The 56,231-nt window shown below is 56.5% G+C and carries 54 protein-coding genes (1 of these 54 running past the window's edge); 28 read left to right on the top strand and 26 right to left on the bottom strand.

Features of this window, described 5'->3' with window-relative positions; translation table 11 throughout:
* Positions 1-446 carry the beginning of an EAL domain-containing protein gene (locus LNA76_RS16475; RefSeq protein WP_230019479.1) on the bottom strand. 2,113 nt of this gene lie to the left of the window's left edge, so only the first 446 of its 2,559 coding nucleotides appear in the window; it begins with the start codon at positions 444-446; its stop codon lies off the left edge, out of view.
* A 183-nt stretch (positions 447-629) separates the two neighbouring features.
* Between LNA76_RS16475 and LNA76_RS16470 the strand changes: the two genes are divergently transcribed.
* The 5 genes from LNA76_RS16470 to LNA76_RS16450 all read left to right on the top strand — a co-directional run bounded on the left by LNA76_RS16470 (position 630) and on the right by LNA76_RS16450 (position 6,862).
* Entirely contained in the window at positions 630-908 is a 279-nt protein-coding gene (locus LNA76_RS16470; protein WP_094195298.1) for an acylphosphatase, read from the top strand.
* Between the two features lie 149 nt (positions 909-1,057).
* Entirely contained in the window at positions 1,058-1,954 is an 897-nt protein-coding gene (locus tag LNA76_RS16465; RefSeq protein WP_094195299.1) for a MurR/RpiR family transcriptional regulator, read from the top strand.
* A 56-nt stretch (positions 1,955-2,010) separates the two neighbouring features.
* The gene (locus LNA76_RS16460) at positions 2,011-3,009 is read left to right on the top strand and encodes a TAXI family TRAP transporter solute-binding subunit (protein WP_094195300.1); all 999 of its coding nucleotides are present in this window, start codon (positions 2,011-2,013) and stop codon (positions 3,007-3,009) included.
* A 170-nt stretch (positions 3,010-3,179) separates the two neighbouring features.
* Complete coding sequence (locus tag LNA76_RS16455; protein ID WP_230019478.1) at positions 3,180-5,828, top strand: TRAP transporter permease; 2,649 nt, start codon at positions 3,180-3,182, stop codon at positions 5,826-5,828.
* A 107-nt stretch (positions 5,829-5,935) separates the two neighbouring features.
* Positions 5,936-6,862 (top strand): pseudouridine synthase, encoded by a 927-nt coding sequence (locus LNA76_RS16450; RefSeq protein ID WP_230019477.1) that lies wholly within the window; start codon positions 5,936-5,938, stop codon positions 6,860-6,862.
* Between the two features lie 158 nt (positions 6,863-7,020).
* On the opposite strand, the gene LNA76_RS16445 is transcribed toward LNA76_RS16450, so the two are convergent.
* From LNA76_RS16445 to LNA76_RS16420, 6 genes are all read right to left on the bottom strand, one after another.
* Positions 7,021-8,010 (bottom strand): asparaginase, encoded by a 990-nt coding sequence (locus LNA76_RS16445; RefSeq protein WP_094195302.1) that lies wholly within the window; start codon positions 8,008-8,010, stop codon positions 7,021-7,023.
* A gap of 64 nt (positions 8,011-8,074) precedes the next feature.
* A complete protein-coding gene (locus LNA76_RS16440; protein ID WP_094195303.1) occupies positions 8,075-8,758 on the bottom strand; it encodes an ABC transporter permease in 684 nt (227 codons plus the stop codon).
* On the bottom strand, positions 8,755-9,468 hold the full coding sequence (locus LNA76_RS16435) for an ABC transporter permease (protein WP_094195304.1): 714 nt from the start codon (positions 9,466-9,468) through the stop codon (positions 8,755-8,757). Before LNA76_RS16435 ends, LNA76_RS16440 begins: the two co-directional genes overlap by 4 nt.
* Positions 9,469-9,486: 18 nt before the next feature.
* Positions 9,487-10,296 (bottom strand): transporter substrate-binding domain-containing protein, encoded by an 810-nt coding sequence (locus LNA76_RS16430; RefSeq protein WP_094195305.1) that lies wholly within the window; start codon positions 10,294-10,296, stop codon positions 9,487-9,489.
* 89 nt (positions 10,297-10,385) lie between these two features.
* A complete protein-coding gene (locus LNA76_RS16425) occupies positions 10,386-11,165 on the bottom strand; it encodes an ABC transporter ATP-binding protein (protein WP_094195306.1) in 780 nt (259 codons plus the stop codon).
* Between the two features lie 159 nt (positions 11,166-11,324).
* Complete coding sequence (locus tag LNA76_RS16420) at positions 11,325-12,614, bottom strand: Glu/Leu/Phe/Val family dehydrogenase (protein ID WP_094195307.1); 1,290 nt, start codon at positions 12,612-12,614, stop codon at positions 11,325-11,327.
* Between the two features lie 193 nt (positions 12,615-12,807).
* Between LNA76_RS16420 and LNA76_RS16415 the strand changes: the two genes are divergently transcribed.
* Both LNA76_RS16415 and LNA76_RS16410 read left to right on the top strand, forming a co-directional pair.
* Positions 12,808-13,512, top strand: coding sequence for a YggS family pyridoxal phosphate-dependent enzyme (locus LNA76_RS16415; RefSeq protein WP_125278032.1), 705 nt, complete (start codon positions 12,808-12,810; stop codon positions 13,510-13,512).
* A gap of 133 nt (positions 13,513-13,645) precedes the next feature.
* Complete coding sequence (locus LNA76_RS16410; protein WP_094195308.1) at positions 13,646-14,611, top strand: Bug family tripartite tricarboxylate transporter substrate binding protein; 966 nt, start codon at positions 13,646-13,648, stop codon at positions 14,609-14,611.
* A 29-nt stretch (positions 14,612-14,640) separates the two neighbouring features.
* Here LNA76_RS16410 and LNA76_RS16405 read toward each other — a convergent pair whose 3' ends face one another.
* Positions 14,641-15,327 (bottom strand): Crp/Fnr family transcriptional regulator, encoded by a 687-nt coding sequence (locus LNA76_RS16405; protein ID WP_094195309.1) that lies wholly within the window; start codon positions 15,325-15,327, stop codon positions 14,641-14,643.
* Between the two features lie 175 nt (positions 15,328-15,502).
* Between LNA76_RS16405 and LNA76_RS16400 the strand changes: the two genes are divergently transcribed.
* The 11 genes from LNA76_RS16400 to LNA76_RS16350 all read left to right on the top strand — a co-directional run bounded on the left by LNA76_RS16400 (position 15,503) and on the right by LNA76_RS16350 (position 29,520).
* Entirely contained in the window at positions 15,503-17,467 is a 1,965-nt protein-coding gene (locus LNA76_RS16400; RefSeq protein ID WP_094195310.1) for an AMP-dependent synthetase/ligase, read from the top strand.
* Between the two features lie 14 nt (positions 17,468-17,481).
* The gene (locus LNA76_RS16395; RefSeq protein WP_009460135.1) at positions 17,482-18,267 is read left to right on the top strand and encodes an ABC transporter ATP-binding protein; all 786 of its coding nucleotides are present in this window, start codon (positions 17,482-17,484) and stop codon (positions 18,265-18,267) included.
* A gap of 11 nt (positions 18,268-18,278) precedes the next feature.
* Positions 18,279-19,208: a branched-chain amino acid ABC transporter permease gene (locus LNA76_RS16390; protein ID WP_094195311.1), complete on the top strand. Its 930-nt coding sequence runs from the start codon at positions 18,279-18,281 to the stop codon at positions 19,206-19,208.
* A gap of 12 nt (positions 19,209-19,220) precedes the next feature.
* Positions 19,221-20,285: a branched-chain amino acid ABC transporter permease gene (locus LNA76_RS16385; RefSeq protein WP_094195312.1), complete on the top strand. Its 1,065-nt coding sequence runs from the start codon at positions 19,221-19,223 to the stop codon at positions 20,283-20,285.
* 134 nt (positions 20,286-20,419) lie between these two features.
* Entirely contained in the window at positions 20,420-21,688 is a 1,269-nt protein-coding gene (locus LNA76_RS16380) for an ABC transporter substrate-binding protein (protein WP_376914099.1), read from the top strand.
* A gap of 50 nt (positions 21,689-21,738) precedes the next feature.
* Positions 21,739-22,572 carry an ABC transporter ATP-binding protein gene (locus LNA76_RS16375; protein WP_094195314.1) on the top strand — a complete coding sequence of 278 codons (834 nt, stop codon included), beginning with the start codon at positions 21,739-21,741 and terminating at the stop codon, positions 22,570-22,572.
* Positions 22,573-22,825: 253 nt separating this feature from the next.
* Positions 22,826-24,106, top strand: a complete 1,281-nt coding sequence (locus LNA76_RS16370; protein ID WP_230019476.1) for a phenylacetate--CoA ligase family protein — start codon at positions 22,826-22,828, stop codon at positions 24,104-24,106.
* A gap of 89 nt (positions 24,107-24,195) precedes the next feature.
* Positions 24,196-25,212, top strand: a complete 1,017-nt coding sequence (locus LNA76_RS16365; RefSeq protein ID WP_042484596.1) for an amino acid ABC transporter substrate-binding protein — start codon at positions 24,196-24,198, stop codon at positions 25,210-25,212.
* Between the two features lie 142 nt (positions 25,213-25,354).
* Entirely contained in the window at positions 25,355-25,882 is a 528-nt protein-coding gene (locus LNA76_RS16360; RefSeq protein WP_086061269.1) for a sigma-70 family RNA polymerase sigma factor, read from the top strand.
* A gap of 21 nt (positions 25,883-25,903) precedes the next feature.
* Positions 25,904-26,899 (top strand): FecR domain-containing protein, encoded by a 996-nt coding sequence (locus tag LNA76_RS16355; protein ID WP_109089906.1) that lies wholly within the window; start codon positions 25,904-25,906, stop codon positions 26,897-26,899.
* A gap of 269 nt (positions 26,900-27,168) precedes the next feature.
* Complete coding sequence (locus LNA76_RS16350; RefSeq protein ID WP_230019475.1) at positions 27,169-29,520, top strand: TonB-dependent siderophore receptor; 2,352 nt, start codon at positions 27,169-27,171, stop codon at positions 29,518-29,520.
* Positions 29,521-29,571: 51 nt separating this feature from the next.
* Here LNA76_RS16350 and LNA76_RS16345 read toward each other — a convergent pair whose 3' ends face one another.
* The 3 genes from LNA76_RS16345 to dprA all read right to left on the bottom strand — a co-directional run bounded on the left by LNA76_RS16345 (position 29,572) and on the right by dprA (position 32,293).
* On the bottom strand, positions 29,572-30,039 hold the full coding sequence (locus tag LNA76_RS16345; protein WP_094195316.1) for a hypothetical protein: 468 nt from the start codon (positions 30,037-30,039) through the stop codon (positions 29,572-29,574).
* Entirely contained in the window at positions 30,039-30,959 is a 921-nt protein-coding gene (locus LNA76_RS16340; RefSeq protein WP_230019474.1) for a hydroxymethylglutaryl-CoA lyase, read from the bottom strand. The genes LNA76_RS16345 and LNA76_RS16340 overlap by 1 nt, the downstream gene beginning before the upstream one ends.
* 167 nt (positions 30,960-31,126) lie before the next feature.
* Positions 31,127-32,293 (bottom strand): DNA-processing protein DprA, encoded by a 1,167-nt coding sequence (gene dprA, locus LNA76_RS16335; protein ID WP_230019473.1) that lies wholly within the window; start codon positions 32,291-32,293, stop codon positions 31,127-31,129.
* Between the two features lie 158 nt (positions 32,294-32,451).
* Here dprA and def point away from each other — a divergent pair, with 158 nt between their 5' ends.
* Together def and fmt are read left to right on the top strand one after the other, a co-directional pair.
* The gene (def, locus tag LNA76_RS16330) at positions 32,452-32,970 is read left to right on the top strand and encodes a peptide deformylase (RefSeq protein ID WP_094198232.1); all 519 of its coding nucleotides are present in this window, start codon (positions 32,452-32,454) and stop codon (positions 32,968-32,970) included.
* Between the two features lie 5 nt (positions 32,971-32,975).
* Positions 32,976-33,917, top strand: coding sequence for a methionyl-tRNA formyltransferase (fmt, locus tag LNA76_RS16325; RefSeq protein WP_125278035.1), 942 nt, complete (start codon positions 32,976-32,978; stop codon positions 33,915-33,917).
* A gap of 12 nt (positions 33,918-33,929) precedes the next feature.
* Here the strand turns inward: fmt and LNA76_RS16320 are convergent, their stop codons facing one another.
* The 8 genes from LNA76_RS16320 to LNA76_RS16285 form a co-directional block, all read right to left on the bottom strand.
* On the bottom strand, positions 33,930-34,865 hold the full coding sequence (locus tag LNA76_RS16320; protein WP_121737713.1) for a DMT family transporter: 936 nt from the start codon (positions 34,863-34,865) through the stop codon (positions 33,930-33,932).
* A 70-nt stretch (positions 34,866-34,935) separates the two neighbouring features.
* Entirely contained in the window at positions 34,936-36,291 is a 1,356-nt protein-coding gene (locus tag LNA76_RS16315; protein WP_121737714.1) for an amidase, read from the bottom strand.
* 42 nt (positions 36,292-36,333) lie between these two features.
* Positions 36,334-37,017, bottom strand: coding sequence for a DUF2848 domain-containing protein (locus LNA76_RS16310; RefSeq protein ID WP_108727103.1), 684 nt, complete (start codon positions 37,015-37,017; stop codon positions 36,334-36,336).
* A 32-nt stretch (positions 37,018-37,049) separates the two neighbouring features.
* Complete coding sequence (locus LNA76_RS16305; protein ID WP_094195323.1) at positions 37,050-38,333, bottom strand: TRAP transporter large permease; 1,284 nt, start codon at positions 38,331-38,333, stop codon at positions 37,050-37,052.
* The gene (locus tag LNA76_RS16300) at positions 38,330-38,950 is read right to left on the bottom strand and encodes a TRAP transporter small permease subunit (RefSeq protein WP_094195324.1); all 621 of its coding nucleotides are present in this window, start codon (positions 38,948-38,950) and stop codon (positions 38,330-38,332) included. Before LNA76_RS16300 ends, LNA76_RS16305 begins: the two co-directional genes overlap by 4 nt.
* A 130-nt stretch (positions 38,951-39,080) precedes the next feature.
* Positions 39,081-40,127: a TRAP transporter substrate-binding protein gene (locus LNA76_RS16295; RefSeq protein ID WP_094195325.1), complete on the bottom strand. Its 1,047-nt coding sequence runs from the start codon at positions 40,125-40,127 to the stop codon at positions 39,081-39,083.
* 111 nt (positions 40,128-40,238) lie between these two features.
* The gene (locus LNA76_RS16290) at positions 40,239-41,042 is read right to left on the bottom strand and encodes a putative hydro-lyase (RefSeq protein ID WP_121737716.1); all 804 of its coding nucleotides are present in this window, start codon (positions 41,040-41,042) and stop codon (positions 40,239-40,241) included.
* Positions 41,043-41,142: 100 nt separating this feature from the next.
* On the bottom strand, positions 41,143-42,042 hold the full coding sequence (locus LNA76_RS16285; RefSeq protein WP_094195327.1) for a LysR family transcriptional regulator: 900 nt from the start codon (positions 42,040-42,042) through the stop codon (positions 41,143-41,145).
* 124 nt (positions 42,043-42,166) lie between these two features.
* Here LNA76_RS16285 and waaC point away from each other — a divergent pair, with 124 nt between their 5' ends.
* Both waaC and LNA76_RS16275 read left to right on the top strand, forming a co-directional pair.
* Complete coding sequence (waaC, locus tag LNA76_RS16280; RefSeq protein ID WP_094198233.1) at positions 42,167-43,183, top strand: lipopolysaccharide heptosyltransferase I; 1,017 nt, start codon at positions 42,167-42,169, stop codon at positions 43,181-43,183.
* The gene (locus tag LNA76_RS16275) at positions 43,180-44,505 is read left to right on the top strand and encodes a 3-deoxy-D-manno-octulosonic acid transferase (protein WP_094195328.1); all 1,326 of its coding nucleotides are present in this window, start codon (positions 43,180-43,182) and stop codon (positions 44,503-44,505) included. Before waaC ends, LNA76_RS16275 begins: the two co-directional genes overlap by 4 nt.
* 155 nt (positions 44,506-44,660) lie before the next feature.
* Here the strand turns inward: LNA76_RS16275 and LNA76_RS16270 are convergent, their stop codons facing one another.
* The 4 genes from LNA76_RS16270 to LNA76_RS16255 all read right to left on the bottom strand — a co-directional run bounded on the left by LNA76_RS16270 (position 44,661) and on the right by LNA76_RS16255 (position 48,034).
* Positions 44,661-44,870 carry a cold-shock protein gene (locus LNA76_RS16270; protein WP_026483779.1) on the bottom strand — a complete coding sequence of 70 codons (210 nt, stop codon included), beginning with the start codon at positions 44,868-44,870 and terminating at the stop codon, positions 44,661-44,663.
* A 253-nt stretch (positions 44,871-45,123) separates the two neighbouring features.
* Entirely contained in the window at positions 45,124-45,954 is an 831-nt protein-coding gene (galU, locus tag LNA76_RS16265; RefSeq protein WP_108727106.1) for a UTP--glucose-1-phosphate uridylyltransferase GalU, read from the bottom strand.
* 335 nt (positions 45,955-46,289) lie between these two features.
* Entirely contained in the window at positions 46,290-47,126 is an 837-nt protein-coding gene (locus LNA76_RS16260; protein WP_230019472.1) for a type III pantothenate kinase, read from the bottom strand.
* 38 nt (positions 47,127-47,164) lie between these two features.
* Positions 47,165-48,034, bottom strand: coding sequence for a biotin--[acetyl-CoA-carboxylase] ligase (locus tag LNA76_RS16255; RefSeq protein WP_108727107.1), 870 nt, complete (start codon positions 48,032-48,034; stop codon positions 47,165-47,167).
* Positions 48,035-48,091: 57 nt separating this feature from the next.
* Here LNA76_RS16255 and LNA76_RS16250 point away from each other — a divergent pair, with 57 nt between their 5' ends.
* The 5 genes from LNA76_RS16250 (at position 48,092) to lipB (ending at position 51,943) form a co-directional block, all read left to right on the top strand.
* Positions 48,092-48,742, top strand: coding sequence for an alpha/beta hydrolase (locus LNA76_RS16250; RefSeq protein WP_162496889.1), 651 nt, complete (start codon positions 48,092-48,094; stop codon positions 48,740-48,742).
* Between the two features lie 125 nt (positions 48,743-48,867).
* Positions 48,868-50,097 (top strand): serine hydrolase, encoded by a 1,230-nt coding sequence (locus LNA76_RS16245; RefSeq protein WP_203226730.1) that lies wholly within the window; start codon positions 48,868-48,870, stop codon positions 50,095-50,097.
* 24 nt (positions 50,098-50,121) lie between these two features.
* On the top strand, positions 50,122-50,994 hold the full coding sequence (locus LNA76_RS16240; RefSeq protein WP_094195333.1) for a D-amino acid aminotransferase: 873 nt from the start codon (positions 50,122-50,124) through the stop codon (positions 50,992-50,994).
* The gene (locus LNA76_RS16235) at positions 50,991-51,263 is read left to right on the top strand and encodes a DUF493 family protein (protein ID WP_094195334.1); all 273 of its coding nucleotides are present in this window, start codon (positions 50,991-50,993) and stop codon (positions 51,261-51,263) included. The genes LNA76_RS16240 and LNA76_RS16235 overlap by 4 nt, the downstream gene beginning before the upstream one ends.
* A 17-nt stretch (positions 51,264-51,280) precedes the next feature.
* Positions 51,281-51,943, top strand: a complete 663-nt coding sequence (lipB, locus tag LNA76_RS16230; RefSeq protein ID WP_230019471.1) for a lipoyl(octanoyl) transferase LipB — start codon at positions 51,281-51,283, stop codon at positions 51,941-51,943.
* Positions 51,944-52,010: 67 nt separating this feature from the next.
* Here the strand turns inward: lipB and LNA76_RS16225 are convergent, their stop codons facing one another.
* Positions 52,011-52,802, bottom strand: coding sequence for an enoyl-CoA hydratase (locus LNA76_RS16225; protein WP_108727109.1), 792 nt, complete (start codon positions 52,800-52,802; stop codon positions 52,011-52,013).
* 199 nt (positions 52,803-53,001) lie between these two features.
* On the opposite strand from LNA76_RS16225, the gene lipA reads away from it, so the two are divergent.
* Entirely contained in the window at positions 53,002-54,006 is a 1,005-nt protein-coding gene (gene lipA, locus LNA76_RS16220) for a lipoyl synthase (RefSeq protein WP_094195337.1), read from the top strand.
* A gap of 334 nt (positions 54,007-54,340) precedes the next feature.
* Here lipA and LNA76_RS16215 read toward each other — a convergent pair whose 3' ends face one another.
* Together LNA76_RS16215 and LNA76_RS16210 are read right to left on the bottom strand one after the other, a co-directional pair.
* Positions 54,341-54,694, bottom strand: a complete 354-nt coding sequence (locus LNA76_RS16215; RefSeq protein ID WP_094195338.1) for a hypothetical protein — start codon at positions 54,692-54,694, stop codon at positions 54,341-54,343.
* A 30-nt stretch (positions 54,695-54,724) separates the two neighbouring features.
* The gene (locus LNA76_RS16210; RefSeq protein ID WP_230019470.1) at positions 54,725-55,519 is read right to left on the bottom strand and encodes a uracil-DNA glycosylase; all 795 of its coding nucleotides are present in this window, start codon (positions 55,517-55,519) and stop codon (positions 54,725-54,727) included.
* Positions 55,520-56,231: the final 712 nt, after the last annotated feature.

Below are 56,231 nucleotides of genomic sequence, written 5' to 3'. Positions count from 1 at the left end.
TGCAAAATATTGTAGAGCTGGGTTAGTTGCAGGGTTCCGCTCATGACGGCAATGCGTTTGCCATTCAAGTCGTTCAGCGCACTAATATGCGTGCCTTTTCCCGTGAATATCTGTGACCAGTCCTCCAGTACGGCTCGGCTGTGATAGCTGTACAGGGTGGCGCGTTCGGGGGAGTAGGCCAGGCCCGGCACGATATCGATCAGGTCATTTTGCAGGGCGTTCAGGCATTGTTGCCAGTCGCATTGCACGGCTTCCAGTGTCCAGCCTTCACGCTTGGCAATTTCCAGCAGCAGTTCGCCCATGATGCCGCCGGGACGGGCCTGACTGTCGAGCAGGAGTTTAGGTGGGTTTTCGTAAACGCCTATACGTACGATATGTTGCTGGGCGTGGGGGGCTGCCTGGGTCGGTGGTGATACAAATCCTAGTGCAACCAGCATGCCTAGCATGTACATTGCCCTGCACATCGATAAAGTAAAAAGGCGGGGCAAATTCATAAGGTAATGGCTGCACAAAGCAGATAATCGGGGACGGGGGCGATCATGCAACAATGATGTGACTAATTTAACTGAATATCGAGATGTGGGGCGGATGCGTGCCGTATTTCGGCGATAAATAGCAGGAGCAGGCGAATGGCGGATTGTGAAACGGTAGAGGTGCGTGTTAAGGGGCGTGTGCAAGGGGTCGGGTTTCGAGCCAGCGCCTTGCGTCATGCTCATTTGTATGGCGTCAAGGGCTGGGTCAGCAATGCTGGGGATGGTTCCGTAGAACTGCTGCTGCAGGGCAGTGCTGATGTCATCGACAGTATGGTCAGCTGGTTGTATATCGGGCCCGAGCATGCCGTGGTCGAGCAGGTGGATATACAGCGCTCTTATACTGACAAACGATATGATTTTTTTGAGATTCGCTAGCAAGAGCTGACGCCAGCGTTGAGTTTGCCCACGCAAAAAAGAAATAATTATAGGTATTTGCGGGCAAACCCTAGGAAAACATTTGTTTTTTTTAGTGTTCTCCAGATTAACATGCGTTTTATTGCACTGATATGTGAGTAGGACGACAAATGGAGCCCTTGTTGCGTTTGCAGCGTATCTTGCCTGGCCTGACGCCCGAGCTGCGTCGCGCTGCGCAATGGGTGGAGCGCCATCCGGTTGAAGTCAGCCTGTGGTCCATGCGCAAACAGGCCCAGGAGTTGTCGGTTGCACCGGCAACCATGCTTCGTCTGGCTAAAGCGGCGGGTTATGAAAGCTACGACGGTTTTCGTGAGCCGTTTCAGCAGGCCCTGCACCGCAATGGCGGCACGATGGCGGCGCGAGCGCAAAATTTGCAAGGTAACCGGGCCTCAGAACAACAAATACGGGACCTGGGGGAGCAACAAGAGCAGGCCCTGGAGTCGGTCTTGAGACTGAATTCAGCCAGCGCTCTGGATGCTTGTGCCCAGGCGCTTCTGGGCGCCTCCAAAGTGGGGTTTATCGGTCTGGGGGTCAGTTTTGCCTGCGCGTTCCAGATGCATTATGCCTATCAATTGATACGTGGTAATGGTGTCTTGCTGAACCGGGCCGTAGACTTGTTCCTGGAACTGGACGCCGGTTTGGACAGCGGGGGTGTGCTGGTTGTGATCAGCCAGGCGCCATATGTCAAAACAGTGGTCAATAGTGTGCATCAGGCGGTGCAGCAGGGCATCACGGTGGTCGCGGTAACTGACAGTGTGCTGTCCCCGGTGGCCCAGGGGGCCAAACATGTCTTGTTGTTTGATGCACAGGCCAGCGAGCAGCCAGCGGCCAGTTTTTTTCATTCTCTAGTGGGCACGGTCACCGTTGCAGAACATTTGTTGGCACGGATCGCCACCTTGGGCGGTAAGACAGTGGTGCAGCGTCTCGCGCAGCTGGAGTCTTCATTTCGAAGTCAGGGAGTTTATTGGCAACAGGACCAAGCGGTTGACCCCGCTTCGTCTATGTAAACAAACCGGTCGTACCGGTCACACAAACCGGGGATACCCCCATGGGAGACACAAAGATGGAACACATTAGTAAGAAAACAGGCAAGAAAGCAGTGTGGGCACTTAGCACAACGGCAGCGATGTGCGCCATGTTGCTCAGCCCCTTGCCTGCCAGCGCCCAGCAGAAGTTTGTCAGTATCGGGACAGGGGGTGTGACCGGGGTGTATTACGCGGCCGGTGGCGCTATTTGCCGCTTGGTCAATAAGGATCGTGGTACGGATGGCGTACGTTGCTCGGTGGAATCCACGGGCGGTTCGGTCTTTAACGTCAACACCATCAAAGCGGGTGAGCTGGACCTGGGTGTGGTGCAGTCTGATGTGGGCTATAACGCGTACAACGGAGAAGGCCAGTTCAAGGACGGTGGGGCGTACAAGAAGCTGCGTTCGGTATTCTCCATTCACCCGGAGCCCTTTACCGTGCTGTCTCGCAAAGAGGCCAATGTCAGCAAGTTCGACGACTTCAAGGGCAAGCGTTTTAACGTAGGCAATCCGGGTTCGGGCACACGCGCCTCGATGGATCAGTTGTTGCAGGCCATGGGGCTGGATAACAGCTTTTTCTCACTGGCCTCGGAGCTGCGTCCCGATGAACACGGCCCGGCATTGTGTGATGGCAAGATTGACGGCTTTATCTATGGCGTAGGCCATCCTTCGGCCAATATCCAGGATCCCACCACCTCTTGCGGCGCCAAGCTGGTGCCTCTGACCGGTCCTGCGGTGGACAAGCTGGTCGAGACTTATCCCTACTACGCCAAGGTTGCGATTCCTGGTGGCTTGTACCCCAACAATCCTGACGATGTCCAAACCTATGGCGTTCTGGCAACCTTTGTGACGTCCGAGGACGTACCGGAAGAGTCGGTCTACAACGTCGTCAAAGCGGTGTTCGACAACTTTGATGATTTCAAGCGCTTGCACCCTGCGTTGGCGAATCTGAAGAAAGAAGACATGGTCAAGAACGGCTTGTCTGCCCCATTGCACAAAGGCGCTGAAAAGTACTTCAAGGAAAAAGGGCTGCTGTAAGACAGTCTGATTGACACCAGGCTGGCTGTGCCAGCCTGGCCGCAAGTGCCATGGTCCTAGCTGTGGCCTTGCCTCTGGTCTGGGGTTCCTGGGCTGCGCAGTCCAGGTGGATCGGGTGCCTGGCTGGTGGTACTCGGGCTCCACGCCGGGTTTTCCTGGAGATACAGTAAATGACACAACAAGAACATAAAAAAATGGGGCCAGACTTGGCCCTGACACAGGATGAAACGGCAGAGCTGGAAAAACTGGTTGCCGATGTAGACCGTGGTGGACGCTCTGTGGCTGGCGTTGCAGGCATGGTTTTGTTTTTGGTTGGAATAGGCTGGTCCTTGTTTCAGCTTTGGTACGCCTCGCCGCTGCCATTTGCCCTGAATCTGGGCATTTTCAATGACACAGAAGCGCGAGCCCTGCATTTGGGCATCGCCATGTTTTTGGCCTATCTGGCGTTTCCTGCCAGCAAACAATCCGCGCGCGACCGAATTCCGATTCATGACTGGCTATTGGCCCTGATTGCGGCCTTTTGCGGCTCGTATTTATTCTTTTTCTATAAGGAATTGGCCTCGCGCCCCGGTATCCCCACCACGATGGATGTGGTGGTGGCCAGTATGGGTCTGGTATTGCTGCTGGAGGCGACGCGGCGCTCGTTGGGCGCGCCCATGGCGGTGCTGGCGATTGTCTTTATTGCCTATATTTTTCTGGGCCCCTGGCTGCCGGATGCCTTGTCTCACCGAGGCGCCTCCTTGCAGCGCCTGGTTTCGCATATGTGGCTGACCACGGAGGGTGTGTACGGAGTTGCCCTGGGCGTTTCTGTCTCGTATATCTTTATTTTTGTATTGCTGGGCTCTTTGCTGGATCGCTGCGGGGCGGGCAATTACATGATGCAGGTCTCGTTTGCCTTGCTGGGGCATTTGCGGGGCGGGCCAGCCAAAGTGGCTGTGGTCTCCTCGGCCGTGAACGGTCTTGTGTCGGCTTCTTCGGTCGCCAATGTGGTGACAGGCGGTATTTTTACCATTCCCTTGATGAAAAAAGCGGGCTATGGCGGTATTCGGGCCGGGGCGATTGAAACGGCCTCGTCCGTCAATGGCCAGATCATGCCGCCGGTCATGGGGGCGGCTGCCTTTTTGATGATCGAGTATGTCGGCATTCCTTACACCGATATCATTCGTCATGCTTTGCTGCCTGCGGTTATTTCATATATTGCGCTGTTTTATATCGTGCACCTGGAAGCGCTGAAGCTGGGTATTCAACCCATGATGGCCTCGGGCAAGCCCAAGACCTTCATCCAGAAATTAGCGGGTTGGGGCATGGGTACGGCCGGCACTCTGAGTGTGATGGGGCTGGTCTATTGGATAGGTGTTGGGGTTCAGGCAATCGCCGGTGATGCGGCTATCTGGATTTTGTTGCTTTTGTTGCTGGTGCTGTATGTGTACTTACTGAAAATTGCAGCGGACCACGAAGACCTGCCTACCGATATTAATGTGAACACGCCCGTGCGTCCCGAGCCTTGGCCCACCGTACGTGCTGGCTTGTATTTCCTGATCCCGATCGGCATTTTGGTGTGGTGCCTGACGGTAGAGGTGATGTCTGCCGGCTTGTCGGCTTTCTGGGCCGTTGTGGCCATGTTGTTTCAGATGGCCACACAGCGCCCCATCATTGCCTGGTTCCGTAAACAGGCAACGGCGCAACCGCTGCGCCAAGGTGTCAGCGAGGTGTGGACAGGACTGCAGGAAGGCGCCCGCAATATGGTGGGCATCGGGATTGCCTGCGGGACAGCCGGCTTGATTGTGGGAGCGATTACCCTGACTGGTCTGGGCCTGCGTATGACGGCTTTTGTGGAGCTGGTCTCCATGGGCAATGTGCTGGTCATGCTGTTCTTTACGGCCGCTGTGTGTCTGGTGTTGGGTTTGGGTATGCCCACGACCGCCAACTACATTCTGATGGCCACATTGATGGCGCCTGTCGTGGTGGAGCTGGGAGCGCAAAGCGGTATGGTGATTCCGCTGATTGCCGTCCATATGTTCGTGTTCTATTACGGGATCATGGCCGATATTACGCCGCCTGTGGGCTTAGCCACTTTTGCGGCAGCGGCCATTTCAGGGGAGGATCCGATCAAGACCGGCGTGAAGGGCGTGACCTATGCCATGCGTACGGCGGTGCTGCCTTTCATGTTCATCTTCAATCCCATGCTGTTGTTGATCGGCATACACAGTGCCTGGGAGCTGGTTCTGGTGGTGGTGGGCTCAACGGTGGCGTCGCTGGCTTTTGCGGCGGCGACAATCGGGTGGTTGCGTATTAAAACCAGTTGGCTGGAGACCGTTTTGCTCTTGCTGGCTACGTTCATGCTGTTTCGTCCGGACTGGTTCATGGATCATGTCAGCGAGAAGTACCAAAGCCGTCCTGCATCCGAGTTGATGCAGGTGGTGCAGAACACCCCGGACGGGGGCAATCTGGTGGTGCAACTGGCCGGGATGAACCTGGAAGGCAAGGATCTGCAGAAAACGGTTGCCGTGTCCTTGCCTGCCTTGCCAGAAGGGGATCAGGCGACAGGTCTGGCCGCAGCCAGCAAACGTCTGTCTTTGGCTGGCCTGACGGTCATGGCCTTTGGAGACACGGCTCAAGTGGCATCGGTTGCCTTTGGCAGTTCAGCGCGCCGAGCAGGCTGGGAGCAGGGCTGGGATATTAAGCAAGTGAAAGTGCCGCATCCCGATCGTCCCTCTGAGTTTTGGGTATTTTTGCCTGCCTTGCTGATCTTGTTCTGGGTATGGATCAGACAAGGTGTGCGAATGCGGCGTGCTTTGCCTGCGAACCCGGCGGTTTAAGTCTGGGTACCGTCTCTACCAGCCGCCCTTGTGGTGGCTGGTAGTACACTGATGGCCCTGGATTTCAGGCCCGCCTTTAGCGGGCTGTTTTCTGTTTGGCTTTTGTAATGTCACCGATCAGTTGCTCTTCACCTGTACCGTCGCGCAATGGGGTCAGCCCCAGCAAAGTGTGGTGCCCGCGTGGCCCCTGGATAATGCTGGACGCTTTTCTCCTGGAGCGTTTTCCGCATATGGACCCGGAGGTATTGCGAGAGCGCCTGGCGCGGGGCGATATCCTGGATCAAAACGGTGTGCCGCAGCAGCCGGGCTCCAGCTATCAGCCTGATCGCTGGCTGTGGTACTTCCGCATGGTGGAAAACGAAGCGACCGTGCCGTTCGAGATGCCCGTGTTGTATGCGGACGAGCATCTGATTGCGGTGGACAAGCCACATTTCCTGGCGACAACGCCGGGTGGACGCTACTTATACGAAACGGCGCTGACTCGTCTGCGGCGAGACTTTGGCGAGGATGACATCAGCCCCATCCATAGGCTGGACAGGGAGACGGCGGGAATCTTGTTGTTTTGCCGTGACCCTGCCGTTCGTGGAGCCTATCAGTCCTTGTTTCAGCAAGGCGGTATTGAGAAGGAATACGAAGCGGTCGCGCCGTTTCAGGAAAAACTGGCCGATGGACTGGTGTATCGCAGCCGTATGAAAGAGGTGCCTGGCCGCTTTGTGATGGAAGAGGTTGCCGGAGAGCCGAACAGTAGCACCGAGATCCTGTGCGAGCGTCATTGGCATACCGAGCAGGGGCTGCATTGGGCGTTGTACCGCTTGCGGCCCCATAGTGGCCGTAAACATCAGTTGCGGGTACACCTGAGCAGTCTGGGTGCGCCCATCATTAACGATGTGTTTTATCCCGTGCTGCTGGCGGAGCGCGATGCAGACGATTTCAGCCAGCCCTTGCAGTTACTGGCGCGGCATATTGCCTTTGTAGACCCTTTAACGGGTGAACCAAGATGCTTTAGCAGCCAGCGGCAGTTGGAACTGGGTTGAACTCACTGGTATTGCGCTTGAGGAAGCGGTTGCCGAACAGCCCTTGCATAGTTACTGGACGGGTATCGGCCATTCGTCTTTGGCAGCCACAGCCAGCGTGCCGTCTCGGGTCGTCGCCTGGTCGGCGCGTCTAAGGGACGATGACTGAAGCCCGAGCCTTAATAGTCGCGGAAAGCCGCCGCTATCTCATCGTGCTCCAACTGAGCAGCCAGACAGAGCATCAACAAAATCCGGGCCTTTTGTGCGGGCAGATAGTGCGCCGCGATCGTGTGATGGTCCTCATCGTAGGCGCTGTCCGTCACCGGCCCTGCGTGGATGCGCGAGGCTCGCACACAAACCACGCCTAGTCTGTGCGCCCGGCTGACGCCTTCCAGTGCGCCGGGGGTCAGGCTACCGTTGCCGGTTGCCGCCACTACAATGCCTTGCACACCGCTTTGTGCTGCATGGCGATACAGTTCCGCCAGGGTATCGGGGTGATCGTAAAAGACCTGAACTTTAGGCAGGTTGTGTTGGGAGCGCACATCGAACAGGCTGCTGTGCGTGTGCGGCAGCAGGGTGCGCATCATGAAACGTGGCTGACCACCGGCGACCAGCCCCAAGGGGCCCGCATCGGGTGAGCCGAAGGCGCTGGTCTGAGTGGTGTGTTGCTTGCTCAGGAAGCGGGCGCTGTGGATCTGGTCGTTCAGCAATACCAGCACACCTTGGTCTTGTGCCAGCGAAGAGCAGGCTACCTGCACGGCTTGATACAGGTTCAGCGGCCCATCTGCACTCAAGGCCGAGGCGGGGCGCATGGCGGCCACCATGACTACAGGTTTGTCGGTTTTCAGGGTCAGGTGCAGGAAAAAGGCGCTTTCTTCCAGCGTATCGGTGCCGTGGGTAATCACCGCTCCATTGATGTCCGGTCGAGCCAGCAGTTCATTGAGCTTGTGGGACAGCTCCAGCAACATCAGCGAACCCATGGCCCGGCTGTCCACGTTGAAAAGCTGATGGCATTCCAGGTCGGCCAGCTCGTTGATGCCGGGTACGGCCTGCAGCAGCGTGTGCACGCCTTGGGTGATGTCGTAATCGGTCAGGCCGGTATTGGATTGGGTTGTGGCAGCAATGGTGCCACCCGTGCCCACCAGGACCAGTTTGGGGCGTATTGGCATTGAGGTCGTGCTCCGCATCCAGTTGTTGCGCTAGAGGGGGCGCAGAGCTTGAGATAATGCCGGTTTAACGGCGAACTTTCAACCAACGCTCGATCAGGTGGACCACCGACAGAAGGGTGAAGTTAATCAGCAAGTACAACAGGCCCGCAACCACAAAGGTCTCGATGATGGCGTAGTTCTGGTTCATCAAGCGTTTGGCGTGGCCGGTCAGGTCCATGACGGCAATGGTCGAGGCCAGACTGGTGCCTTTGATGGCCAGCACGATTTCATTGCTGTACGCGGGCAGTGCCTGGCGAATCGCCAAGGGAAAAACCACGCGACGAAATCGCATCCAGGCGGACATGCCGATGGATTTGGCCGCTTCGATCTGGCCAACCGGCACGGCCTGAAAGCCGCCACGGAAAACTTCGCTGACATACGCCCCACTATTCAGACCAATGGCCAGAATCGCGCAGCGCATGCCATCGCTGAACAGCCACCACAGAGTGGGTGACTCCTTTACAAAACTCAGGGTGCCCACGCCGTAGTACAGCAGGAATAATTGCACCAGCAAGGGCGTGCCACGGAACACGGTACTGTAGCTAAAGGCGAAGCTGCGCAAAATACGGCTATGGGACTGACGCATCAGGGCCAGCGACAGGCCGATGAACAGTGACAGCACAATGCCCCACAAGCCGATATACACGCTCATGCCAAAGCCCTTGAACAGGGTTTCGACGGTGGTATTGAATAATTCCAGATCAATCATGCCTGGGCTCTCATGCCTTTGCCGGTGTAACGTTCGGCCAGCAAAAACAGGGCCTGACTACAGGCACCAATCAGAAAATAAAGTACACCTGCTATCAGGTACATAGCCATGGGCTCGCGCGTATTGGCGGCACCCAGGGTAGCGGCACGCATGATCTCGACCAGGCCTACCAGGGAGATCAGGGCCGTGTCTTTCAGTGCGGTTTGCCAGACGTTATTGGCGCCGGGTAGGGCGTACCAGAACATCTGCGGCAAAATAATGCGGCGCAGACGCTGCCAGGGGGACATGCCAATGGCTTTGGCCGCCTCGATCTGGCCTTCGGGAATGGCTTGCAAGGCGCCGCGAAACACTTCTACGCTGTACGAGCCTGCAATCAGGCCAATGGCCAAAATACCGACCAGCGCAGGGAACCAGCGCGTCACCACATCTTCCATGCGCATGAAGTCGGCCAGATCGGAGACAAACTGCACCGAGCCGAAAAACAGCAGGTAGATGATGAGCAGCTCGGGGATACTGCGAACAACCGTGGTGTACAGGCTGACGGGGCCACGCAGCCAGCGCGGCCCGTTGGTCTTGATGCTGGCTCCTGTAATCCCAATGACTACGCCAAGGGCCATGCCCAAAACGGAGATCAGCAAGGTCATTGCTGCTCCGCGAAGGAACATCCAGCCCCAGCCTTCGCGCAGCACATTAAAAATAGTCTCTAGCATCAAGTGGTACTTCTCGACTTATTTCTTGCAGATCTCGTAGTTGGCGATGTCGATGTCAAACCACTTTTCGCTGGCGGTCTTGACGGTGCCATCATCGATCAGCTTGCACAGGGCAGCGTCAACCTTGGCTTTCAGCTCTGCATTGTCTTTGTGAATACCGACGGCAATGCCATAACCCAGGGTCTCGGGGTCGGAAGAGCCTTTGATGACCAGCTTGGACAGGGCAAAGTTGTCTTCACCGACTTTATGCAGGAACTTCGATTGCGAGGTCAGGTCGGCAAAAGTGCCGTTCAGGCGACCGGCGTCCAGATCGATTTGCATCTGGTCCAGGGTCTCGTAGTTTTTGATGGTCGTCTTGGGGGCTTTCTTGGTCAGGAAAGCGCCGTGGGTGGTGCCGCCTTGAACGCCAATGGTTTTACCGGCCAGGCCATCAAAAATGGTTTGTTCGTTGTCGGCGCCGACCAGTTCACTGTTCTTGGGCAGAACGAAAATGGCGTCTTCAACGGCGTAAGGAATACTGAAGTTCACGCGCTTGGCACGCTCGGGGGTGTAGGACATGCCCGAGATGATCAGGTCAAATCGTTTGGCATCGAGCGAAGGAATCAGGCTGTCAAAGGCTTGTACGATGAACTTGCAGTCGCTGTTGAGCTCTTTGCACAGAGCCGCGCCCACGTCGGCGTCAAAGCCGGTAACCTTGCCGGCTGCATCCACCATGCTCCATGGTGGGTAACCGCCTTCCGTGCCGATTTTCAGGGTGTCTGCCATTGCAGCCTGGGAGCCCAACAGGGCCAGGCTGGCACAGATCAGGGTCTTGCTGAGGAAACTCATGGTCTGGCTCTCCTTTGTGGATAGGCTGGTCAGGGCCGTCTTGGCCCTGCTGGTTTTCCAGCCTGTGTCGTATTCACGAAGCGATGATCTTACTGCATTGGTTGTAGAAACTGCTGTAGACGCTCGGATTGTGGCCTATCGAACAGCTCTTTGGGGTGGCCACGTTCTTCAATCAGGCCGTTGTGCATGAAAATGGTCTCGGAGGACACGTCACGCGCAAAATTCATTTCGTGGGTGACCAGGATCATGGTGCGACCTTCCTGGGCCAGTTGGCGAATGACGCGTAGCACCTCGCCCACCATTTCCGGATCCAGCGCGGAGGTCGGTTCGTCAAACAGCAAGACGTCCGGGTCCATGGCCAGCGCACGGGCAATGGCCACGCGTTGCTGCTGGCCGCCGGACAGTTCGGCCGGGTAGGCATCGCACTTATTGCTCAGGCCGACCTTGCCCAGCAGTTCGCGGGCGTATTCAGCCGCTTCACGGGCCGGGCGGCCCTTGACGTGAATGGGGCCTTCGGTGACGTTTTGCAGCACCGTGCGGTGCGACCATAGATTGAAGTTCTGAAACACCATCCCCAAGCGGGCGCGGACTTGTTCCAACAGACGCGGATTGTCTGTCTGGCAAATGCCCTTGCGGTTGCGATGGCTGCGCAAAATGTCATTGCCGATCTGGACTTCGCCCTGATCGGGGACGACCAGGTGGTTAATGCAGCGCAGCAGGGTACTTTTACCCGAGCCCGAGGCGCCGATAATGGAGAGTACATCGCCCTTGTGGGCCTGCAGGGAAATGCCCTTGAGCACCTCGTTGGTGCCAAAGCGTTTGTGGATGTCGCGTACCTGGACCGCCGCGTTCAGGTCATTGTTATTCACAGCAACGTCCTTGCGGTCAAAGAGAAAGGGGGTAAGGGTTTCATACGGGTGTCATATCCTGGATGCCCCGATTCTACCGCTTTCCCCCTGATTTTTTTGCACAAGCGCTGTATTTTGCGCATAAAAAGCGGCATAAACCGAGTATGCCGCCTTATGAGCTTAGGGATACAGGCCGCGTACCTGACGAGATTCCAGAATGCGGGCGCAACCCACAATAAAGGCAGCGGTACGCAGGGTGACGTTGTGCTCTTTGGCAACGGCCGCTACCGTGGTGTAGGCCGCGCGCATCATCATTTCCAGCCGATTGTTGATCTCGTCCTCGGTCCAGAAAAAGCTGGAGAAGTCCTGAACCCACTCGAAGTAGGACACAGTCACACCGCCGGCGTTGGCCACCACGTCCGGGACAATGGTCACGCCCTTGTCGTTCAGGATGTCATCGGCTTCGGGGGTGGTGGGGCCATTGGCACCTTCGATCACAATGCGAGCGCGGATGCGGTCGGCATTGTTCTTGTTGATCTGGCCTTCCAGCGCGGCCGGGATCAGCAGATCGGTTTCGATGTGCCAGAAATCGTCATTGGAAATGGCTTCGGCGTTGGGTGCTCCGGCCAGACCTTTGTGTTGTTCCATGTGGTCCAGCAAGGCCAGCACGTCCAGACCGTTGGGGTTGTAGACCGTGCCCGTGTGGTCCTGTACGGCCAGCACTTTGGCACCCGCTTCCTGGAACAGGCGGGCGGCCGTGCCACCCACGTTCCCGAAACCTTGCACAATGACGCGGGCGCCATTGAGGTTGATACCGGCGTCGCGAGCTGCTTCACAACCCACGGTAAACACGCCACGGCCAGTGGCTTCTACCCGGCCAAGACTACCGCCCAGGGACACGGGTTTGCCGGTGACTACACCGGTGCTGGTGCCGCCCACGTTCATGGAATAGGTGTCCATCATCCAGGCCATGGTCTGGGCATTGGTGTTCACATCCGGTGCGGGAATGTCCTTGTTGGGGCCAATGATCACGCCAATCTCGCTGGTGTAGCGGCGGGTGATACGTTCCAGTTCGGCCTGGGAGTAGTGGCGTGGGTCAATACGAATACCGCCCTTGGCACCGCCAAAGGGCAGGTTCACGGCCGCTGACTTGATCGACATCCAGGCAGCCAGCGCCATTACCTCGGACAAGGTGACATCCTGGTGGTAGCGCACGCCGCCCTTGCCTGGGCCACGGGACGTATTGTGTTGAACGCGGTAGCCCTCAAAGTGGGCCACGGTGCCGTTATCCAGTTCGATGGGGACGTCGACAATCAGTGTGCGCTTGGGGCGCTTGAGTGTTTCAACCCATCGGGACAATTTGCCCAGATACGGAGTGACTCGCTCCACTTGTTCGAGATAAATACCCCATGGGCCGACGTCGTCGGCATTCAGGTATGACGGCAAAGCATGGGTGGGACGATCTGTCATGAGCTCCTCGATAAAGTTGGGGAAACGGGATACGAGTACACAGTGAAGATGCAAATTACGCCTAGATGCAGAACCCGGCAAAGACGCTGTGGATTGGCTTAGCGATGGCCGTGTGCAGCAGTTATGCTATCGGAAATGGCCGCTGTTGTGTTTGCAGCGTTTGCGATGGTTTTATCTGGGTGCTGGTGCATTGATGGATTCTTCTGACTCTTCCCTTTCTGGTCGCTTGGCGCAATTGCGCCAACGTATCGAACAGGCTTGCTTGCAGGCCGGCCGCCCTGCCGGTGCGGTGGCGCTTTTACCGGTCAGCAAAACCTTTCCTGTGCCCGTGCTGGCGCAAGCTCTGGACCTGGGCTTGTTGCGAATGGGCGAGAACAAGGTTCAGGAGATTCGGGACAAGCAGGCCGAGCTGGCCGATCGCGCGGTGCAGTGGGTGATGATAGGCCATCTGCAGAGTAATAAGGCTAAAGATATTGCACGCCTGGCCAGCGAAGTCCAGTCTTTGGACCGTTTGTCGCTGGCCCAGGCCCTGGATCGGCACCTGCAAACCGAGCAGCGTAGCCTGGATGTGCTTGTTCAGGTCAAGACCTCGCCCGAACCCAGCAAGTTTGGCTTGGCCCCGGAGCAATTGCCTGCTTTCATGCAGTCCTTGCGCTCGCTCGATACCCTGAACGTCCGGGGTTTGATGACCATGGCCGTCAATAGCGAGGACCCTCAGGCGGTGCGCGCCTGTTTTGCTACGTTGCGCCAGTGGCGTGATCGTCTGGTGGAGTTGGGCCATGAACAGGTGCAAGGCCTGTCCATGGGCATGAGTGGGGATTTCGAGCTGGCGATTCAGGAAGGTTCGACCGAGGTTCGGGTTGGCTCGGCCCTGTTTGGCGCACGCAATTACCGCTGATCGATATCCGCATCGTTACTAATGCCCTGCGTAGGGCTGTCCGCGCATAATGTCTCTGCGCATCCCGAACGGGATGCTTAACATTTAAAAAAACAGTGCCCTAAGCGCTGTTTGTATGTACGAAGGAGACATCATGGATTGGAAAAAATTGGGAGCCGGTGTGTTGCTGGGCGCCAGCCTGACAGGAACGGCCCTGGCAGCGGACTGGCCCCAGTCGGCGGTAACGTGGGTAGTGCCTTATCCCGCAGGCGGTGGTTCAGATGTGATTGCTCGGTTGGTGGCCAAGCAGTTGGAAAGCAGCCTGGGTCAGACGTTGATTGTGGAAAACAAGCCGGGGGCGGCGACCATCATCGGCGCGACCTATGTGAGCAACGCCAAACCGGACGGCTATACCGTGGGTACCGCTGACTCAGGCACGCTGGCATTCAATTCCTCCTTGTACAACAAGCTGCAGTACGACCCGGCGGCTTTCACGTATGTGGGCGGACTGGCCCGTTTTCCCTTGATGCTGGCGGTACCGCAAGAATCCCCGTACAAGACGGTGGCCGATTTGCTTGAAGCGGCTCGTAAGCAGCCTGAAAAACTGAGCTCCTCGTCCGCTGGCAGTGGTTCACCTCACCATCTGGCGCTGGAAATGTTCAAGCAGCGCACCGACACCCAGATCGTGCATGTGCCTTACAAGGGAGCCGCACCCGCCATTCAGGATTTGCTGGGCGGTCAGGTGGATATGTCTTTTGTCGATTCTGCAGCGGCATTGTCCAACATCAAGGCTGGCAAATTGCGGGTTCTGGCCGTGGCCACGCCCGAGCGCAGCAGCCTGTTGCCTGATGTGCCAACCATGGCCGAAGCCGGTATTGCCGACTTCTACGCCTATGCCTGGCAAGGTTTGGTGGGCCCACCCAAGATGGACGAAGGTGCCCGTCAACGCTTGAGCCAGGACTTGATGCAGGCTCTGAAAACGCCCGAGCTGGACCAGCGTATCCGCGCGATGGGTGTAGAGCCCATGCCCATGACGCCCGATGAATTCCAGGCCTACGCTCAGCGTGAACGCGCGGAATGGGCCACGGTTATCGAGCGTGCCGGTATTCGTATGGATTGACGGTCATGCGGCCAACAGTGGCCGCATAATCAGGCGGCATATTCATCGCCGTAACGTTTCAGGCCGTCCAGGTCCAGTACCTGGACGCCACCATATTTGATCAACAACAGCCCTTCGTTTTCCAGTTGACGCAGGGCTTGGTTGGCACGTTGGCGCGATACCCGCGCCAGGTAGCCGATCTCTTCCTGGGTAATGTCCAGGCGCAGACCTTTTCCGGGGTAGAGCAGCGGGTTGAACAGCTCTGCCAGACAGCGCGCCACGCGGGCATCGGGGGTAGACAGGCTGTTGTACTCGGCCTTGCCGATAAATTGCGCCACACGCTCATTGAGCTGATGCAGGAGGTAGCGGTTGAAAGCAATACTCTGGTCCAGCAAATCGTTAAAACTGTGGGCGGGCAAGCGGGCCACCTGGCTGTCGCGCAAGGCCACCACATCGTATTTGCGCTCTTCGTTTTTCAGCAAAGAGCCTTCGCCTATCCAGCCACCGGCAGGCACCCCTGTCATGGAGGCAATTTTGCCGTCGGAGTTGCCCACCGATACTTTGAGCAAACCCGAGAGCACGCCGATCCAGGCCGTGGCGCGTTCCCCCTTGCGTTCGACGATGGCTCCGGCCTCGTATGCGGTGATCAGCGTGTCGCGGCGGACACGCTCTTGCAGCTCGGGTGTCAACAAGCGAAACCAGGCGGCTCGCTCCGATAAAGCATCTACAACATGCATGAGGATTAACCCTCGATAAAGGTCGAATGTCATGTCCGTGACAATCTTCGGGACGTGCAGCCGATAACTTGATTATTAACAGGCTGCAAATAGCTTGAAGGCATCACTTCAGCCTTCTGCCGCAATCATAAGCAGCCTCCTGGACCATAACAAGCCGGGAAAATTCGGAGGAGACATGGTTGTGCGGATGGATAAAGAGCAGGTAGCGGGGTTACCCGGCACCTTCCCAGCCTGGATAGAACACCATGCCCAGGTGCGCGGCAACAAAGTTGCCATGCGCGAAAAAGACCTGGGAATCTGGCAGACCTGGACGTGGCGGGAGCTGGCCGAACAGGCCGAGCAACTGGCTGCGGGCCTGGCCGGGCTGGGAGTCAAAGACGGTCAGCACGTTGCGGTGATCGGTGAAAACCGCCCGCGTCTGTACCTGGCCATGATGGCAGCGCAAATGCTGGGCGCTGTGCCCGTGCCTTTGTATCAGGATGCGGTGGCCCAAGAAATGTTGCACGTGTTGCTGGATGCCAGCATTCGTGTGGCCGTGGTCGAGGACCAGGAGCAGGTCGACAAGCTGCTGGAAGTCTGGGACCAGTGCCCCGATCTGGATGCACTGATCTATGACGATCCACGTGGTTTGCGCAACTATCAGCAAGAACAACTGCAATACATTGAACAAGTCATGGAGCAGGGGCGCGAGCAATTGGCGCGTGATCCGGACTGTGTGCGTCGTATCTGGAAGGCCATTACGCCTGACCATGCTGCTGCCATGTTCTATACCTCCGGTACGACCGGCAAGCCCAAGGGTGTGGTGTTGACCCACGGCGCCCTGGTCGATCGTGGCCTGGCCATTCAGGAGCTGGAATCGCTGACCGATGCCGAGGAAGTGCTGGCTTATCTGCCTCCCGCCTGGATTGGGCAGAACATGTTTTCCTACACGCAGTTCCTGGTCACGGGTTTTACGGTGAATCACCCTGAATCGCCCGAGACCGTGTCCATCGACCTGCACGACATTGGTCCCACCTATTACTTTGCGCCTCCCCGTGTGTTGGAAGGCTTGCTCACGCAAGTGACCATTCGCATGGAGGATGCCGGTGCCTTAAAGCGCGCCCTGTACAAGCGTTTCATGACTTTGGCGCACCGCGTGGGTGTGCAGATTCTGGACAAGCGCCCTGGCGTGGGGATGTGGGATCGCCTGTGTTATGGCCTGGGCAATATCCTGATCTACGGCCCCTTGCGTAATGCCCTGGGCATGAGCCGCGTGCGTGTGGCTTATACCGCCGGTGAAGCCATTGGCCCCGATCTGTTCGATTTTTACCGTTCTATTGGCATCAACCTCAAGCAACTGTACGGCGCGACGGAAACCTCGGTGTTTGTCTGCGTGCAGGAAGATGGCCATGTGCGTGCCGATACGGTAGGCCCACCCGTCAAAGGTGTGGAAATCCGTGTGGCCGATAACGGTGAGATTCAGGTGCGCAGCCCTGGCTTGTTCAAGGAGTACTACCGCAATCCCGAGTCCACCGCCGAGTCTTTTACCGAAGACGGCTGGTATCACACAGGCGATGCCGGTTATCTGGACACCGATGGTCAGTTAAAGATCATCGACCGTGCCAAGGATGTGGGCAAATTGGCCGACGGCTCTTTGTTTGCACCCAAGTACATCGAGAACAAGCTCAAGTTCTTCCCCTTCGTCAAAGAAGCCGTGGCTTTTGGTGATGGCCAAAAGGAAGTGTGCGCCTTTATCAATATTGATCTGGAAGCAGTGGGCAACTGGGCCGAGCGTCGCAACCTGCCTTATGCCGGTTACACCGATCTGGCCGGCAAGCCCGAGGTCTATGCCTTGATTCGGGATTGCGTGGCGCAGGTCAATGATGATCTGGCCAACGACCCCAAACTGGCCGGCTCGCGCATCAGTGCCTTTTTGATTCTGCACAAAGAGCTGGACCCGGATGACGATGAACTGACCCGCACCCGCAAAGTACGTCGCGGTTTTATCGCGCAAAAGTACAAGGTTCTGGTCGACGCCCTGTTCAACGGTTTGGACAGGCAGTTTGTGGAGACAGAAGTGAAGTTTGAAGATGGGCGCAGCGGTCGCATTTCGGCAGACCTGCACATTGAGCGCATGACAGACGCAGCAAGGAGCGCATGATGAGTGAGGCGCAAATGCCGGGCCGTCGGATTGGCCCAGTGGTACTGGATTTAAAGAATATTTCGCTGTCCTTCGGGGGGGTGAAAGCCTTGACCGATATCTCGTTCAATATTCGTGAACACGAGATCCGCTCCATCATCGGTCCGAACGGAGCAGGCAAAAGCTCCATGTTGAACGTCATCAACGGTGTATATGCACCACAACAAGGCGAGATTGTCTTGCGTGACCAGAGTTATGCCCGCATGAACTCACGTCACACCGCCGAGCAGGGCATTGCCCGTACCTTTCAGAACCTGGCTCTGTTCAAGGGCATGAGTGTGCTGGACAACATCATGACCGGCCGTAATCTGCACATGAAAAGCGGGGTGTTTGCCCAGGCTTTCCGACTGGGCGGTGCCGAGCGCGAAGAGATTCGCAACCGTGAGTACGTGGAAGGCATCATCGATTTTCTGGAGATCCAGGCCTACCGCAAAACGCCGGTAGGGCGTTTGCCTTACGGTCTGCAAAAACGGGTTGACCTGGGGCGGGCGCTGGCAATGCAGCCGAGCATTTTGCTGCTTGATGAGCCTATGGCAGGCATGAACATCGAAGAAAAGCAGGATATGTGCCGTTTTATTCTGGATGTGAATGAAGAGTACGGCACCACGATTGTTTTGATTGAACACGATATGGGCGTAGTCATGGATATTTCGGACCGCGTGGTGGTTCTGGACTATGGCAAGAAAATTGGTGACGGAGTACCGGACGAAGTACGACAAAACCCGGACGTCATCCGCGCCTATCTTGGCGCTGGCCATTGAGGGGAACGGACATGGCATTTTTTCTTGAAACCTTGCTGGGCGGGCTGATGAGCGGGATGTTGTACGCCCTGGTCGCGCTGGGCTTTGTTCTGATTTTCAAAGCATCGGGTGTTTTTAACTTCGCACAGGGCGCAATGGTGCTGGTGGCCGCACTGGCCATGGCTCGTCTCTCCCAGTGGATTCCGCAGTTGCTGGGCATGGAGCCCGGCATTCTGGGCAATGTGCTGGCTTTCATTGTCTCGGCCATATTGATGTTTGTGCTGGCCGTGGTCATTGAGCGCTGGGTGCTGCGTTATCTGGTGAACCAGGAAGGCACGACCTTGCTGATGGCCACCATCGGTATCAGCTATCTGCTCGATGGTTTGGGTCAGATCGTGTTTGGCAGTTCGGTGTACTCCATTGACGTGGGCATGCCCAAAGACCCGGCTTTCATCCTGGAGTCCGTGTTTGAAGGCGGTGTGCTGGTCAGTCTGGAGGACTTGAGTTCAGCCGTGGTTGCGGCCTTGCTGGTTGCGGCCCTGGCCATCTTCTTTCAGTACACCAGTGTGGGCCGTGCCCTGCGTGCGGTGGCAGACGATCACCAGGCGGCACAGTCCATTGGTATTCCCTTGAACCGTATCTGGGTCGTGGTCTGGACGGTGGCCGGTTTGGTGGCATTGGTCGCCGGCATTATCTGGGGTTCCAAATACGGGGTGCAGTTCACCTTGTCGACCGCTGCGTTGCGCGCCTTGCCTGTGGTGATTTTGGGTGGTCTGACCTCGGTGCCCGGTGCCATTGTGGGTGGCCTGATTATCGGTGTGGGTGAGAAGGTGTCTGAGGTTTATCTGGGCCCTTATGTAGGTGGCGGCATCGAGATCTGGTTTGCTTATGTGCTGGCCCTGGTGTTCCTGCTGTTCCGACCACAAGGTCTGTTCGGCGAGAAGATTATTGATCGCGTCTGAGGTGGAGCCGATATGATTTACCGCGAAAATGGTCAGTTCAAAAGCAGCTATCGGGCTGACCAGCAGATTTTTCCCATCCGCCAGGATCGCTATGTGGTGTTGGGCCTGTTGCTGGTGGCATTTCTGTTGGTGCCAGCCATGGCATCCAACTACTTCCTGCAAGCTATTCTGATTCCCTTTTTGATTCTGTCCTTGGCAGCGATCGGCCTGAATATTCTGGTGGGCTATTGCGGACAGATTTCCATTGGTTCAGGCGCCTTTATGGCTGTGGGCGCCTACGCCGCCTGGAACTTTGGTGTCCGTATTCCTGAGTTGCCGTTGGTGTTGCAGATCTTGCTGGGCGGCGTGTTTGCCACTCTGGTGGGTGTCGCCTTCGGTATTCCCAGCTTGCGTATCCGTGGCTTGTACCTGGCGGTCACAACCCTGGCTGCGCAGTTCTTTGTGGATTGGGCGTTCCTGCGTATTGCCTTTTTCACGAACTACTCGCCATCGGGCAACGTGTCGGTGCCCGCCTTGAGTGCATTTGGTTTGCCGGTTCAAACCCCCATGCAAAAGTACTTGTTTGTACTGATCTTTGTGGTGGTGTTTGCCTTGCTGGCCAAGAACCTGGTGCGTGGCGCGATTGGTCGTCAATGGATGGCGATTCGTGACATGGACGTGGCCGCTGAAGTGATTGGTATCCGTCCGGTCTACGCCAAGCTCACGGCCTTTGCTGTCAGCTCATTCATCATCGGTGTGGCCGGTGCCTTGTGGGCCTTTGTTCATCTGGGTTCCTGGGAGCCACTGGCCTTTGACCTGACTCGCTCTTTGCAGCTGTTGTTCATTGTCATCATCGGTGGTCTGGGCTCGATTGTGGGCAGCTTCTTTGGTGCCGCTTTCATGGTCTTGCTGCCCGTGCTTCTGACCAACGTGCCGCACTGGTTTGGTATGTCCATCGGCGTGGACACCGCCTCGCACATTGAACACATGGTGTTCGGTGCCCTGATCGTATTTTTCTTGATTGTGGAGCCGCATGGTTTGGCTCGACTCTGGAGTATTGGTAAGGAAAAGCTGCGTTTGTGGCCCTTCCCCCATTAGCAGGTAGGCAGTTTATTACAACAACAGCCCCGCCAATCGGGACGGGGTACTTAGACAAATGGTACTTATCGGAGGACCAGGAGATGACAACACGACTGAAACGCGCTGTGCTCGGTTTGAGTGCTTGCGCTGCAATGTTGACCATGAGTACAGCCGCTTTGGCAGCTGAGGAACAGTACATTCCACTGCTGACCTACCGCACCGGCTCCTTTGCCCCACTGGGGATCCCATGGGCCGATGGCAAGCTGGACTATCTGGCTTTGGTCAACGAACGTGACGGCGGTGTCAATGGCGTCAAGCTGGCATACGAGGAGTGTGAAACGGCGTATGCCACCGACCGTGGCGTAGAGTGCTACGAGCGCATGAAAGGCAAAAATGGTGGTGCTTCGGGGTTTGACACCCAGTCCACAGGCATTACTTTTGCCCTGACCGACAAGGCCATTGTGGATGGGGTCGCCATTGAAACCATGGGCTACGGTCTGTCGCATTCGGCTAACGGTGCGGTGTTCGAGTGGAACTTCCCGCTGCTGGGCACGTACTGGACCGCAGCCGATGTCATGATCCAGGACATCACCAAGCAAGTGGGTGAGGACAAGCTGAAAGATCAGCGTATTGCCCTGATCTACCATGACTCGCCTTACGGTAAAGAGCCTATCGCTCTGTTACAGGCCCGTGCCAAGGAACAAGGCTTCAAGCTGGATCTGTATCCGGTGACCGCTCCTGGCGTGGAACAGAAATCCACCTGGCTGCAAGTGCGTAAAAACCGTCCTGACTTCGTGTTGCTCTGGAGCGCCGGGATCATGACGCCTACCGCTATTCGTGAGGCGCAGGCAGTGGGATATCCACGCGACAAGATCTATGGCATCTGGTGGGCCGCTTCCGAGAGCGATGTGGTCGATCTGGGCCAGACCGCCAAGGGCTACAAGGGCATCACCATTCACAACAGTGCCGAGGACGGCCCGGTGCATGATGCCGTGCGCGAGATGCACGCCAAAGGCAAAGGAGCTGAAAACGGGGACAAGTATGTCGGCACGCTGGCACACACGCGCGGCATGATGATTTCCATGATGCAGGTAGAAGCCATTCGTACTGCCCAAGAGAAGTTCGGTAAAGGGCAGCATATGACGCCCGAACAAGTGCGCTGGGGTTTCGAGAACCTGAACCTGGACGAAGCTCGTCTGAAAGAGCTGGGCTTTGAAGGCATCATGCGTCCCGTTAAAACCTCGTGCAGCAACCATATGGGTGATGACTGGGCTCGTATCGTGCAGTGGGACGGCAACAAGTTTGAAGTTGTCTCCGACTGGTATGAGTCCGACAAGAAGTATGTCGATCCTTTAGTCAAGGAAATGTCGGCCAAGTACGCCGCTGAGAAGAAAATTACGCCTCGCACCTGCGAAGGCTAAACCCAGGCGCCCAGGGTTCGCCCTGGGCACTGCATTGCGTGGGGAAGATTATGAGTGAGACCGTAGGCCAAGTGGATGAGGCGCCCATCTTGTTGGACGTCAATGGCATCGAAGTGATTTACAACCACGTCATTCTGGTGCTCAAGGGCGTGTCCTTGCGTGTACCGGAAGGGCGGATTGTTGCCTTGCTGGGCGCCAACGGTGCCGGTAAAACCACGACCTTGCGGGCCGTATCGAACTTGCTGCGCGCTGAGCGCGGCGATGTGACCAAAGGCCAGATCCATCTGCGTGGCGAGCGTATTGATCAACTGACTCCGGCTGATCTGGTCAAGCGCGGCGTAGTGCAGGTGATGGAAGGGCGCCACTGTTTTGCGCACTTGAGCATTGAAGAAAATTTGCTGACCGGGGCCTATACCCGTTCCTTGTCACGTGGTGATGTAAGCGCCGAGCTGGACAAGGTGTACCAGTATTTTCCGCGTCTAAAGCAGCGCCGTACCAGTCAGGCCGGTTATACCTCGGGCGGTGAACAGCAAATGTGTGCCATTGGACGCGCCTTGATGGCCGACCCCAGCATGATCTTGCTGGATGAGCCTTCCATGGGGTTGGCACCGCAGGTGGTGGAAGAAATTTTCGAGATTGTCCGTGACCTGAATCAGCGCGAGCGTGTCAGTTTCTTGCTGGCCGAGCAAAACACCAACGTGGCCCTGAAGTATGCCGACTATGGCTACATCCTGGAAAACGGTCGCGTCATGATGGATGGACCCTCCCAGGCCTTGGCCGAGAACGAAGACGTCAAGGAGTTCTATCTGGGTGTGTCCGGGGGCGAGCGCAAGAGCTTTCGTGACAATAAATTCTATCGACGACGCAAGCGCTGGTTGGCCTAACCCTCAAGGATTTTCACTGTATCAGCAGGGCCTGGCCTGTATTGAAAGCGGCAGGATCAGTACAGGAACAGGCCATCGATCGGGATGCACACAAGGTGCCGCCCTGACCCCTTTTGACATTTTTAGTTTTGGGCAGCTCCTGGCTACACGGGGTGTAGTCGCAGAGCTTGGTATCGACACGCGTCAGTCTATGAGCAGGAAGTCGGCTGGGCGCGGGAGTGTTTGAATGCCAATTCATCCCAGTGGAGGAGAGATGAGCGAATATTACGACGAGCGCGAAACCCAGGAACCGGACGAGCGTGAGGCTGATTTACTGTCCCGTTTGCCGCAGGTTTTGCAAGCGGCTGCAAAAGGAGCCCCTGCCATTGCCAGACAACTGGATTCGGTGGATCTGGCCGCTGTGCGCAGCCGTGAGGACCTGCTGGCTATTCCGGTGTTTCGTAAAAGCGAGCTGCTCAAAGCCCAGTTGGAAGCTCGTGAGCGGGCCCGCTCTGGCGCGCCGTCGGCTGAGTATGCGCAGTCCGTTTTCGGGGGCTTTTCCTCCATTTCCTGGGGGGCAGCTCGCAAAGTGTTTGCTTCGCCTGGCCCCATGTATGAGCCCGAAAGCCGTCGCCCGGACTATTGGGGCTTTGCGCGGGCCTTGTATGCAGCGGGTTTTCGCCGTGAAGAACTGATTTTCAACTGCTTCTCCTATCACTTCACGCCGGCCGGTTCGATGATGGAAACCGCTGCTCATGCTTTGGATTGCACCGTGTTTCCGGGGGGGGTGGGGCAAACCGAACAGCAAGTGCAGGCCATGGCCGACTTGCGCCCGCATGGGTACACCGGTACCCCCAGCTTTCTGAAAATCATCATGGAAAAAGCCCAGTCCATGCAGATTGCGTTGCCGGGATTGACCAAGGCCTTGTTCTCGGGTGAAGCCTACCCGCCCTCTTTACAAAAATGGTTCAGCGAGCATGGCGTGGCAGGCTATCAAGCTTACGGCAGTGCCGATCTGGGCATGATTGCCTACGAAACTCAGGCCCGTGAAGGCTTGGTGCTTAACGAAAGCCTGATTCTGGAAATTGTGCGTCCGGGCACAGGCCAGCCCGTAGAACCTGGTGAAGTGGGCGAAGTGGTGGTGACGTCTTTTAACCCAGACTACCCGTTGGTGCGGTTTGGCACAGGCGACTTGTCTGCTGTCATGCCCGGTCAGTCTCCTTGTGGTCGTACCAATCAGCGTATACGCGGCTGGATGGGGCGTGCTGACCAGACGACCAAGGTGCGCGGCATGTTTGTGCATCCGGGGCAGGTGGAGCAGATTCGTCTGCGTCACAAGGAGCTGGGCCAGGCTCGCCTGGTGGTGCGTGGTGCCAGCGGCCAGGATCAGATGGTGTTTCAGGTGGAAGTTGCCTCCAGGCCTGAGGGTCTGGAAAGCGTATTGGCCGACTCGATCCGTGAAATCACCAAACTGCGTGCACAGGTGGAATTTGTGGAGCCAGGCGCCTTGCCTCGGGATGGTAAAGTCATCGAGGACCAACGCAGCTACGATTAATTAGCCATGTAGATATGCACACAAGTAGCAGTCGGGCTGCGGTACTATGCTGGAAAATAGTCAATACCTATATCTTTGAGGAGAGCCCGATGCGCTTTGTGCCAGTTTCTGCTGTAGTCCTGGCCTTGATGGCCAGCATGCCTGCTGCCCAGGCCGCCACCCTGGACAATGTCAAACAGCGCGGCCACGTGCTGTGTGGCGTGACCACCGGCTTTGCCGGTTTTTCTGCCCCTGATGACAAGGGTAACTGGACCGGTCTGGATATCGACGTATGTCGTTCGGTCGCCGCTGCCACTCTGGGCGACGCCAGCAAATTCAAGGCCGTACCCTTGAACTCGCAGCAGCGCTTTACGGCCCTGCAGTCGGGCGAAATTGACCTGTTGGCCCGTAACACCACCGTGACCCAGCAGCGCGATACCGCGGTCGGCGCTATCCATGCAGGCATCAACTTCTACGACGGCCAGGGTTTCCTGGTGTCCAAGAAACTGGGCGTTTCCAGCGCCAAGGAATTGAACGGCGCCACGGTTTGCATGCAGACAGGCACGTCCAACGAAAACACCATGGCTGACTGGGCTCGCGCCAACAAGGTTGAGTACAAGCCTGTGGTGATCGAACAGTTCAACGAAGTGGTCAACGCCTTCGTGGCTGGCCGCTGTGACGTGTTCTCTACCGATGCATCGGGCCTGGCTTCGATTCGTATCTCCAAAATGGAAAATCCGGACGACTACCTGGTGCTGCCTGAAATCATTTCCAAAGAGCCACTGGGCCCATTTGTCCGCCAGGGCGATGATGCCTGGCTGAACATTGTGAAATGGTCCATCCAGGCCAGCTTCAACGCTGAAGAACTGGATGTGACAGCGGCCAATGTGGACGAGAAGCTCAAGAGCAACAACCCCAACATCCAGCGTCTGCTGGGTGTGACTCCCGGTGCCGGTAAAAACCTGGGCCTGGACGAAAAATGGGCTTACAACATCATCAAGCAGGTTGGTAACTACGGCGAGTCCTTCGAGCGCAACGTGGGTAAAGGTAGCCCGCTGCAAATCGAACGCGGACTGAATGCTTTGTGGATCGACGGTGGCTTGATCTACGGTCTGCCTATTCGTTAATCCTTTCGGGTTTGCGATATGCAAAAAGCAGCTCTCTTTGGGAGCTGCTTTTTTTATGAGTAGAGCGGATGCATGGGCTTGATCGGACTTATGCAATAATAATGGTTCTTATTAACATTCTCTGCCTTCCCCTTGGCACCTCATGCCCGCCGAGCTTGAACATCCCTCCCACGCTGCGGTTTCCGAGCTTTATCGCGACCACCACGATTGGTTGCGTGGTTGGCTGCGTGGCAAGTTAGGGGACGCGCATCAAGCAGCCGATCTTGCGCAAGACACGTTCCTGCGACTGCTTAGTGTGAACTCCAGCACCATTAGCGATGGCTCTTTGAGGGAGCCCCGCGCCTATCTGCGCACGATTGCCGGACGGCTGGTGGTGGATCACTGGCGCAGGCTGGAAATCGAGCGTGCTTACCTGGCTGTCCTGGAAAGCCGCCCGCAGGACAGTTGGCCCTCCGAGGAGTCCCGTCTGGTCATTCTGGAGTCCTTGGAGCAGATTGCACAGATGCTGGGACGCTTGAAACCCTTGGTGCGAGAGGTGTTTTTACTGGCGCAAATGGAAGGCCTGAGTTGCCCGCAGATCGCGCAGCGCATAGGCAAATCCGTGTCCACCGTAGAACGTTATCTGGCGCAGGCTTTGCAGCACTGCTATCGCCTGGTTTACGGCTTGTAAGCCAGCTATCTGGACAGACGAATGAATACTTCCGCCGAGACGCTTGTTCTGGATACGGCGATTGCCTGGCGTATCAGGCTGCATCACAACGTAGCGGATGCCAAAACCTGGCAAGCCTTCGAGGCATGGCGGCAGGCGGCCCCTGAGCATGCTGCTGTGTGGGAGCGTTTGCAGGCGATGGGGAGCAGTTTGCAGGCACCCTTGGCCTCTTTGCCCGGACAAGAGGCCACTTATATTCTGCGCCAGGCCGAGGAGCAGCAACGGCGCCGGTCACGCCGCAAGGCTTTGCTGAGCCTGGGTGCGTGCAGTGTGGGTGGTGTATTGGCATGGCGAGTCGCTGAAGCCCCCTTTGTCCAGCCTTTGCTGGCAGATGCATCGACCCGACGGGGAGAACGTCGACAGTTGAACTTGCCTGATGGCGGGGTGCTTGTGCTCAATACCGATACCGCCGTGAACATCAGCTTTAACGCACAGTTCCGGCGAGTTGAGCTTTTGCGTGGGGAGATTTACCTGATTTCCGCCCATGACCCTTTGGAGCGTCCTTTGTTTGTGCAGACCCGAGATGGGCGGGCGCAAGCCTTGGGGACACGTTATCGGGTCCGCCAGCTGGATTCGGGCAGCCAGGTTGAGGTCAATGAAGGCTCGGTGGCCTTGTGGCCCCGTCAACACTCGGGGGACCGAGCCTATACCGTGCTGGAAACCGGGCAAAGTGCTTGCATGAGCAGTGTGCGTGTGGACGCCTTGCCTGCCGAGCAGCAGGGTAATGGCTCTGCCTGGGTGGAGGGCGCCTTGGCCGTCAAGGATATGCCGCTGTCCCTGTTCTTGCAGGATCTGGCGCGTTATCACGGCGCTATTGAATGTGATCCGGCGGTGGCTCAGATCAAGGTGTCAGGCGTGTTCCAGCTGCACGACACGGCCAAGATTCTGGACTTGCTGCGTCAAAGCCTGCCCGTTCGGGTCGAGCAGGGCCGTCAATGGTGGGGCGGCAGACTAACTCGCGTTCTGGCTCGTGCATAAGCTTGAGACGTGTTGTTGCTTACGCGGATGGCATGTTTTGGCCTTTCTGGATCAGGACGTATTTTTTTGAGGGGATTGCGATTTTGGCTCGTCATATCGATTGAAGCAGTGCGCACTGCCAGCATCGACAGACTTTCATTGGAGCCATTTTCGTGACGATCCTCTTTAGCCGACCTGCACGTCTTGCATCAGGACGGCGTGGCCTGCCTGTCTCTGGCAGAACCGCTCTTTTCATATTCTTGCCTTTAGTGGCCGCTTTATTGGCGGCCATGCCGATCGCGCACGCTCAAAGTAACCCTGCTGCGGCCAGTACCACGGCTGCACGGACTTATCACATTTCGGCCGGTCCCCTGGATGCGGCGTTGGCTGATTTCGCTCGTCAGGCGGGGGTGTCTCTGATTTACTCGGCGGCGCAGCTGCAGGGTGCGCGCAGTGCTGGTTTGAACGGCAGCTACGCCTTGCAGGATGGCTTGCGGGCCTTGCTGGCCGGTACGGGCTATCGAGGCATCCAGGCAAGTGCAGGTATTCGTATTGAAGCCGAGCCCGATCCTGGTGTCAGTATCCTGGCCCCTGTACGTGTCAATCGCAGCCTGGATGCTCAGACTGAGGGGTCGCAGTCCTACACGGCCAATGCCACCACCATAGGCAAGACAGCACAGGCACTGAAAGATATTCCTCAGTCTGTTTCGGTGGTGACACGCAAGCGCCTGGACGACCAGAACCTGGCGTCGATCAGCGAAGTGCTGGAGAACACCACAGGCGTGACGATTAGCGAAGTGGCCGATGGCGGGCGCAACTATTATTCGCGCGGCTTCAAAATCAGCAATGTCCAATACGATGGTGTACCGCTGTCACGCAGCTTTTATGCGGTGGGCAACAGCTTTACGGGTAGCACGGCCTATCTGGATCGGGTGGAAGTATTCCGTGGGGCTCAGGGCTTGTTTGAAGGAGCGGGTCAGCCTGGTGGTTCCATCAATCTGGTGCGCAAACGTCCAACGGCTGATACGCAAATTCTGGCTGAGCTGCGTGCTGGCTCGTGGAAGCATGGCGGTGCGATGCTGGACGCAGGTGGAGCCTTGAACGAGAACGGCAGTCTGCGCGCGCGTGCCGTGCTGGATTATGACGATAAAGGCTCCTTTATCGACAGGGTGAAGGAACGTAATGCCAATATGTATCTGGCGCTGGATCTGGACATTACGCCGGACACCAGCGTGGGTGCCGGTGTGCTGGTGTCGCGCTTGCGCTCTACTCCTTTCTTTGGCGGTCTGCCACGTTATAGCGATGGCAGCTCGCTGGAGCTGAAGCGCTCCACCTTTCTGGGTGCGGACTGGAATCAATGGGACAAAGATGAAACCCAAGTCTTTGCCGATCTGACGCATCAGTTCAATGACAATTGGCGCTTGAAAGTGGCAGCGACCTATGTGAAAGAAGAAAGTATTACCTCGGCCCTGGATGCGACGGGGACCGTGGATGTCACGACTTTGACCGGCCCGGTGCGTAATGCCTGGAACTATGACAAGACCAGCGAGCATCTGGGGGTGGATGCCAATGTGAATGGGCGCTTTACGGTGTGGGATATGCCGCAGGATCTGGTCGTGGGGGCGAGTATTTCGCGCCTTAGCTCCAGTGACCGGATTGAGTACAACATGAACTACCGTCCTTTGGATGTGTTCAACCCCGATCCCCACGTGCCCAAACCGGCCGAGTTTCCCGATTCGCAGCGCTTATCTCGCTATGAGCCGCACGTACAAAAGGGGATTTACGCCCAATTGCGTAGTCGTTTGACCGATGACCTGACTTTGGTCAGCGGTGGACGTTTCAGCTGGTTTGAAAGCCGCTACTCCACGCAGGCGACAAGCTGGAGCGATGTCAGCGTCAGCAAGGCGACAGCGGAATTCACCCCGTTCCTGGGGATGGTGTATGAGCTGTCGCCCCAGTGGTCGGTGTACGCCAGTTATGCCGATATTTTTGAGCCTCAAACTGCAACGACACGCGACGGTAGCTTGCTCAAACCTATTGTGGGGGCTAATTACGAGGCCGGTATCAAAGGTGAGCTGCTGGATGGCCGCCTGAATGCGTCCCTGGCTTTTTATCGTATTGATCAGACCAACCGGGCTGTGCAGGATCAGGAGGCTGGCCCGGTGTGCAATGGCGGTTACTGCTCGCGTGCCGCTGGCAAGGTACGCAGCCAAGGGTTTGAGGCTGAGGTGACAGGGCAAGTTTCCCCCGGCTTGCAATTGGCGGCCGGCTATACCTTCAATAACAATAAGTTCTTGCGGGATACGTCTCAAGAAGGTGAAGTGTTCAGCGCTGAAACCCCACGGCATTTGTTGCGGATCTGGGGCGATTACCGTCTGCCTGGTCAGTTGCAAGCGGTGAGCGTCGGCCTGGGTATGAACTGGCAAAGTGCTTTGAGTAACAGCGTCTCCAAGGTGCGTCGACCCTCGTACAGCGTGTGGAATGCACGTATTGCTTATGATGTGACACCGAGCTGGACGGCAGCCTTGAACGTCAATAATCTGTTCGACAAGGTTTACTACGAGTATCCGGGCTATATCGAGAACCGTAATAACTACGGTGCGCCACGCAGTTTTCTGTTCACTTTGCGGGGGCGGTTCTGATCTGAGTTGTCCCAGGGCTTGCGTGGCCCTGGGTATAGACAGGATTTGGACTTAATTTTTGCGCCGTAATACCAGCGAAATTTTGGCAAAAGCCACTTGCAGATCCTGTGTGGCACCTTGGAAAATCACGGGCCGACCACGCCGGGTAAAGCAGATCAGGCGTTTGGAGTTGAACAGCGGCACGAACTTGGCAAAGTGGATGTCTTGCCATTGCACTTCCCGCTTCATGATCCAGCTCTGGCGGATGCCGTTCTGGTCAATCGTGGTGATGCCATGCCACATGTGCCAGGCAATCAAGATCAAGCCAGTAAACAGCAGAACCAGAGAGCCCGCCAGTACAGGGCTGATAGCCGCACCTTGTGGGGAGCTGGCTACCAGCGCAAAACGCACACCAATCAGGGCTAGCACTATCCAGGCACCAGCCGCGACCCATTTAGGCCAGGAGCGGCCTTGAATAGGCAGTGAACCCAGATCCTTTAACAGGGCGTCAATTTCCTCTTTCGAGGGGGCTTGGCTCATCAGCACGCGGCGGCCCCTTGTTTGCGGGCTGCCAGGGCGTTACCGGCATTGCTGGCCGATTTGCGCTTCAAATGAGCCGAAATCCATTGCCCCGTGTCCACCACGGCGTTCAGATCAATGCCGGTTTCAATATCCAGGCCTTGCATCAGGAACAGCACGTCCTCGGTGGCGACGTTGCCGGTTGCGCCTTTGGCGTAGGGACAGCCACCCAGCCCGGCTACAGAACTGTGGAAAATATGAATGCCGGCCTGCATGGCGGCCACAATATTGGCGATGGCCTGGCCATAGGTGTCGTGGAAGTGGCCGGACACATGAACGGGGTCAATGTGCTCGGTCACCATGCGCATCACCTCGTAGACCTGACGGGCCGTGCCGACACCGATGGTGTCGGCTACGTCGATTTCATCGCAGCCTAGTTCGATCAAACGTTGGCCGACTTTCAACACATTGGCCGGCGCCACAGCACCTTCGTAGGGACAACCGAACGAACAACTGATGGAGCCGCGCAGGTGCATGCCAGCTTCTTTGGCGGCCTGGGCGACGGGGGCAAAGCGCTCCAGCGATTCTTCAATGCTGCAATTGATATTACGCTGCGAAAATGCTTCGCTGGCAGCGGCGAAGATCACCACTTCGTCGGCCTTGGCAGCCAGGGCGCCTTCAAAGCCACGCATATTGGGTGTCAGAACTGAATAGATCGTGCCGGGGCGACGGTCAATCGTAGCCATCACTTCCGCGCCGTCTGCCATTTGTGGCACCCATTTGGGCGAGACAAAGGAGGCGGCTTCCACGTTCACAAAACCGGCGTGGGACAAGCGGTTGACCAGCTCGACCTTGATGTCGGTAGGGATGAATTCTTTTTCGTTCTGCAGGCCGTCCCGAGGGCCGACCTCCACAATCTTGACGCGCGAGGGGTATGACATGAAGTTTCCTGAAGGTAAGGGGCTGGGCCTGGAGGCCTTTACGTATTCGTCATGATACCTCTTGAAGGCCAGGGCTGGCCCCCTAGGAACAGCCCTATAAGCAGGCGATGTGGCCGGGGTTTCGATGCAAAGGAGCAGGCCATGATGCAGTGTGGCCAAGTCGGGTTTTATGGCTTGATACGTTGGAATCGCCCGTCTGCCAGAGGCTCTATGCAGCCAGCCAGCTCCAGCTCGGCCAGAACCGCCGGCAGTTGAGTTGCCAGAAGACCGGTACGGCGCATCAGTTGCTCGGGCGTCAAGGGGGCGAAATCGATGCGCTCCAGGATGGGGCGCAGTTCTTCCGGTAGGTTATCGTGCTGAACAGGCCTGGCATTGGACGGGTTGCCGGGTTCAAGTTTGAACGTGTGCTGCACATTGCCCAGCTCATCCAGAATGTCCTGGGCGCTCTCTACCAGCTTGGCGCCTTGGCGTATCAAGGCATGGCAACCGCGTGCCAAAGGCGAATGGATTGAGCCCGGAATAGCAAAAACCTCGCGCCCCAGTTCTCCGGCCAGACGGGCTGTGATCAGGGAGCCACTTTGCTTTGCCGCTTCTACCACCAGCACGCCTTTGGCCAAAGCGGCCACAATGCGGTTACGGCGGGGGAAATGGTGCGGCATGGCGCGGGTGCCTAAGGGGAACTCGCTGAGCAGCAGACCGTGATCACTGATCTGGTGTGCCAGATCGCGGTGCGCTGCCGGGTAGACCAGATCCAGTCCCGTTCCCATGACAGCAATGGTGCCGGCCGATTGCGGGCCTGCTTTGAGCGCGCCTTTGTGCGCTGCCTGATCAATGCCGCTGGCCAGCCCACTGATGATGCACCAGCCTTTGGAGGCCAGCGTGGCAGCGAAGTCGGTCGCCGTTTCCTGGCCAGACTGGGTGGCATTGCGAGCACCAACAATCGCCAGCCCGGGGTGCTCCAACACATCCAGATTGCCATTGGCGTACAGCAAGAGCGGGGCGTCATGTAGATCCAGCAAGGCGGCAGGGTAAGCCGGGTCTGCCAGCGTCACAATGTGATGACCCGCTTGCTTGAGCCATTCCACGGCCTGGTCAATGTGCGCTTGTAGCTCGGTCAGTGGTTCCTGGCTTAGTTGGACGGCCAGTTCGCCAGGAATATGGCGTGACAGGGTTTGAACCGAGCTTTGATAGATTTGCGGTGGCAGTCCACAGGCGGCCAGCAGTTGCCGGGCCTGGGCGGGCGTAAGCTCTGGCTCCAGTGACAGACGCAACCAGGCACGCAATTCTTCCGAGATTTCATCCGAGGTTTCCCCCGAGCTAAAATAATGAGGCATAAGGTAGTGTGGCACGAAACCGTTTTTGAGGCTGGGTGTCCCGGACGTTTTTATCCAGGGCGATGGCCGCTTTGCTGTTAGGGCTTGGTGTGGTGCCAGGTGCCGCCCTGAAACTTGTTTTATTATATCGACTTATCGCTTTTTCTTCGGACATGACAATGGCTTTGCTTCCTATCCTGAAATTTCCTGACCCACGTCTGCACACGGTTGCCAAACCCGTGCAGGAGGTCGACGACCGTATTCGCAAACTGGTCAAGGATATGGCCGAGACCATGTATGACGCGCCCGGTGTAGGTTTGGCCGCCACTCAGGTTGATGTGCACGAGCGTGTGGTGGTTATCGACGTGTCGGAAAGCGGCAATGAATTGCTGGTGCTGATTAACCCGGAAATCACCTGGAAAAGCGAAGAGCTGAAGGTCTACGAAGAAGGTTGCCTGTCCGTGCCCGATACCTATGACAAGGTCGAGCGCGCTGCCAGCATCCGCTTCAAGGCTCAAAATGAAAAAGGCGAGTGGTACGAGCAAGAGGCCGACGGCCTGCTGGCCGTATGTGTTCAGCACGAGCTGGATCATCTGGATGGCAAGGTGTTTGTGGAGTATCTGTCGGTACTCAAGCGTGAGCGTATTCGTAGCCGTCTGCGCAAGCAGCAGCGTGAAGCCCTGAAGGCAGGGCAATAGTCGCCATGCGTATTGTTTTTGCCGGCACCCCGGATTTTGCCCGTATCGCCCTGGAAGCCCTGTTAGCGCAGGGCTTTGACGTTCCTTTGGTCATGACGCAGCCAGACCGTCCGGCTGGCCGTGGCATGAAGCTTAGCCCCAGCCCGGTCAAGCAAGCCGCTGTGAACGCCCATATTCCGGTTCTGCAGCCGCATAGCTTGCGTCTGGATGGCAAGTATCCCGAAGAGGCCGCCCAGGCCCGTCAGACCTTGCTGGATTTGCAACCGGATCTGATGGTGGTGGCGGCCTACGGCCTGATTCTGCCCAAATGGACCTTGGAGCTGCCTCGTTATGGCTGCTTCAATATTCACGCCAGTCTCTTGCCCCGCTGGCGCGGTGCGGCACCGATTCAGCGTGCGATTCAGGCAGGCGATGCGGCCACGGGTATCACCATCATGCAGATGGATGAAGGCCTGGATACCGGCGATATGCTGGTGCGCAGCGAGCTGGCAATTCGTGACGATCACAGTGCTGCAACCTTGCATGACGATTTGGCGCAACTGGGGGCACAGGCCTTGCTGCAAGCCTTGCAGCACGTGCGTGATGGCACCTTGCAGGCGGTTCCTCAGCCAGAAGAAGGCGTGACCTACGCCGAGAAACTGTCCAAGGCGGAATCGGCGCTGGATTTAAGCCAGCCAGCCAAAGAGCTGGAGCGCCGTATTCGCGCATTTGACCCGGTGCCAGGTTCCACCCTGTCCTTACCCGGTTTGGAGCAGCCTGTGAAGGTTTGGCGCGCTCAGGTGATAGAGCAAACGCATGGCGCAGAACCCGGTCAGATTCTGGGCGTCAGCGCCCAAGGTATTGATGTGGCGTGTGGAGAAGGGGTGTTGCGTTTGCTGGAACTGCAAAAAGCAGGTTCCAAGCGCCAGTCCGTTGCCGTCTTTGTGCAGGGCTGGCAGTCTCGCTAAGTCGTGCAGGGCTCAGGCGCCAGCCTTGCTCTGGCGCCGCCATTCCAGGGTTCCGATCACAATGCCACTGGAACACACCACGGCAATGCCGATCCAGGTAAACATATCGGGGAACTGCCCCCAGATCAGCCATCCCAGCGCGGCGGCTGCCACGATCTGTAGATACACAAAGGGTGCCAGCAAAGAGGCCGAGGCCCGTTGATAGGCCTGGATTTGCAGCAAATGTCCCAGACAGCCCCACAAGCCCGTCGAAATCAGAATCAGCCATTGAAAAAATGTCAGCTCCTTCAGGACAGGCAGGGCGGCGGGCAGCAGAAAGGGCAAGGCAATGGTCAAACAGATGCTGCCTACGGCGCCACTCCAGATCAAGGTGGTCAGCGAGTTGTCAACGGCCACGCGGCGTGTGGCGATAAATTGCGTAGCAAACATACAGGCGGTCATCAAACCGAACATTACGCCCAATGGGTGTAGACCAGCCGTGGGCCGGATGATGATCAGCACGCCCAGAAAGCCGACCCCGGCCGCCACCCAGCGACTGATGCGTGGCGGCTCTTTCAGAATCCAGGGAGCAACAGACAACACCAGCAGGGGAGCTAGAAAGTTGATGGAGGTGGCTTCGGCCTGAGGCAGATAGCTCAAGGCACTGAAAAACGAGAAGGTGGACAGCATCATCACTGTGCCACGCAGAATTTGTGCTTTGGGGCGGGAGCTGCGCAGGATTTTGCGGCCTTTGACTGGCAAGACCAGCGCCAGCACCAGCACCAGATGGACGACGTAGCGAAACCAGCACATCACCAGCAGGGGCACACCAAAGCCCATGATCCATTTGCCACTGGCATCCAGACCCGACAGGGCCCAGGACGACAGAATCAGAATGAGCACCCCCGCCAATGGAAAGACCGTGGGTGTCATGATCTGGGGCAGGGAGGAGGATTGGGGTGTGCTCATGACAGGCTCCTGACGAAAAGCACAAGGACGGCCGGGTGGCCGTCCTGGAACGAACGTAAATCTTACCGGATTAGTGTTTGCGCAGGGGCAATACCCGTTCGATTGCTGCACCTACCGCCAACAGGTGCTCGTCGTGGTAGGCGGGGGCGGCTACCATCAGGCCTACCGGGGCTTCATCAGCCGCGTGGCAAGGCAGCGACAGAGCGCAACCGTCCAGGAAGTTGATCAGGGTGGGGTTGCGCAGGACCAGACCGTTGGTGGCGAAGTAGACCTCGTCCGAGGCTTGCAGATCGGCAATGCGAGGAGCGACCACAGGCACGGTAGGCATCAGAACGGCATCGTAGCGTTCCAGACGGCTTTCCACGGCGCTGATCCAGGCCTGGCGTGTGTCTTGCAGCTCGATGTAATCAGCGCAGTCGATGTCCTTGCCGCGCAAAATGCGGGAGGCCACCCGGGGGTCGTATTGCTCGCCCTTGCTTTGCAGGGTGTCGCGGTGCACAGACCAGGCTTCGGCGCAGACGAAACCGCCTTTGCGGTTGATCTGTGGCAATTGGTCAAATTCGGGCAGATTGATCTCTTCAACCACAGCGCCTTGCTCGCGCAGCAGGGTGATGGCACGGTCAAAGGCGGCGCGCACGGTCTCATCGATGCCGTCAAACACAAAGGTCTTGGGCACGGCCAGGCGCAAGGTGTCCAGGGCGGGGGTGGCCACGGGCACGTACGGCTGGTCGGTCAGAATGGAGTCCACAATGGCGCAGCATTCTACCGAGGCGGCCAGAGGGCCATTAGAGTCCAGGCTGCGCGACAAAGGCATGGTGCCTTCGCTGGGAACACGCTCGGCGGTGGGTTTGAAGCCGGTCAGGCCGTTAAAGGCCGAAGGGATACGGATGGAGCCACCCGTATCAGTACCAATGGAGAACACCGACATGCCCTGGGCAACGGCGACCCCGGCACCGGAGGACGAACCGCCGGGGATGCGGGCATTGTCGCGGTCCCAGACCGAGCGCGGCGTGCCGTAGTGAGGGTTGATGCCCAGACCGGAGAAGGCAAACTCGGTCATATTGGTGGAGCCAATCAGAATGGCGCCGGCGCGTAGCAAGCGCTCCACAATGGTGGCGTGCCGTTCAGCCGGCTCCGCATCTTTCAGTACAGCCGACCCACCCAGGGTCACATAGCCAGCGATGTCATGCAGGTTCTTGACCGACATGGGCAGGCCTTCAACCAGCGAGCGGCTCAAACCGGCAGCGCGCAAAATGTCAGAGGCTTTGGCGGCGGCCAGAGCCTGTTCAGCAAACACTTCGATGAACGCGGCAGCGCCGTCACGGCTTTCGTCCTGGATACGGTCCAGGGCTTGCTGGGTCAGCTCGACCGAGGTCGTTTCGCCACGATCAAGAGCACGTTGCAGTTCGGTAATAGTCGCTAGCATGGATCACTCGCAAAATAAATGGGTGGGGCGGGCTGGGCCAGTTTAGGCTACTTCAGGCAGAGTTTCAGTCACGTAGGTATGACGGATGCTGCGTTCGCGGCGGGGGTCATACAGCTCCATGGTGAACTGGGTTGCGGGGCGGATACCACCGATGGCGCCGACCGTGCCGCAGGTCATGCCAAAACCTTCGGGCATGGTGGTGGACTGAAAGTAGCCTTCGATCAGTTCCAGCGGGTTTTTCAGGGTGGACAAAGGACCATCCTGGTACAGGACTTCCTTGCCGTCTTCCTGAATGTAGGCGCGGATAATCAGCTCGTCCCAGTACTCGGCCACATCGCTGAACAACCAAGCATCACGGGCAACGGGCTTGGCGCAGATTTGTTTGGACAGGGCCACGCTGTGGGCTTCCAGAACACGGTCAGTGTGGTCCGAGGCCAGGCTCACCAGCAGGCGGCCTTGGTGATTAAACACAAATACTTCGGTCTCGCCGGACGAACCGGTACCAACGACCTGGATGTCGGTATCCTGGATCATCTGATTGGCAGCGATGCGGTAGTACAAAGGTACGGCGCTTGGTCGGGGCACACCCAGTTCGGCCAGCTCTTCAATGTGGTGCTCGATGGCCGCCAGATCGCGGCCAGCCCAACCGGCCACGATGCAGTGCTGCAGGTCAGCTTCGATGATTTCAGTGTGGGTGGCCTGGGCCAGTTCAAACGTCAAACGCATAGCAGTACTCGTTTACTCAAAAACAGATTGGATTAACCGAACAGGCGTGGCAACCACAGAGCCAGATCCGGGAAGATGGCCAATAGACCCACCATGGACAGCAGCATGATCACAAAAGGCAGACTGCCCAGCATGACGTCGTTCATGCTGCCGCTCTTGCGCAAGCTCTGGACCACAAACAGGTTCAGACCAACAGGCGGAGTGATCAGCGCCACTTCCACCAGAATAATGATGGCAATCCCCACCCATATCGGGTCAAAGCCCAGGGCAATCATGATCGGAGCCACGATCGGGATGGTGGTGATCATCATGGACAGGGTTTCCATGAAGCAGCCCAGTACCAGGTAGAACACCACGATAATCAGCAGCATGGTGATGGGCGAGACGCCCAGGCCGGTAATGGCATCAGTCAGCGCTGTGGTCAGACCGGTAGCGGACATGACAAAGTTCAGGAAGGCTGAACCGATCACGATCAGCATGATCATGGCGGTGGATTTCATTGTGCCTTCCAGCACTTCCTTGATCATTTTCCAGCTCATGCGGCCCGAGAAAGTGGCCAGCAGCAGCGCACCGACCACACCCAAGGCGGCGGCCTCGGTCGGGGTGGCGATACCGGCGTAAATCGAACCGACCACCAGCAAGAAAATACCCAGTGGTGGAACCAGATGCACCAGGCTGGCAAAACGCTGGCCCCAGGAGGCTTTGACTTTGCTACCGCCCCATTGAGGTTTGACCATGCAGGCGCCAGCAATAGCCAGCATGAACAGCAAGGCCATGGCCAGACCAGGGATGATGCCGGCCAGATACAGCTTGGGTACGGAGGTGTTGGTCAGCACGCCGTAGATCACCAGATTGATCGAAGGCGGAATCAGAATGCCCAAGGTGCCACCCGCAGCCAGACTGCCCAGAAACAGCGGCTCGTTGTAGCCTTGCTTTTTGATCTGCGGCAAGGCCACGGTACCGACGGTGGCGGCGGTCGCCACACTGGAGCCAGATGTGGCGGCAAACAGGGCGCTGGCCCCGATATTGGCATGCATCAGGCCGCCGGGCAGCCAGGACAGCCACAGGCTCATGGCGTTATACATGCGCTCGGCCATGCCCGAGCGCAGCAGAATTTCGCCCAGCATGATGAATAAGGGGATGGCAACCAGCAGGAATTCGTTGCTGGTGCCCCAGGAAATTTCACCGAGTGCGCCGGTCAGTGGCAGCATGGAATACAGCGGGTCCAGAATCAGGCCCAGAACCCCCAGGGCTGCGCCTACAGGGATGCTTAGCCCGATCAGAACGAGCAGGAGAGTCAGTGCGGTACTAATCATTTGGTGTCTCCGTGGACCATGCGTTGGCCGGCCTCGGCTTCTTCAAGGGCTTCTTGCTGGGTACTGCGAATACCGCACAGGCTCTGGATGGATTTCAGATCGCCCGTAATCAATGCCAGGCTGGAGCGCAACAGCATCAGTGCCAGGACCACGCACAGCCAGAGCAGGCCTGCAACCCACAGAAACTGGGGAATCCACAAGGGAGTACCCATTGCCGTGTTGGCGGTGGACTGATTGGTCCAGGACACGTCGGCCACGCTGGTGGCATACAGGGTCAGATACACAATAAAGACCGAAAGTGCGACCAGGGCAATCCAGTCCAACAGTGCGGCCAAGCGCACGGGCAGATGCTGGTAGATGGCGTCGATACGGATATTGGCGCGTTGCAAGGTAGCAAAGGACAAGGCCCAGGAGATGCTGATGGCAAAGGCATAGCCAGAGAGTTCATCGGAGCCGCCAAGCGAGCGTCCGGTGAATTTGCGCAGCAGGACATCGGCCGTGATGTAGAGAGCACTGATCAGGGTCAGGCTGCCAGCAAACCAGATGGCGTAGCGCGACAGATTGGTAGCACCAGCCAGCAAGCGGTTGAGCATGGCGAATTTTTCGGTATTTTCCATGGCGTCTAACCCGTAGAGGGTTCAGGGAGCATATGAATGGATGATAGGCCCTGAAGACAGGGGGGGCCCAGGTGCTGGGCCGCCAAGCGGTGCGAGAAGGAGCGCCGCTTGGCAGTGACATCAAGTCAGATTACTTCTTGGCTTCAAAGCCCAGGATCGGGCTCAGGCTGGTGTTAAAAGCGGCCACGGTGTCAGCGGAGCTGCGCTCGGCCCACTTGGGCACCACGGTTTCGCTCATGACTTTTTTCAGCAGCTCTCGGTCAGCGTCTGTTGGCTTGACCAGGGTCATCTTGCCTTTTACCGGCTGTGTGCAAGCATCGGCGCCGGTGTTGCAGTCATAACCTTCCTGCGTTTCCTTGGCAGCGGCAACCCAGATCTCTTCGGTCATGGCCTTGATGTTGCTGGCCAGGAATTCTTGAACTTTAGGATCCAGCTTGTTCCAGGAGCCCAGGTTGGCAGCGTGGATCTGCTGGTTCCAGTTGATGGGCATTTCGTACAGCTTGGAGCTGACTTCGTACCACTTGGCCGAGTAGCCGGACATGGAGCCGGTGATGGCGCAATCGACCACACCGTTTTGCAGAGCTGGAACCACTTCACCAAATGGAATGGTGACGCTGTTGCCGCCCAGAGCCTGAACGAATTCAGCCTGTGTACGGCTGCTGGTGCGCACTTTCTTGCCTTTCAGATCGCTCAGGCCATTGAAGTTGCCGTTGCAAAACAGAACTTGAGCAGGGTAGGTGGAGAAACCCAGTACCTTGACGTTGTTCTTGGCGTAGAACTGCTCGTAAGCAGGAGTGAACGCGTCGGTCAGCTTCTTGGCTACGTCGATATCGGGAGCCAGGCCAGCCAGGTCGATGGCTTCGTTGATGGAGTTGTCACTGGCGAAGTAGGCCAGAGTAGCAGTACCAAAAGGAATCACGCCTTGACCGATCAAGCGCATGATTTCAGGACCTTTCAGGCCCATATCGTTAAAGCCCTTGATATCAGCGGTGATCTGACCACCGGACAGCTCAGGCACTTTCTTGGTCCAGAAGGGCTGCTCGGTGTTCTGGTAGGCGGTCAGGTTGCTCAAGCCACCGACAACTTTCAGGGAAGTCTTGGGCAGATCCTGGGCCAGGGCAGCAGAGCCCAGGGCCAGTGAGCCTAAAGCCAGGGAGGTCAGTACGATTTTTTTCATAAGGTGCTCCTAATAGCGGTCCAGCTGTATGGTTGATAGAGTGCGCTCCCTGTTTGCAGGGGCTGCATATTGAAACCAAAGGGGCGACCGGGGGTACCGGTCTAATCTTGCTTAAAGCGCGGCCAGCCGTGTGTTGGGCAGATCGGTAATCAACATATGTCCAGGGGCATGTGTGATACAAAACTGCGGCTTGGCCTGGGCAGCAACGGCTTGAGGGGTGACGCCGCAAGCCCAGAAAACGGGTAATTCGTCGGCACCGACTGGCACGGCATCGCCATAGTCGGGGTGTTGCAGGTCGCTGATTCCAATCAGGGACGGGTCGCCGATATGAACCGGAGCACCGTGCACGGACGGAAAGCGCGAGGTGATCTGAATAGCGCGGATGGCATCGGCCGCACGCATGGGGCGCATCGAAACCACCAAAGGGCCCGACAGGCGCTGCGTGCCCTGAGTCTGAATCGAACTGCGATACATGGGCACATTTACCCCCGTGCTGATATGGCGTACATCAATTCCATCGGCCAGCAGCGCTTCTTCAAACGAGAAGGAGCAGCCAATCAGAAAGGACACCAGATCATCGCGCCAGACTGCTTCGATGTTCAGCGGCTCGGCACTGAGCTCGCCGTTGTGCCAGACACGGTAACGAGGGAAATCCGTGCGCAGATCAATCGAGCCACCCAGGGTCGGCACCTGAAACTGGCCGGGTTCGGTCACGGCCAATAAAGGGCAGGGTTTGGGGTTGCGCTGACAAAACAGCAAGAACTCATCGGCCCAGTCTTTGGGCAGGATCATCAGGTTGGCCTGCACATAGCCTGCCGCCAGCCCCGCAGTGGGACCAGTATGGGTTTCTCGACGGATCAGCTCGCGGCATTTTTGGGCCTCGGGCGCCAACACAGGCAGGGTTTGCAGGTTCATGAATGACCACTCGCACAAAAGGGGGTTGATCACAGCATCGGATTGCAACCGATCGGATAATGTGTGTCCAATCGTATGTTTGAATCCAAGGCTATAAAGATTACTTATCGGACTGCACGTATTGTTGGGCGATTGCTTGTGCATGGTCAGCGACGACGCGGGCAATATGGCTGTCTGGCGAGTCCATCCAACAGGCAAAGAATTCGATCGCTGGCAGTGGCTGATCAACCTTCAAAAGACGCAGTTTTCCCTCGGCAAGCTCGTCTTTTATGACGTCGGGGGCAAGTACGCTTGGACCCATGGCGTGGCGTGTCATTTGCACGATGGTGCTCAGGGATGCGCTGCCAAAAATACGGGGAGATTTGACGCCGGCACGCAGCAGCGCTTCGCGTGTGGCCAGGTAGGGAACACTACCAGAAGGATAGGTGATTACAGGGTAAACCCCTAGCTCTGAAACACTGACTTTTCGGCCATGCAGTTTCAATTCGGGGCTGGCGACCCAGCCTAAGTGATAAGCACAAAGTCGAATGCACTGCTCTTTTGGGTCCTGGCCCACGCCTACGATCATCGCCATATCAATCTGGAAACTGGCCAGTTGCTGGCGCAGCACGCTAGTGGTGTCGACGTGGATTTCAATGACCAGGGAAGGGTACTCCTGATGCAGTTTGTCGATCAGCTCATGCAGCCAGGTCTGGACAATGGTTTCAGCCACTCCCAGGCGCAGCAGGCCGCGAATGGCATTTTGTTCTTTGGCTGCGCGCAGCATCTCGGTGCGTAAATCCAGCATGCGCTGTGCGTGCGATAACAGCTCCTGGCCTTTGTCGGTCAGTTTGATGCCCCGGGCGCCCCGATCAAACAAGCGTAGCTCCAGGCTGGATTCCAGCCCGGCAATACGCTGAGAAATAGACGGTTGGGTCGTGTTGAGTTTTTCGGCAGCTGCCCGGAAACCGCCAAGCTCGGCAACCCATACAAAGGCTTCGATCTGTTTGAGATCAATCATGTTTCCGGTCCAGAAAATAGGCAGTCTTATTATGCCTGATCGCCATCGGCGCTCAGAACTAGAGCTGACGGATATTTTTCCGTATCTTTGTTTGATTGAACGCGCCCACCACTATAATTCGCCCATGACTTGCAAGATACTGATTGTGCGTACGTCCTCTTTGGGAGATCTGGTGCATATGCTGCCAGCGATCTCGGACATTGCACGCTATGTGCCCGGTGCACAAATAGATTGGCTTGTGGAAGAGAGCTTTGCTCAGATTCCGGGCTGGCATCCGGCAGTAAATGAAGTGATTCCGGTGGCGCATCGGCGTTGGCGCAAACAATGGTGGTCTGCCCAGACACGCCAGGAACGTGCCGCCCTGCGAGAACAGTTGCAGTCGCGCCAATACGATGTGGTGCTCGATATGCAGGCCTTGATGAAATCCATTTGGCTGGTGCGCCAAACGAAAGGCCGCCGTCATGGTCTGGACTGGAAGTCTGCGCGTGAGCCGCTGGCCTCGTTGTTCTATGACGTGCGTCATCGCGTCGGGTTTTGGCAGCCGGCCGTTTTCCGTCAGCGCAGCTTGGCCGCTTCGGCCTTCGGCTATCAATTCGAAGGTGCGCCCGATTTTGGTTTGCAGGGTTTGGCCGCACAAGCGCCCAAGGACGAAAATCCTTACGCCATTATCATGCCGTCAGCCAGTCGCGACGATAAGCTCTGGGAGCCGGAGAACTGGCAGCAGGTCTTTGACCGCCTGCAAGGTGAAGGCTTGGCACTGCGCTTGTTGGCAGGCAGCCCTACCGAGTCTGAACGTGCCCAAGCCCTGATAGCTGGCCGCAGTCAGGCACAGGTCATGCCACGAATGGATTTGACGCCTATCGCTTTGCAATTGGCTGGAGCCCAGGTCATGGTGGGCCTGGATAGCGGTTTGACCCATTTGTCGGCCGGCCTGGGCCGTCCCACTATCGGTATCTATAAGGCCTCGACCCCAGTACGTACCCCTTTGGAAGGTTCTGCCTATACTGCCAGCCTGGGCGAGCGCGGGCATCCTCCTTCGGCAGAAACAGTGCTCTGTGCGATCGATCAGGCATTGGGGCGGACGCAGATGCCTGAACCGGGCTTGGCGGCTGCCGGTCTTACATCGAGGCTTAGCGGGTGAACCGATTTTTCTATACTGCCTCCATTCGTCTCCTGGCTCCAGCCTTGATGGCCTGGATGGGTGTGCGTGCCCGTCGTGCTGGTGGTGACTGGCAGGTGTTATCGGGCCCTCGCTTTGGTTTTTATGGTTCCCTGCCTGTGCCTCAGAAGGCGCCGGTGTGGGTACATGCAGTCAGTTTGGGTGAGACGCGTGCCGCTCAGCCTTTGATTCGTGCCTTGTTGGATCAAGGCGAGACGGTCTTGTTGACCCATATGACCGTCACGGGCCGCGCAGAAGGGGCACAAGCATTTGCCGCCGAGATCGCAAGTGGACAGTTGTTGCAGCAATGGCTGCCTTACGACTTTCCCGGCTCGGTACGGCGTTTTTTCGCGCATTACCGTCCATGTGCCGGGGTGTTGATTGAACGCGAAGTGTGGCCCAATCTGCTGGCTGCAGCGCGCCGACAAGGTGTTCCCATGATGCTGGCCAGTGCTCGGTTTTCGGAAAGTGCGCTGCGAACCAGTTTGAAGGCGGGTTCGGTCATGCGTGGGGCCTACCGTTCCTTCAAACTGATCTATGCACAAAGTCTGGCCGATGCCCAAAGACTGGAGCTGGCGGGAGCTCAGGGAGTGCGCGTATCTGGGAATCTTAAGTTTGATGTGGTCTTGCCGCAGGACAAGATTGCTCGTGGTCGTGGCTTTGCCAGCGAGCTGGGGCGGCGTGTGGTGGTGATTGCCAGTACGCGTGAGACCGAGCATGCCGATTTCATGGATGCTATTGCCCACTATTTGCGTCGCGAACGCGAGCATGGCAGCGAACTGCATCGCCCAGTCTTGTTTGTCGTTATTCCGCGTCACCCCGAGCGCTTTGAGGAAGCGGCAGACTATCTGAACCAGCTAGGCTTGCGTTCGGTGCGACGTAGTGAGCTGTTGAAACAGGGCGATACCAGTACGAGTGCGATTCAAGCCTGCCGAGAGGTTGATGTGCTTTTGGGCGATACCCTAGGTGAAATGCATTGGTATTACGGCTTGGCGCGCGTGGCCATTGTGGCGGGTAGCTTCCAGCCTTTGGGCGGACAGAATTTTATTGAAGCCTGCGCAGTCGGTGTCCCTGTGATTGTGGGCCCGCATACTCATCATTTTGCCCAGGCCATGCAAGATGCCATGCAGGCAGGTGCTGTGATACGGGCCAGTACGCCAGCCTTGGCGTTGCAACAAGCATTGGAATTAGTGGACGATCCGGCACGTCACAACAAGATGGCTGATTCGGGTTTGCATTGGGTCCAGATGCATCAAGGTGCAGTGCAACGTGTACTTTCTGGATTGGCACAAATTCGCGATTAAATACCGAGCTGTTTATTAGCTAAAAGTATTAGGTTTTATGTGCTTTTGAGTTTGTGGTAATTTGAAGACAGCTTGTCTTGATTTGAATCAAATCAAATAAAAAAGCCCGCATTAAGCGGGCTTTTTTTGAGATCTAAAAACTGATCGAAATCGATTTACAGTTTCTGGATGCTCTTAGCTTGTGGGCCCTTCTGGCCTTCAGCCGACACGTACGAAACGCGTTGGTTTTCTTCCAAGGATTTAAAGCCTGTGCCCAAGATGTCGGAATGGTGAACGAAAAGATCTTTGCCACCGTTGTCGGGGGAGATAAAGCCGTAGCCTTTTTCGTTATTGAACCATTTCACGATACCGGTTTCTGTTTGCATTTCCTGCATTCCCTAAAAATGACGAGCAATCTGCTCAAAAAAGATTGTCAAGATGTAAAAATCAGGGCAATGAGTATTAGAAACAATACCGTATTGAACAAACTTCGACGAACTTGAAATCCTGCACCGCCAATCGTAGGGGGTATTTGGCCTGTAAGTCAAGCTAAATCGCCCTTTGCGTGGTTTTCAGGCAGTGTTTGATCAACAATTACAACCAAGCTTGTTATTGCAACGGACCCCTCTGCGCCCCTCGTTAAAGTCCGTGGTATTTCCGACCAAATTCAAGCGTAGCATGAAAGAAACCGGACTTGCTACCACAGTCGTAACGTGTGCCTTCATATTCATATGCATATACCGGGCGGCTTTTCAAAAGGCTGGCAATTCCATCCGTTAATTGAATCTCTCCACCTACCCCTGCTTGAGTGCGTCGCAGGTGGTCAAATATTTCTGCTTCTAATACATAACGGCCCACAACGGCTTGTGTGGAAGGAGCAACATCCGGTGCTGGCTTTTCAACAATTCCATTTAATCGAGTGGCTTTGGAGTCGACGGCATTACCCGAAACGATTCCATATTTATTCGTTTCATTTCTATTTACATTTTGAGTTGCCACAATACTGCCGTTGTATTGATGCGCCGCCTCAACCAGTTGCCGACATACCGGTGTGATAGCGTCAATCAGATCGTCTGCCAGTAGAACCAGGAAGGGTTCGTTGCCGACGATGGGGGCGGCACACAACACAGCATGGCCCAAACCCAGCGCGCGTGGCTGGCGGGTGTAAATACAGCTTACATGGCTGGGGACGATGTTCTGAACAGCATCCAACAGCTCCAGTTTGTTCTTGCCTTCCAGCTCGTGTTCCAGTTCCGGGATGCTGTCAAAATGATCTTCAATGGCACGTTTGTTGCGGCCAGTAATAAAAATCAGTTCGGTGACTCCGGCGGCAACCGCTTCTTCGACAGCGTACTGAATCAGTGGTTTGTCGACGATTGGCAACATTTCCTTGGGCATGGCCTTGGTGGCCGGCAGAAAACGTGTGCCTAGACCGGCGACGGGGAAAACAGCTTTGCGTATGGGTTTCATAGTGTCGTCAATCGAGGATCAAGGTGAAGCTGGCGCGGGATGAGCCGGAGTTCCAAGTTGAATGGCATCCTGGTTTCGCTGCGAAAACTGCCGAGGCTCACGCCCTTGCTCACTGGGAGGTGTGCCGAAAAAGCCTTGTCCAAAAGCTAGAAGGGCGACGTTTGCCACCAGGATCAGTATGAAAAGCAGTCGCATCGCAGATGCCCTGAAAAATACAGTTCAACCCAAGATTGTACGGGTAGGGGAGTTTAAGTTCATCCGTTTTAATGCCAATCGTATCTAAGGGTCTCCCTGCTTGTCTGACGCTGAAAGCCCGTTGTGGAACCCATTCTGGCTTACAAATGGGCGGCAAACAGCGCCAGGCCACGCAAAGCAGGCGTTTCCAGCTCGTGCAGCTGGGGTACCTCTATATTGAGCAGGCGGCAATGGTGACTTAATTGTTCTAACAGTTCTTGCTGCGCCAGAGCGCGGCCACCGCCGGCCAGAAACACCAATGGGCTATGCCCCAGATGCTGACGCCCTCTCTCCCATTGCCGTAACACAGCTCCAGCCTGTGCCGCAGCAACTCCTGTACTGATGGCGGCTTGGGTATTGCGCGGGAAAGCCGCTGTCTGCCCGTGGGCCTCAGGAAGTTGTGCCGTATTTTGTTTGAGTGAAGCCAGCATCAAGCTGGGGCCGGGCAAAATGGACCCACCCAGAAAGTGGCGCACGCCATTTTGTTCGGGTCCCAGCAAATCAATCGTCGTGGCAGTACCGAAGCTGATCAGCAAGGCCCCTTGCTGGGCAGGATATTCCTGGGCCAGCAAATCGCTGAGCCCTAATAAAGAAGCCCAGCGGTCGGCGCCCAGTTGCCCGGCCTGTTCATAATCATTGTGCAGCCCAAAAATCTGCTCTTGTGCCTGTAGCCAGCGTACCGGGCCTAAACCCAGATGACTGACGGCCGCGTCAATTTGTTTTTGTACCTGTGGGCCTGCCACATTCACCCCCAGCGCTTGCACACCCTTTTGATTGGCGAATTCTTGCAAGGGAGCCTGACCTGCTTCCAGCCAAACAGCCAATTGATCCAATTGGTCTGCATGCAGGCTAACCGGCTGGCTTTCGCGCGCACCGGTTAAGGGATGGCACCACCCCAATTTGATGCGGGTATTACCAGAGTCGATAAGCAGGGTCATGCCGGGTCGTCAGAGCTGAAAAGAGTGCAGTATAGCGATCAGCGTTGGGCGCGAACGGAAACTTCGCCCACGGTGACCGCCCGTTCCGTACCATCGGGGTGACGCAACAATAATTGCCCCGACGTGTTGATGCCAGTCACGATACCGGTATGCAGGACTTGGCCGTTGTCAATGATATGGACTTGTTGGCCAATCAGCGCATCTACCTGTGCGTAGCGTGTCGGCAGATCAGCAAAGCCGTGGGCTGTGACATGGTTCAGGCTCAGGTACAGGCTTTGCGCAACCTTGGCCACAATGTCCGAACATCGTGCCAGGGATGCTTGCTGGGAGTGTTCCACAATGCTGGTCCAGTCCGCAATGGCGCGCTGCGTGTTTTGGCTGATGGTTGCCGCTTCGCGCAGGTTCAGGCCTATACCAATAATGACCACATGATGATCACTGGAGCTGGGCGCAGCGCTGGCGCGGGTGGCCTCTACCAAAATGCCGGATAGCTTGGCCTGATCCCACAGCACGTCATTAGGCCATTTCATGGCTAGACGATTACGAACCGCCGGCTCCAGAAACAGGCGCAGGGCTTCTGTCGTTGCCAGACCCGATAGCGGTGAGAGTGTAGGCAATTGCCGTGCAGGCAGAAAAATATCGAAGGCACAGGAAAACATCAGGTTTGCGCCAACGCTATTTTCCCACGTGCGCCCAGCACGCCCACGGCCACGGCTTTGCAGGTGCGCGCCTAATAACCAAGGTCGCACACGTGGTCCCGATTCTTGACGAGCCAGAGCGAGCAAATCCGCGTTTGTCGATTCAGTCGAATCCACCCAGTGGATCTGGGGGAAATGTGGCAAGCGCGTACGCAGCTCTGCCACCATATCGCGAGGGCTGGGTAAGGTGAATGCAGAAGAGGTATTCATGACAATCCGGTACACTGGACGAGTTAAACGTAATCTTATGTGATATTTGATCTGAGCATGTCTGAACGCGTAGATACAATCCAATTTTCCGGCTTGGCTGGTGTTATTGACTGTGCTGTGGACTGGCCGACAGGCGAGCCCAGGGGTTGGGCTCTGTTGCTGCATCCACACCCTTTGCATGGTGGGGCACGTAATAACAAAGTCGTGACAACCCTGTCACGTAGCGCCACCCAACACGGTTTGCTGGCAGTACGCCCCGATTTTCGCGGTGTCGGAAAGTCCGCCGGGCAGTTCGACAGCAGTCGTGGCGAAACCGCCGATATGCTGGCCTTGATAGAGCAATTCCCATCGCATTTTCCACAGTGGAGTTCCGGCCCATCCCTGTTGGCTGGTTTTTCATTTGGCACAGCGGTTGCTGCCCAAGTGTATGCCGGCCTGCAGGACGCCCAGGCACCGTTGCCGCATGCTTTTATCTTGACGGGCACGGCGGTCAATCGCTTCCGGTTCCGCGATGTCAGCCCTCCTGCCGATACCTTGTTGGTGCACGGCGAAACCGACGACGTTGTTCCCTTGTCCGAGGGCATGGACTTTGCACGTGAGCATCAGTTGCCCATGGTCGTGTTGCCTGAGGCTGGTCACTTTTTTCATGGCAAGCTGATTCAGCTCCGTGAATTGATCAGCCGACATTTGGCTGGGCTTGGAACCTAAGTCGGATTTTGCTTTCAAATCGTTGCGTTTTCCTGCTCAGACTCAGGGGCTTGGCCCCTCACAGGCCTATATGGCTCTGCCATAATGGGCTCTTTCCGCCACTGTCAAAGCAATCGATTTTTTCCATGACTTCTATTCAAAAATTTGCATCTCCGGTCCTTTCCCGCTGTGTGGTGGCACTTGCCTTGGCACTGCCTATGGCAGTACAGGCACAGGCTCAAACTCCCACACCGACAGAATCGGCTCAAGTGCTTGGGGCGCCGACGCCTGCCTTGCCGGGTGATTTGTCCGTGGTACCCGCACCAGCCTTGACGGCGCGTGCCTGGTTGTCCATGGATGTCAATAGCGGCCAGATCATTGCCGCTGAAGGGCTGAATGAACAGGTGGAACCGGCTTCCCTGACTAAGCTGATGACCGCTTATCTGGTCTTTGATGCTTTGGAGTCCGGTCGCTTAAAGCTGGATCAGACTGTTGTGATTTCGGAGAAAGCCTGGCGTACCGAAGGCTCGCGCATGTTTGTAAAGGTCAATTCGCAAGTGTCGGTGAACGATCTGCTGCAAGGTGTGATCGTGCAATCGGGTAACGATGCCTCTGTGGCCTTGGCCGAAGCCGTTGCAGGTAGCGAAGAGGCCTTTGCTGCCCTGATGAACGAAGAGGCTGCCAAGTTGGGTTTGACTGCTACGCATTTCAAGAACTCTACCGGCTTGCCTGACCCTGATCATCTGACTTCGGTACGTGATCTGGGCATGTTGTCTGCTGCACTGGTTGCCCGTTTTCCCCAGTACCTGCACTACTACAGCCAAAAAGAGTACACCTATAACAATATCAAGCAGCCCAACCGTAACCGCCTGCTGTGGCTGGACAACACGGTTGATGGCCTGAAAACCGGCCATACCCAATCGGCGGGTTACTGCCTGGTGTCGACTGCCTTGCGCGACGGCCGCCGTGTGGTGTCAGTCGTTGTTGGTACGGCGAACGATGCCGCCCGTACAGAAAATAGTCTGAAGCTGTTGAACTGGAGCTTCCAGAACTTTGAAACGGTCAAGCTGTATGACACTAGCAATCCTGCTGTCACCGCTCGGGTGTGGGAAGGTGAGGTCGAGAACGTAGGCCTGGGTACCGCCCAGCCTTTGTGGTTGACAGTGCCCCGTGGAAAGTCGTCGGAAATCAAGCCTGTGGCTAACTATACCCAGCCTTTGCTGGCTCCGTTGAGCAAGGGTGACAAGGTCGGTACACTGACTTTGTCCTTGGATGGCAAGGTTCTGGCAGAGCAGCCTTTGCTGGTGCTGCAGGATGTGCCCGAGGCAGGCTTTTTCGGTCGTATGGCCGACAAAGTACGCTTGATGTTTGAGTAATCCCTTGGTGCGAGGCTGACCCCTATGATTGCAGGCATTGACCCTGACAGCATTGTTTATTTGAACGGCGATTTCGTGCGCTTGGGCGAAGCGAAGATCTCGGTACTGGATCGTGGCTTCATCTTTGGCGACGGCATTTATGATGTCGTACCTGCCTATCACGGAAAACCTTTCCGTATTGATGGGCACCTGGGGCGTTTGGAGCGCAGCCTAGCCAAAGTGGGCATTCATAACCCTTTTACCCGCCGTGAGTGGGAAAAGCTGGTGATGGACATGCTGGCCCGTTCGGGGCGCGGGGCCGACTGCATGGTCTACATCCAGGTGACCCGTGGTGTTGCCAAGCGCGACCACGCCTTCCCCAGCAATGTGACGCCCAGTATCTTCATCATGGTCTCGCCGTTCAAGCGCGTGCAGCAAGAACGCGAGACGGGTTTGACGGCGGTGGCCATTGAAGATGAACGCTGGCTGCGTTGCGATATAAAATCCGTTTCCTTGCTGGGCAATGTACTGGCCAAACAGCAGGCGGTCGAAGCCGGTGTGGATGAAGTCATTCAGTTCAGAGACGGTTTCCTGACCGAAGGGGCCTCCTGCAATATCTGGATTGTGCGTGACGGCACCTTGCTGGCACCCATGCGCAATAACTTGATCCTGGAAGGGGTGCGCTACAGTTTGATGGAAGAGCTGGCCGCTCAGGCGGGGATCGCCTTCCAGGCACGTCAGATCTCCCGAGAGGAGGTCGATACTGCCGATGAAATTTTGATGACGTCAGCCACCAAAGAGGTGCTGCCCATCGTTGTATTTAACGGTCAGCCCGTCGGTGACGGACGACCCGGCCCTGTCTTTGCCAAATTACGTGAAGGCTATGACAAGGCTATCAAGGCTGCGGAGCAAGCATGACAATTTCCCCTGAAGAATCGTTGATTGAATACCCCAGTGACTTTCCTATCAAAGTCATGGGTCAGAGCCATGAAACACTGCAAGACGAATTGCTGGCTATCGTTTTGGAACATGACCCAGACTTTGATGCCGCCACTATTGAAGTGCGGCCCAGTAAGGCGGGCAATTACACTGGACTGACTTTTACCGTGCGTGCCGTTTCGCGCGAGCAACTGGACAATCTGTATCGTGCCCTGCATGCGCATCATCTTGTGCGCGTGGTGATGTAAGCAGGAATCAGGCGTTCATGTCCGACTCAGTTCGTATCAAATGGTTTGAGCGGCCTAGCGCCTATGAACCTATCTGGCAGGCAATGCGCGACTTCACCGAGCAGCGCGGGCCAGAGACTCCGGATGAAATCTGGCTTGTTGAGCACACGCCTGTCTACACTCAGGGGCAGGCCGGCAAGCCGGAACATCTGCTTAACCCCGGCGGCATCCCCGTGGTGCAAACCGACCGGGGTGGGCAGATTACCTATCACGGCCCTGGTCAGTTAATGGTGTATTGCCTGTTTGATCTTCGCCGGGTAGGTCTGTACGTCAAAGAATATGTACGCCTGCTCGAAGAGGCCGTCATTGCCTGTCTGACGCATTTCGGTGTCAAGGGCGCTTGCTGCAAACCGGGGGCGCCGGGCGTCTACGTGCCGCAAGGGGTGGTAAGCCAGGAGTTGGCCAAGATCTCCGCACTGGGTATCAAGATTCGCAATGGCCGCTCTTATCATGGACTGGCCTTGAATATAGACATGGATCTAAGCCCGTTTAGCGGCATCAATCCCTGTGGCTATGAAGGGCTGCAAACAACGGATATGCACTCGCAAGGGATCGTGGTTCCCATGGACGAGGTTGCACAGTATTTGTCTGATTATCTGGCCCGGGCGATAGCGTTGCGTACAGTTGTAACGATGGCGTAGCGGCGGGTGCTGTGAAAGCACTGCGTCATGCGGTGCTCTCACTATATAGCTTACTTATCCCTAGGTTTCAGGTTCCGCTCCATTGCGGCGCGCGTTTCTCGATAAAGGCGTCTATACCTTCGCAGGCATCGTTGCTCATCATATTGTCAGCCATGACCTGGCCGGCGTAGTCGTAGGCTTGTTCAATAGCCAGGCTGCGCTGGCGGTAGAACATGGCCTTGCCTGCACGGACGGCAACCGGACTCTTGGCCATGATGCTGTCGGCCAGTTTCTGTACGGTTTGATCCAGCTGGTCTTCGGCTACGGCGTAATTGATTAACCCCAACTCTTGAGCACGTTGGGCGCTGATGAATTCGCCGGTCATCAACATTTCCATAGCGGCTTTGGGCGGCACGCAGCGCGACAGGGCAACAGCGGGTGTAGAGCAGAACAGGCCAACATTAATGCCTGATACCGCAAAGCGGGTGGATTCGGTGGCCACAGCCATATCGCAGGTTGCAACCAGTTGACAGCCTGCAGCGGTGGCCAGTCCTTGCACACGGGCAATCACCGGCACCGGCAAGGCCAGCACGGCTTGCATAACGCGGCTGCAGCGGCTGAACAGATCCCGGTAGTAATCGTGTTCGGGCTGGGAACGCATCTGCTTCAGATCGTGCCCGGCGCAAAAAGCCTTGCCTTCCGCCTGGATGATGACGCATTGCAAGCTGGGGTCCTGGGCCAGCTTGTCCAGAATGTGTTGTAAAGAGTCCAACACTTCTTCAGACAGCGCGTTGTACTTGGCGGGCCGGTTCAAGGTGATGCGGGCCAGTCCCTGGTGTTGTTCCAGCAGGACGGGATCGGCTAGGTACTCTTGTGACATGCAAGTCTCCGTACTTATAGTATGTGCAGGTTTTATTCTCGGGTGTTGCTGCATCGTTAAGGCGACCTCTATATTAGAGGGGTCTGGCACAAACTATCGCCCTTGTTCTAGGCGCTTGTAAAGCGAAGGGGCTACAATTGGCCACTGCGCCCATCGTTTAGTGATGCTGCTCGCATGCTGTTTTTCTATTTAGACGCTTATGACCACCCCTACAGATACGTCCGTCGATTCCAAACCTACTGTGCGCCCTCGCGTTGTCGAATACGACGCAACGCAAAAGCAGAAGGCCGAGGCCAAGACCTCGCGCATTCCCATTAAGGTTGTGCAAGCAGAGCGTTTGAAAAAACCTGATTGGATTCGGGTGAAGGCGGCTGCTCCAAACTCTCGTTTCTACGAGATCAAGGAAACACTGCGCGAGCACAAACTGTTTTCGGTGTGTGAAGAAGCGTCCTGTCCCAATATTGGGGAGTGCTTTGGCAAGGGCACGGCAACCTTCATGATCATGGGTGACAAGTGCACACGTCGTTGCCCATTTTGTGATGTGGGCCACGGCCGCCCCGATCCGCTGGACGAGAACGAGCCGGCCAACCTGGCCAAGGCCATTGGTGCCATGAAGTTGTCCTACGTGGTGATTACCTCCGTAGACCGTGACGATTTGCGTGATGGTGGTGCTGCCCACTTTGTAGAATGTATCCGTCAGGTGCGCGAGCATTCGCCCACGACCACCATTGAAGTGCTGGTACCGGACTTTCGCGCACGCCTGGACCGTGCTTTGGGCATCCTGAATGCTTGCCCGCCTGATGTAATGAACCACAATCTGGAAACGGTGCCTCGTTTGTACAAGCAGGCGCGTCCTGGTTCAGACTATCACCACTCCTTGAAACTGCTGCAAGAGTTCAAGAAGCTGCATCCAGACATTCCGACCAAATCCGGTTTGATGGTTGGCTTGGGTGAAACCAACGAAGAGATTCTGGAAGTGATGCGCGATATGCGTGCGCACGACATCGATATGCTGACCATTGGCCAGTATCTACAACCATCGGGCCACCACTTGCCCGTGATGCGTTACGTGACGCCTGATGAATTCTTGATGTTTGAACGCGAAGCCTATGCAATGGGCTTTACCCATGCTGCTGTGGGTGCCATGGTGCGTTCGTCCTATCACGCTGATCAGCAAGCGCACGCCGCAGGTGTGCAGCCCTAATTGATAGGGTGGGGTGTTATAAAGCGCTGCTTTTATTTGAAAAACCCGGTCGGTTGGCCGGGTTTTTTTTATGCCTGCTCTTATAAAGAGGCTGGGTGAGTCACGCCTTGTTCAGTTGAAGGCTATATCAACCAACCACGCTGGGCTATCTCGTCGCTGCGCGGCTATTTGATCCGGTGCTGTGTGGAGTGAGGTGAGTGGACGAGAAGTTCTTGTCCGTTGGGCTATCTACTTATCCCTGCTTGCTGCGACGAGAGTATGTTGAATGATCGTAAAAATCAAAGGGCCGTAATCGACCCTTTGGAATTCTTCTTGAATAGGCGCTTGACCGTTTTCAGCGAGAAGCTGGAGGCTCCACTGCATCGCTCAGTGTCAGGGCACGGGTCGACAAACTCTCTATATAAGGCTCCAGCACTTCGTCGTAATCTTCGACGCCCAAATACCAGGCCGTCAGGCCTTTGCTGTCTTGTTTGAGATCAGTCCAGCAGAATAAAGAGCGGTCAAAAGAGTCCTTGATGGTCTCATTAACAAACTTGAACAGTTCATCTAGTAAGGGAAGGCTTGCCAGGGGAACGGCAAATGGTGTTTCCCCCTGGAATTGCCAGCTATATTGTTCGAGCAGTTCGTTCGACCAAAGAGCATGTTGTTCTGAAGAGCTTAATTCTGGATTAGCGGGGCTTAAAGGCATGGTTCGGGATCAGGTAAGGGGAACGGATGGTTAAGCGCCAGTGGCAAACCATTGAATGGGGGTGACCCCCTGCTCTTTGAGCCAGTCATTGGCTTGGTGGAAATGACCGCAGCCAATAAAAGGCACAGGGGGCCGGCGCGCAGCCAAGGGGGAAGGGTGATTGGCCTTCAAAATCAGATAGGGACGTTGAGAGTGCTGCTGAATCAAGGCCTCTTTGGCCTGAGCGTGCGCACCCCACAACATATAAACAATAGGGTGCGTAGTTTGCTGAGCCAGGTTCATCAGTAGGGAGTCTGTAATTTGCTCCCAACCTTTCTTGGCGTGAGAGGCAGGCAAACCATCTTCTACAGTGAGCGATGTATTCAATAGCAAGACACCTTGTCGGCCCCAGTTGCTCAGATCATGACTGCTAGGTAACACGGTGTCGGGATATTCCAGTTCCAGCTCTTTAAAGATATTGCGCAGACTGGGTGGGGCCGGGCAGGTGTCGGGCACAGAAAATGACAGGCCCTGTGCTTGATTGGGGCCGTGATAAGGATCCTGGCCCAGAATCACCACACTGACTTTTTGTAATGGCAGTAGCTCCAGTGCACGGAAAGGGGCGGCCGGGTAAATAGCGGCGCCATCCTGGCACTCTTTGTCCAGCCACTTGGCCAGAGCCGCCAATATGTCTTGCAGCTCCGGGCGATCCAATGTGGCTCGCCAGTCGCTGGGAAGGCGGGCAACTTGAGTCAGGATGTTCTCGGTCAGGAGATTGCCGGAGAGGATTTCCTCGCCAATCAGGCTGAGCTGTGCCGCAGGAGCTTGAGAAGATGATCGTGCCATAGTCTGCATACAGAGTGAGTTGTCCGCCTATTGTAATGGGGGAGAGGTGGCCTACCTATCTGCTTGGATGGGGTGTCTATATATAGAGGGAGGTTTGACGGCAAAAAGCAGAGTGCTTGGTATGCCTCTCTATATAGAGAGACGACCAGCTCTATATAGAGTGTTGCAGGCGTAGTTCTAGATTAGCGATCCAGGGTGATAGCCTTCTGTTCAGTCCCCCCCAAGATCGCAACTGCATGCTCATCTTGTCTGTCTGTCTGTCTGTCTGTCTGTCTGTCTGTCTGTCTGTCTGTCTGTCTGTCTGTCTGTCTGTCTGTCTGCAAAAACACTCTGGGGCAGGAATTTAGTGTGAAACAAGAGAGACGATGCCGAGCTAGAGAGAAAAAGCCCAGAATCTACCTGTTCTGCGCTATGACTTTCTGGTGTTTCTCCTGCCAGTTCTGGTATCCGTCCAGCTATACAGGAATAATAGGCAGTTTGGTATTATTTTGTTTCATTTTAGATTGTTTATATATAACAATAACCTAAGTGAAAATTCGCTGTGAGCCATCTGTTTTGTATGAAATATTCAGGTTAAAAACTTGCCAAGCCGAAAATCATCGTGCTATAGTTCTTTTCTCGCTGCAGCACACACAGGGTTTTCCCGGAAGCGCCGCAGAGAGCAGTTAGACAAGTTTCACCGCCTTGGCCAAGAGGCCTGCACCGAAGCTTG

It is taken from the genome of Alcaligenes sp. MMA, from assembly GCF_020907215.1.
In the GTDB taxonomy this organism is placed as follows: Bacteria; Pseudomonadota; Gammaproteobacteria; order Burkholderiales; family Burkholderiaceae_B; genus Alcaligenes; species Alcaligenes aquatilis.
This window is presented reverse-complemented; position numbering and strand designations above follow the sequence as displayed.

Excerpts from the sequence above, each read along its gene's own strand:
- LNA76_RS16285 (WP_094195327.1), bottom strand. The coding sequence starts at position 42,042 with ATGATTGATCTCAAACAGATCGAAGCCTTTGTATGGGTTGCCGAGCTT.
- LNA76_RS16320 (WP_121737713.1), bottom strand. The coding sequence starts at position 34,865 with ATGAGCACACCCCAATCCTCCTCCCTGCCCCAGATCATGACACCCACG.
- LNA76_RS16460 (WP_094195300.1), top strand. The coding sequence starts at position 2,011 with ATGGAACACATTAGTAAGAAAACAGGCAAGAAAGCAGTGTGGGCACTT.
- LNA76_RS16305 (WP_094195323.1), bottom strand. The coding sequence starts at position 38,333 with ATGATTAGTACCGCACTGACTCTCCTGCTCGTTCTGATCGGGCTAAGC.
- LNA76_RS16470 (WP_094195298.1), top strand. The coding sequence starts at position 630 with ATGGCGGATTGTGAAACGGTAGAGGTGCGTGTTAAGGGGCGTGTGCAA.
- LNA76_RS16440 (WP_094195303.1), bottom strand. The coding sequence starts at position 8,758 with ATGATTGATCTGGAATTATTCAATACCACCGTCGAAACCCTGTTCAAG.
- LNA76_RS16295 (WP_094195325.1), bottom strand. The coding sequence starts at position 40,127 with ATGAAAAAAATCGTACTGACCTCCCTGGCTTTAGGCTCACTGGCCCTG.
- LNA76_RS16315 (WP_121737714.1), bottom strand. The coding sequence starts at position 36,291 with ATGCTAGCGACTATTACCGAACTGCAACGTGCTCTTGATCGTGGCGAA.
- LNA76_RS16225 (WP_108727109.1), bottom strand. The coding sequence starts at position 52,802 with ATGTCACAAGAGTACCTAGCCGATCCCGTCCTGCTGGAACAACACCAG.
- LNA76_RS16420 (WP_094195307.1), bottom strand. The coding sequence starts at position 12,614 with ATGACAGATCGTCCCACCCATGCTTTGCCGTCATACCTGAATGCCGAC.
- LNA76_RS16365 (WP_042484596.1), top strand. The coding sequence starts at position 24,196 with ATGCGCTTTGTGCCAGTTTCTGCTGTAGTCCTGGCCTTGATGGCCAGC.
- LNA76_RS16260 (WP_230019472.1), bottom strand. The coding sequence starts at position 47,126 with ATGACCCTGCTTATCGACTCTGGTAATACCCGCATCAAATTGGGGTGG.
- LNA76_RS16415 (WP_125278032.1), top strand. The coding sequence starts at position 12,808 with ATGGATTCTTCTGACTCTTCCCTTTCTGGTCGCTTGGCGCAATTGCGC.
- LNA76_RS16250 (WP_162496889.1), top strand. The coding sequence starts at position 48,092 with ATGTCTGAACGCGTAGATACAATCCAATTTTCCGGCTTGGCTGGTGTT.
- LNA76_RS16245 (WP_203226730.1), top strand. The coding sequence starts at position 48,868 with ATGACTTCTATTCAAAAATTTGCATCTCCGGTCCTTTCCCGCTGTGTG.
- LNA76_RS16435 (WP_094195304.1), bottom strand. The coding sequence starts at position 9,468 with ATGCTAGAGACTATTTTTAATGTGCTGCGCGAAGGCTGGGGCTGGATG.
- LNA76_RS16390 (WP_094195311.1), top strand. The coding sequence starts at position 18,279 with ATGGCATTTTTTCTTGAAACCTTGCTGGGCGGGCTGATGAGCGGGATG.
- LNA76_RS16345 (WP_094195316.1), bottom strand. The coding sequence starts at position 30,039 with ATGAGCCAAGCCCCCTCGAAAGAGGAAATTGACGCCCTGTTAAAGGAT.
- LNA76_RS16340 (WP_230019474.1), bottom strand. The coding sequence starts at position 30,959 with ATGTCATACCCCTCGCGCGTCAAGATTGTGGAGGTCGGCCCTCGGGAC.
- LNA76_RS16455 (WP_230019478.1), top strand. The coding sequence starts at position 3,180 with ATGACACAACAAGAACATAAAAAAATGGGGCCAGACTTGGCCCTGACA.
- LNA76_RS16405 (WP_094195309.1), bottom strand. The coding sequence starts at position 15,327 with ATGCATGTTGTAGATGCTTTATCGGAGCGAGCCGCCTGGTTTCGCTTG.
- lipB (WP_230019471.1), top strand. The coding sequence starts at position 51,281 with ATGTCCGACTCAGTTCGTATCAAATGGTTTGAGCGGCCTAGCGCCTAT.
- lipA (WP_094195337.1), top strand. The coding sequence starts at position 53,002 with ATGACCACCCCTACAGATACGTCCGTCGATTCCAAACCTACTGTGCGC.
- fmt (WP_125278035.1), top strand. The coding sequence starts at position 32,976 with ATGCGTATTGTTTTTGCCGGCACCCCGGATTTTGCCCGTATCGCCCTG.
- LNA76_RS16380 (WP_376914099.1), top strand. The coding sequence starts at position 20,420 with ATGTTGACCATGAGTACAGCCGCTTTGGCAGCTGAGGAACAGTACATT.
- LNA76_RS16430 (WP_094195305.1), bottom strand. The coding sequence starts at position 10,296 with ATGAGTTTCCTCAGCAAGACCCTGATCTGTGCCAGCCTGGCCCTGTTG.
- LNA76_RS16395 (WP_009460135.1), top strand. The coding sequence starts at position 17,482 with ATGCCGGGCCGTCGGATTGGCCCAGTGGTACTGGATTTAAAGAATATT.
- LNA76_RS16375 (WP_094195314.1), top strand. The coding sequence starts at position 21,739 with ATGAGTGAGACCGTAGGCCAAGTGGATGAGGCGCCCATCTTGTTGGAC.
- LNA76_RS16450 (WP_230019477.1), top strand. The coding sequence starts at position 5,936 with ATGTCACCGATCAGTTGCTCTTCACCTGTACCGTCGCGCAATGGGGTC.
- LNA76_RS16385 (WP_094195312.1), top strand. The coding sequence starts at position 19,221 with ATGATTTACCGCGAAAATGGTCAGTTCAAAAGCAGCTATCGGGCTGAC.
- LNA76_RS16355 (WP_109089906.1), top strand. The coding sequence starts at position 25,904 with ATGAATACTTCCGCCGAGACGCTTGTTCTGGATACGGCGATTGCCTGG.
- waaC (WP_094198233.1), top strand. The coding sequence starts at position 42,167 with ATGACTTGCAAGATACTGATTGTGCGTACGTCCTCTTTGGGAGATCTG.
- LNA76_RS16445 (WP_094195302.1), bottom strand. The coding sequence starts at position 8,010 with ATGCCAATACGCCCCAAACTGGTCCTGGTGGGCACGGGTGGCACCATT.
- LNA76_RS16310 (WP_108727103.1), bottom strand. The coding sequence starts at position 37,017 with ATGCGTTTGACGTTTGAACTGGCCCAGGCCACCCACACTGAAATCATC.
- LNA76_RS16370 (WP_230019476.1), top strand. The coding sequence starts at position 22,826 with ATGAGCGAATATTACGACGAGCGCGAAACCCAGGAACCGGACGAGCGT.
- LNA76_RS16400 (WP_094195310.1), top strand. The coding sequence starts at position 15,503 with ATGGTTGTGCGGATGGATAAAGAGCAGGTAGCGGGGTTACCCGGCACC.
- LNA76_RS16235 (WP_094195334.1), top strand. The coding sequence starts at position 50,991 with ATGACAATTTCCCCTGAAGAATCGTTGATTGAATACCCCAGTGACTTT.
- LNA76_RS16410 (WP_094195308.1), top strand. The coding sequence starts at position 13,646 with ATGGATTGGAAAAAATTGGGAGCCGGTGTGTTGCTGGGCGCCAGCCTG.
- LNA76_RS16300 (WP_094195324.1), bottom strand. The coding sequence starts at position 38,950 with ATGGAAAATACCGAAAAATTCGCCATGCTCAACCGCTTGCTGGCTGGT.
- LNA76_RS16215 (WP_094195338.1), bottom strand. The coding sequence starts at position 54,694 with ATGCCTTTAAGCCCCGCTAATCCAGAATTAAGCTCTTCAGAACAACAT.
- LNA76_RS16240 (WP_094195333.1), top strand. The coding sequence starts at position 50,122 with ATGATTGCAGGCATTGACCCTGACAGCATTGTTTATTTGAACGGCGAT.
- dprA (WP_230019473.1), bottom strand. The coding sequence starts at position 32,293 with ATGCCTCATTATTTTAGCTCGGGGGAAACCTCGGATGAAATCTCGGAA.
- galU (WP_108727106.1), bottom strand. The coding sequence starts at position 45,954 with ATGAAACCCATACGCAAAGCTGTTTTCCCCGTCGCCGGTCTAGGCACA.
- LNA76_RS16290 (WP_121737716.1), bottom strand. The coding sequence starts at position 41,042 with ATGAACCTGCAAACCCTGCCTGTGTTGGCGCCCGAGGCCCAAAAATGC.
- LNA76_RS16350 (WP_230019475.1), top strand. The coding sequence starts at position 27,169 with ATGCCGATCGCGCACGCTCAAAGTAACCCTGCTGCGGCCAGTACCACG.
- LNA76_RS16360 (WP_086061269.1), top strand. The coding sequence starts at position 25,355 with ATGCCCGCCGAGCTTGAACATCCCTCCCACGCTGCGGTTTCCGAGCTT.
- LNA76_RS16210 (WP_230019470.1), bottom strand. The coding sequence starts at position 55,519 with ATGGCACGATCATCTTCTCAAGCTCCTGCGGCACAGCTCAGCCTGATT.
- def (WP_094198232.1), top strand. The coding sequence starts at position 32,452 with ATGGCTTTGCTTCCTATCCTGAAATTTCCTGACCCACGTCTGCACACG.
- LNA76_RS16255 (WP_108727107.1), bottom strand. The coding sequence starts at position 48,034 with ATGAATACCTCTTCTGCATTCACCTTACCCAGCCCTCGCGATATGGTG.
- LNA76_RS16270 (WP_026483779.1), bottom strand. The coding sequence starts at position 44,870 with ATGCAAACAGAAACCGGTATCGTGAAATGGTTCAATAACGAAAAAGGC.
- LNA76_RS16465 (WP_094195299.1), top strand. The coding sequence starts at position 1,058 with ATGGAGCCCTTGTTGCGTTTGCAGCGTATCTTGCCTGGCCTGACGCCC.